Consider the following 57,671-nt stretch of genomic DNA (forward strand, 5'->3'; position numbering starts at 1 on the left):
TCCCGTATATTCTATCGAAACCACTTGTTATATTAGGGGCCATTGCCGGTGGTGTCTCGGGTACAGCAACCTTCGCTTTCTTCAATGCTGGACTGACAGCCGCAGCCTCACCTGGAAGTATTATAGCTATTATGGGTATGACCCCAAGAGGTAATTATCTTGGAGTTGCTGCTGGTGTAGCTGTAGCTGCTATTGTTTCCTTTATCGTATCCTCAATTATATTGAAAGCAAGCAAAGGTGAAGATGAGGGAGATATTGAAGAAGCAACAGCTAAGATGGAAGGAATGAAAGGGAAAAAAAGCAGTGTCTCCGGACAACTATCTGGTAAACAGCCTGCAGAAGATTCAGCGGAAGACCGTAATACAGCTGAGGTTCCTAAGCTTGATTACTCTAAGGTGGATAAAATCATTTTCGCTTGCGATGCCGGCATGGGATCGAGCGCTATGGGGTCATCCTTATTAAAAAATAAATTCAAAAAAGCAGACCTTGATATTGAAGTAACGAATATGGCGATTAACGACCTGCCTCAGGATGTAGATGTCGTCATTACCCATAAAGATTTAACGGAGCGTGCGAAGCAGAAAGTTCCCAATGCTCACCATATTTCCGTTGATAACTTCCTGAATAGCCCGAAATACGATGAGCTTGTTGAAGAATTGCAAAACAAATCTACTACTGAAGAAACTGGCGGCACAGCAGAAGTAACTGATGTAGACGCGGCTAAAGTGGACAAAATCATTTTTGCCTGCGATGCGGGAATGGGATCCAGTGCTATGGGCGCATCCCTCTTGAAAAATAAATTCAAGAAAGCAGGAATTGATATTAATGTGACGAACATGGCGATAAATGATCTGCCGCAGGATGTGGATATCGTTATTACTCATAAAGACTTAACAGAGCGAGCGAAGCAAAAAGTTCCAAGTGCTCATCATGTGTCCGTCGATAATTTCTTAAACAGTCCAAAGTATGATGAGTTAGTAGAAGAGTTGAAGAAATAGTGAAGAGTAGAAAAGAGTCTGTTTGATCAGACTCTTTTCTGCCCGGTTACTATTCCCTGGGGCTGAAGGGCAGAGAGGAGTGGAAGGATGTATGTATGTCTCGGCACGAGAACGAAGACTGATTGAAATGCTGCTTGAGACTCCTCAAGACCTAACGATTAAAGACCTAGCTGAATCTCTGGATGTGAGTGCACGAACAATCCATCGGGATTTAAAAGGCGTAGAAGACGTTCTCGAAAGTCACGGGTTATCCTTAGAAAAGAAGACTGGTAAAGGAATAGCGATTCTTGGTGAAGAGGAAAGACGTCAGGATTTACGAATGTCGATTAATGAACAAAACTCCTTAGACTACACACCCGAAGAGCGTCATGTGCTTATTCTCTCCTGGCTGCTTGAGTCTCAGGATCCGGTCAAACTCATGACTTTATCAAACGAACTGGGTGTCACAGTGGCCACTATCAGTCATGATCTGGATAAGATTGAAGAGATTCTTGTTAAATTTCAACTCCAGCTGATCCGTAAGCGTGGATACGGAGTTGAAGTTCAGGGGGAAGAAGGCAACATTCGTGAAGCTATCCAATATATCATTATGCAGCATATGAATGAGCATGATTTTCTTAAATTGCTGCGAGAAAACATTCAATCTCCGGCCGCACCTTCACTTGATGCTGTTTCCGATCACTTGCTTGGTCTGGTTGACCGGCAAAACATCAGCACCATTGAACAAACGGTTAACTCGATTAGGGCGGAGCTTCCTTATCATTTGGCTGACAGTGCTTATATTGGATTAGTCATTCATTTGGCCTTAGCGATTGAACGTTTACAGCAAGGGGAATTTATACAGATGGAAGACGAGTATTTGACTCGTCTTCAGTCAACAAAAGAATTTGATATCGCTGGTAAATTAATCAGCAAGTTAGAAGAAATCTTTGAGTTATCGATTCCAAAAGCGGAAACCGGCTATATTACGATGCATTTAATGGGGGCAAAAGTCCGTTACAACCAGGATTACATTCTGGAAGACAGTAGTCTGAGTGTTGCTTTTAAAGCAAAACAGCTGATTGAGTTCGTATCGAATGCCTTACAACAGAATCTTCACCATTCCGATCAACTGTTGAATGATCTGGTAGTGCATTTGAAGCCTAGTTTATATCGGATCCATCAGGGAATGGATATTAAAAATCCACTGAGAGAACAAATTGAGCAGGACTATCCGGAATTATTTCTAACGCTTGAACGAGCAACAGAGTTTGTATTCCCTAAAATTACTTTTCCGAAAGAGGAAACAGCTTTTCTTGTGATGCACTTTGCCAGTGCTTTGTTAAATATGGAAGATTCACGCGGCCTTAAAGCGTTAGTAGTCTGTTCAAGCGGCATAGGCACCGCCAAAATTTTAGCTGCCAAGCTTAAGAAGCAATTTTTGGAGATTGAAGAAGTGGATCACCAGTCTCTGTTCGATTTAGATCAACTAACGAAAGAGGATTATGATTTAGTCGTATCTACGATTCCGCTCGATAGTATCGAAAATTATGTTCTCGTGAACCCAATGCTGCCGAATGCGGATATTCAACGGCTGGAACATCGAATTCGAAAATTGAAGATTACGAACAGTATGAAGCCGATCAAAGAAAATGTGGAACAAGAAGATGAAACGCTGCAGACTATACAAGAATCTGTAAGCGGCATTCAGCGATATGCTGCAACCGTTGGTCAGTTGTTAAACGGTCTGTATGTGCTCAGTCACTCAAGTAGATCCAAACAAGAAATACTTTACGACGCATGTCTATCATTACAGAACAAAAACTTACTCACAGAAGCGGAAACCATTACGGAAGCCTTATTGAACAGGGAAACTGTGGGAGGACTAGGGATTCCAGATACCACTCTTACCTTGTATCACACCAGGCATCCCGCTGTTCGTGAGGCGTCCTTCACCATTATTAAGCTTAACGAAGCCCTGGAGGTCACGGGAATGGATGGCGAAGTAATGCCGTCGTCCGTGTTCATCCTTATGCTGGCCCCACAGGACATGAGTAAGGAAGGACTGGAGGTTATCAGTTTCTTGAGCTCCCTGCTTATTGAAGAACCTGAAATGATCAGGGTGCTTGAAAAGGAAGAAGAAGACCAAATCAAAAGTTATGTGTCTAACCAGCTTCACCAGTTTTTTAAGAAAAAAATATCTTAATTATGAAAAGAGGAGAATGAATATGTCTGATAATATTTTAACGTCCAACACAATTGAATTGAATGCACAGTTCAGCTCAAAAGAAGAAGCCATTCGTTATGTGGGAGGTTTGCTTCATAACGGTGGATATGTAGAAGAAGCTTACATTGACAAAATGCTGGAAAGAGAAGAAGTTACTTCAACATTTATGGGGAACTACGTAGCCATCCCTCATGGTACGGAAGATGCGAAGAAATCAGTGAAAGAAACGGGCCTTGCCGTAGTTACCGTTCCAGACGGTGTTGATTTTGGTGACGGTAATATCGTGAAATTGCTCATTGGCATCGCTGGTAAAGGAGACGAACACCTTCAGATCCTCTCCCAGATTGCCATTGTATGTTCAGAAGAAGAGAATATCGATACCATTCTAAATGCTCAATCCAAAGAAGAAATTATCAGCATCTTTAATGAGGTGAATTAATAATGAAAGCCGTTCACTTTGGAGCAGGAAATATCGGAAGAGGATTCATTGGCGCACTGTTATCGCAGGCAGGTTATGAAACCATATTTTTAGATGTAAATGGTGAATTAATCGATGAACTAAACCAGAAAAGGTCCTACCACGTAGACCTTGCCGGCACAGATCGTTCGCTTGAGGTTACTAATGTTTCAGGGTTGAACAGCATCAACGATGAACAGGCAGTTATTAAGGCTATTGAAGAAGCTGAGATTATTACTACGGCTGTTGGTCCCAATATACTGTCTGTTATTGCTCCTGTACTGGCCAAAGGTCTTCTTCATAAAAAGGAAAAAGGAAACGTAATCGCCTGCGAAAATATGGTAGGCGGGAGTGAAATTTTGAAAAATCACGTTCTTGAGCACGTAGATGCTGAGGAAAAAGACTGGATCAGTGAGAATATCGGCTTTCCGAATTCTGCTGTGGATCGAATTGTACCGGATCAGCATCAGGATGATCTATTAACGGTTAAAGTGGAGCCTTATTTTGAATGGGTAGTAGAGACGACCGCTATTAAAGGGAATCCTCCGGAAATCAAGGGGATTACGTATGTCGATGATTTGACTCCTTACATCGAGCGGAAGCTTTTCACTGTGAACACTGGTCATGCAGTGGCTGCCTATTTAGGAAAATTCCATGGACACGAGACGATTAAGCAAGTTATGGATGATCCGGCTATTAAAGAGAAAATCCGAGGTGCACTCCAAGAATCAGGAGCAGTTCTGATCGAAAAATATCAATTTGATGCAGAGGTTCATCATGACTACATTGAAACTATATTAAGCCGTTTCGAGAACCCGGACTTATCAGACGAAGTTACTCGTGTAGGACGAGCACCGATTCGAAAACTGGGACCGAATGACAGGCTGGTCCAGCCGGCGGTGTCTTATATAGAATACGTTGAGAAAGATCCGGTATATCTTGCAGAGGTCATCGCAGCGGCTTTATTTTACGATAATGAGCAGGATCAGGAAGCCGTTGAAATGCAGAAACGTATAGTTGATAAAGGGAGAATAAAGGCCTTTCAGGAAATCGCTGAATTGGACAATGACCATCGACTAGTCAAAGTTGTTGAAGCGCAGGTCCACCATTTAGAAAAGTAATTACAAAAAACCTCCAGAGGAATTTTAATCCTCCGGAGGTTTTTTGTCTTTTATTTGATTGTGTTTTTTTAAAGACTGAATCACTTCTTCATGATGATCACCGATAAAATCAAGGCCGTAATGATATTGGCCGCGAGCCGGCTTCGACCATATGACTTCCGCTGTAAAAGAAAGGTCTTGACCAGCGATTGAGGTGGTGACAAATAAGTGGACTGTTTTGCTTGTAGGAATATGTACATCTGAAGCTAGTTTCATACCGCCAGGGCTGATGTCGATGACTCTGCCGGACCCCATGGAGGAATTGACCGGTTTTTTATCGACCTTAATTAATTTAAAGGCAGCGGGGAGAGGCTCATCGAAGGTATATCTTAACGTTTCATTTCTTCGGTATCGCATTAAATCGACCTTTCTGGCTAAGACGTCTTTTCATTGAAAATACCAAAGTATCCTTTAAAAAGCAATCGAGCGTTTTAGCGAAACGTTCACTTTACCTTACGTGTAAAAATTCTGATACAATTGAGTGGGGGAACGTTTACATAAAAAGAAAGGGGAACGTTATGACTATTGTTCATAAAACGTGGGATTTAGAAACGATCTTTGCAGGAGGCAGCGAATCTGAACAGCTCCACAGCTACGTTGAGCAAACAGAACAGGAGATCAGTGAGCTTGAAAGCCTTGTACATTCTTTTACATCTCCTAAAAATACCGATCAGACTAAAGAACTCTCCGAAGTTGTGAATCAAATCCAGCTGGTAACAAAACGACTGGGAGAAATAGGAGCGTTCATTAGCTGCTTGAATGCTCAAGATGTTAATGATAAAAAGGCAGGAGCCTGGCAGTCCAGACAGAATGAGCTAAGTGCTGCGTTTGGGAATCTGCTCACAGAATTTGATCAGAAGTTAGTTCAGACGGATGAGGATGTCTGGAAATCATTGTTGAAACATGGTCCTCTGCGTCAGCTGGAGTTTATCCTTGATGAAAGAAGAGAGGCTGCTAAGGATAAGTTGGAACTGCGCCAGGAATCATTAATTAACGATTTGGGAATTGATGGATACCACGCATGGGGGCAAATGTATGATGCCATTGTCGGGAAATTAGGTATTACTCATGAAGGAAAAACACTTTCCGTAGGACAGGCTTCAAACTTGCTGGGCTCACCTGACCGTACTGTACGTAAGGAAGTCTTTGATAAGCTGCAGAACACTTGGAAAGCGCAGACGGATCTTTTCAGTGAAACACTGAATCATCTGTCTGGTTTCAGGCTTCAAACCTATAAACATAGAGGCTGGGAGCGTGTGTTGAAAGAACCGCTCGAATACAATCGTATGAGTGAAAATACCTTGAATACCATGTGGGAGACCATCACGAAATACAAAAAACACTACCTTCCTTATTTAAAAAGGAAGGCGCATATGCTTGGATTAGAGCGTTTAAGCTTTTACGATGTAGAAGCCCCTGTTGGCTCAGCGGAACAGACGATGAGTTTTCAACAAGGAGCTGAGTTTATTATTCAGCAATTTCGCTCGTTCAGTCCTAAAATGGCGGATTTTGCAGAAATGGCTTTTGAAAAGCGCTGGATTGAAGCAGAAGATCGTTCTGGCAAACGACCTGGAGGTTTCTGCACCAGCTTTCCTGACAGCGAACAGACAAGGATTTTTATGACATATTCCGGTACACCTTCTAATGTGGCCACGCTCGCACATGAACTGGGACATGCTTATCACCAGCATGTAATGAATGATCTGCCTGCACTGAATCAGGGGTATGCTATGAACGTGGCTGAGACCGCGTCGACATTTGCTGAGATGATTGTCTCTGATGCAGCCGTGAAGCATGCGGCCAATGACACCGAAAAAATGACTCTGCTTGAGGACAAAGTTCAGCGAAGCATCGCTTTCTTTATGAACATCCACGCTCGTTTCTTGTTTGAAACGAGGTTTTATGAAGAGCGTAAAAAGGGAGTGGTTTCAGCGGAGCGCTTAAATGAACTCATGGTTGAGGCACAGAAGGAAGCCTACGTAGACGCACTGGATGAATATGATCCAACCTTCTGGGCATCCAAACTTCATTTTCACATTACCGACGTCCCGTTTTATAATTTCCCTTACACTTTTGGCTATTTGTTCAGTCTGGGCATTTACGCAAAAGCTCTGAACTCTGACAGCAATTTTGAAAATGATTATATTGCCCTGCTGCAGGATACGGGACGGATGAGTACAGAAGATCTGGCTGCTAAGCACCTGAATGTAGATTTAGAGAAGCCTGAATTCTGGGAGCAGGCTCTTGATCTTTGTCTGAAAGATTTAAATGAATTTATGGATATTAGTGCACAATAACAAATTTGCTTAACAAGGAGGAATCCAAATGGAAGAGAAGCTTATTCCTGAAGATGAAAAGCAGCAGCGAGTAGAAGGATTAGAAGGCTGGAAATTGACGGATGACAAGTTTATTGTTAAACGCTATCGTTTTGAAGACTTTCTCTCAGGTATCCGTTTTGTTAATCTAGTAGCCGAATATTCGGAAGAAATTCAGCACCACCCCTTCATCAGTATTGATTATAAGGTGGTTACTATGAAGCTGACTTCGTGGAATGCCAAGGGACTTACGGAGCTTGATCTGGCATGCGCTGAAAAATACGATATCTTATACAGCAATATAAAATAACGATAAGAAAGACCAGTGGAATGTGATAATCGCACTGGTCTTTCTTAAGTTATGGTAAGCATGATAAAGGAATCCACACCAATGCTTTGGAATCTATCGGAAACACCAATGCCTCATAAAGAAACGCTCCCGTTTCTTTAAGACCGGTTTCGTTTATTTCGTATGGAAAAAATGGGGGATGGGAAATGATTCGCTTTCCGCGGGGAAGACGGCAAGCCTCCTCAGTCTTCGACTTCCGGGGTCTCGCCAGCCTTTCCTTTCCCGCAGGAGTCTCACCATTTCCCATCCCCCATTCCCATAGGTAGCAGAACGAAACCTAAGGTTCATGATTATAAAGTAAACACTCTTGAAAAGGCTCTACTACAAGGTTTTCAAACGTTTTTTTGCTTATTTTAATGAAACGAACGGGAGTCATCCTGAAGGAACATATCGTAAGGGGCGGAGGGGAACGGTGAGACTCCCTCCGGAAAAGTTGATACATCAGGGTTTATAAGCTATTTCATCTTTTTTAAAATTTTTTCAAGTCTTTATGGGAAACAGTTAATTCCTTTTATTACATTTTGAGGAATTGAAGGAGACACGTTGCGTTCTCTAATGAATTAGAGTTTCCCTTGAAATCTATGGATGCACCTTGGATCTCTGCTTTCTTATGAGGACGTACCCTCCCATGGCTCATGGCTTCGTGTGCCTGCATTCCAGCATATGGTCTCATCATAAGGCAGAGGCTGGCTTTATTCTCCTGCATGGACTCGTGGTCTTTCGTCTCGGTTGGTGCCAGCTACTCCGTGTCATCATATGGGGGTGAAAACGCTCGGTTCCTTACGCTGCCGGTTTAAGGCAGTGAAGGTCCTGTCTCATTCTTTCCTCACGGAAAGGAACCTGGTGTTTAGAAAGACCAAAAAAGATTTTTAAGAGTTTACCACTAAGCACGACCTGCGCTTCCCTATGTGTTAAAGGGTTCCCAGGGCGTGTCGTATAGTACTGATACAGTTCCTTAAAGACCTGATTATTTTGAACCAGAGGCATTATGGCGCGATACAGAAGGTTTCTCAGCCGTTTTCGACCACGCTTGGAAAGTTTCTTCTTCCCTTCGTGTATTCCGGAAGAGTCCTCTCGCAGTGCTAATCCCGCTAATTTAAGAAGTTGGCGTGGATGTTTATACTGCTTGAGGGATCCGGTTTCCGCGAATAGGTCAATGACCGTGTTCTTCCCGATGCCGGGAATGGATACAAGATAGGCGAATTCTTCGAGTTGGATCACCAGTTCCTCTAAACGATCATTGGCTTCTTCTAATCGACGTTCCACAAGAAGGAATTGTTCGACAAGGGTGGCGATTTCAAAGCGAGCCATTTCGGATCCTTCGGTCAGGCCAATGGATGTCTCTGCCAGACGCTTCATGCCTCGAATGGTTTTCTTCGCTGGGGCTCTTACGCCCGCGTTTTCTTTATAGTGCCGGGCTAACGCATCTACGTCCTCATGGATCAGGTCTTGGGGCAGAGGCGTCTCTTTTAAGATGGCACAGGCTAATTGTCCGAAGTCTTTAATTTCCGTTTTGAATTCTGGGAAGTATCGGTCTAACCATCCGGTCATCTGGTTATGGAGACGGGTACGTTCCTCTTTGAGTTTCCATCTCAAAGCCGAACCGTTTCTTAGTTCAGCTTCCACATCTTCCGGAATTCTCGGGTAGCTGAAAAAGCCCCCGACCATAAGTTTTCCAATCACACGCGCGTCTTTTTGATCATTTTTCGTTTGCAGGTTATCGTCAAACTCTTTTGATCGCTTGACATGCATGGGATTGACTACAACGAAAGAAAGGTCCGATTCCGTTAGGAATGAAGCGAAATTCTTCCAGTAATGCCCGGTTGGTTCGAACCCGAGAAGCACATGGTTTTTCTTATAATGGTTTAGCCACTGATCCACCTGTTTACGAAAGTCTTCAAACCCTTTCAGGCTTTGAGGAATGGCGACAGGCCGTTGAAGCTCCTGCCACGATCGTCCAGGGGACAAGCATAGTGTGTTCTCTTCGCAATGTCTATTCCGATAACTAAGGTATTTTCGTCCATTTGATTTATTTTCTGATTCCTATTATGCTTCAAGAGGAGTCCTCCTTTTGATGTTTGTGTTTGCCTAACAAATGCATCATAACGGAGGGCTTTTTTTAATACAAGAACCTCTCATTAAAATCCCATAGGAATCTCCTGCGGGATAAGCGGTTTAGGTGAGACCCCGGAGAGCTTTAGCTCGAGGAGGCTCAACAAACGCCCGCGGAAAGCGAGCCGTTCCCCTCCGCCCCTTCCACCATCCATTAGCTCGAAATTGAGTCTTCAAGTATCCGGCCCTATTGTGGAAGAACTTAGATGTTTAAATCAACAATAACGTTGAACATGCTATAGGCTAAAGGAGGGAATGGAATGCCGGTGGTGAAAGTTGCGATATGGATTGACGTGCCAATCGAGTTTTGTTTTGACATCGCCAGAAATATCAGTCTCCATCCGCGGTCTGTCCCACATACAAAAGAGCGTGCGGTGGCCGGTGTGACAGAAGGTTTAATACAAGAAGGAGAAACTGTTACGTGGGAAGCCATTCATTTAGGAGTCCGCCAGACTTTGACGGCCCGAATCATTTCAATGAATCCGCCTTATGAATTCATTGACCGCATGGAGGAAGGGGCCTTTCATTCCCTTATTCATGTTCATCTTTTTGAAGAACAGAACGAGGGTACGCTTATGACGGATATCCTGCAATTCGAATCTCCATTTGGCCCTGTTGGAAGAATTTTCAATCGGCTATTTCTAAAGAAATATATGACGAACTTCCTCGTTGGCCGATCAGAAAACTTAAAGGAGATAGCGGAAGACGAGTATTCAAGAACAGGTAAGCCAAGAATATAGTTCATCTGAATAGTTAAACAGTGCTGTAGATTTAATTCTCAACAGGCAAAGAAAGCCGCTCTTAATTAAGAGCGGCTTTCTGTATGTGGTATAAAGTTAACCCTTCGTCCCGACGTCGAATCGTTCTATATCTATTGCTTCATGTACTCTCTTACTTTGACAGGTTAACATGCCAAGAGTAGCACACCTTTTACTCAAAATCCATAACGAAAAGCAGGTAATTATTACAAATTTTCCAAAGCTTCTACGTGGGCATTTGTGAAAAAAGGCGAATCTTCAGAAGGCATAGCCAGACAACGAACTTCTTTCTCGGTGAAAGGGTGGATAAATGTCAGATGTGCGGCATGAAGAGCCTGAGATAGTCCACTTTTTTCTTGTCCTCCATAAAGTTCGTCACCTAGAAGCGGGTGGCCTAAATAACTCATGTGCACACGAATTTGGTGCGTCCGTCCCGACTGTAGATTAAGTTTAACCAGGGAAGCTTCTTTAGCCTGATCGTATTCAAGGACTTCATACGTCGTAACAGCTGGCTGACCATTTGGCGAAACACGGCGTCTTACCGGATGGTGGCGGTCTTTTCCAATAGGCTGATCTATCGTGGCTTTTTTCGGCTTTAACCGTCCATGAGCCCAAGCTATATACGTTCTTTTAATATTCCGATCCTGCAATTGCTTCCCAAGCATGGCAATGGCCAGGTCATGTTTGGCAAAAAGAATCGCACCTGAAGTGTCTTTGTCGAGCCGGTGAACATATTTGGGGGTGGCTTCAATCCCATTCATCTGAAAGTAAAAGGCAACTCCATTAACCAGCGTGTTCTGATCCTCTGGGGTATTGGGGTGCGTGAATAACCCAGCAGGTTTATTAACAACCAGAAGGTGGTCATCCTCATAGACAACGTCGATATCCATGTAGACAGGCGTGACGTCAAGCGGGCGGGGCTTGAATAATCGAATTCTTAAAAGGTCATTCGCTTTTACTCTTGTATCCTTCCAGTTGGCGGTTTCATTATTTAACGTTACTTCTTTGTTGGAGCGGAATTCGTGAACCAGTTTTCTCGGGACATACCATTCTTTTTTCAGGACCCGTTCAATGGTGTATCCGTTCCATTTTTCAGGAATAGTAACCTCCAGCCAATCTCCAATTCTTTTTGTTTTCATATATACACCTAACTTCATTAATTGATTTCTTGCGGTAGTCTAGTTATTTTACCCGTCACGTTCATCTACACGCAATGGCTATTTTACCCAATGCTTTCATGTTTGTTAAGTTTATAAGAGAGGAAAGCTGGTTATTATGATGATTATGTAAAGAATTGTGGACTGGTATCGATATCTGAATAACTATGTTATAATTGAAGGGTTGAATAATTAGTGATACGAAAGAGGTGTGTGCTTCATGCAACACAGAAATGATATTCGCAATATTGCGATCGTCGCCCACGTCGACCACGGAAAAACCACATTGGTTGACCAAATGCTTCATTACTCTGGAACATTCCGCGAGAATGAACACGTGGATGAGCGTGCGATGGACTCAAACGATTTAGAGAGAGAACGCGGAATTACGATTTTAGCGAAAAATACCGCGATCAACTATAATGATGCACGGATCAACATTCTAGATACACCAGGTCACGCCGATTTTGGTGGGGAAGTTGAACGTATTCTGAAAATGGTTGATGGCGTACTATTAGTAGTAGATGCTTATGAAGGGTGTATGCCACAGACACGTTTCGTGCTGAAAAAAGCACTGGAACAAAAGTTAACGCCCGTTGTTGTATTGAATAAAATTGACCGTCCGAATGCCCGTCCAGGTGAAGTAATTGATGAAGTCCTTGATCTGTTCATCGAGCTCGGCGCTGATGACGAACAGCTTGAATTCCCTGTTGTTTATGCATCAGCACTTAACGGAACATCAGGTGATGAGCCGGAAGAGCAGAATGAGACGATGGATCCGATCTTCAAATTAATCATGAACAACATCCCGGCTCCTTTAGATACGAAAGAAGAGCCATTACAGTTCCAGGTAACGCTATTGGATTACAACGATTATCTGGGCCGTATTGGTGTCGGACGTGTGTTCAGAGGCAGCATTAAAGTGGGACAGCAGGTCTCCCTTATGAAGAAGGACGGTTCGGTTAAAAACTTCAGAGTGTCCAAACTCTTTGGTTTTATTGGTCTTAAGCGTATAGAAATCCAGGAAGCTAAAGCAGGAGATATTATTGCTCTTGCAGGACTTGAGGACATTAACGTAGGTGAAACCGTCTGCCCTCCTGACAGCCAGGAAGCGATGGAAATTCCTCGTATTGATGAGCCGACGCTGCAAATGACATTCCTTGTCAATAACAGCCCATTTGCCGGACGTGAAGGTAAATATGTAACTTCCCGTCAAATCGAAGAACGTCTATTGACTCAATTGGAAACGGATGTCAGTCTTCGTGTGGAACCTACGGATTCTCCGGATGCCTTTACAGTCTCTGGCCGTGGTGAACTTCACTTGTCCATTCTAGTAGAGAACATGCGCCGTGAAGGTTTCGAACTGCAGTTATCCAAGCCAAAAGTTATCTTGAAAGAGATCGACGGTCAGGTTTGTGAGCCAGTTGAACGCGTTCAAATCGACACACCTGAAGAATATCAGGGCGGTGTTATGGAATCCATTGGTTACCGTAAGGGTGAAATGCAGGATATGGTCAACGACGGTAATGGTCAAGTCCGTCTTGAATTCCTTGTGCCATCACGTGGATTGATTGGATATTCTACTGAGTTTATGACTCAGACGCGCGGTTACGGAATCCTGAACCATACGTTCGATGGCTATGCTCCATTAACGAAAGGTCAAGTTGGTGGGCGCCGTGAAGGTGTACTGGTTTCTCTTGATAAAGGAAAAGCTTCCACTTACGGCATCATGAATCTTGAGGACCGCGGAACTATTTTCGTAGAACCGGGTACTGAGGTTTATGAAGGAATGATCGTAGGAGAGCACAACCGCGAGAATGATCTTACGGTTAACATTACCAAAGAGAAACATTTAACTAACGTACGTTCCGCTAACAAAGACACGACAAATACCATCAAGAAAACTCGTAAAATGACGCTCGAAGAAGCGATCGAGTATCTGGATGACGATGAGTATTGCGAAGTAACGCCTGAAAACGTACGACTTCGTAAGAAATACTTGAATAAAAACGAACGTGAGAAAATGGCGAAGCAGAAAAAACTTCAAAACGCCGACATTTAATAAATCAAAAAGCCTGAACCTTTCATAAAGGTTCAGGCTTTTTCTTATTCAACGACTTCAATGGTTTCTTCCTGATGTCCATGGATATCTTGCTCTGGCTTCTCATAATGAATGGTAATTGTATAAGAACCAGCAGTAGGGAAGGTGTGGGTAGCCGTGTATTCTCCAGGTTCTTGCTCTTTGGCCTCCACGTAGAGATGTTTATCCAATTGCTCAGAGCTGATTTCAAACCGAACTATACCGTTTTCGAATGGCTGCTCCATCTGATTAATGTGGGTGGTGAGCTCTGTTTCTTCTCCCGCTTGAAAATTTTCTTCCTTCATAAAATGAACCATGAATTTCTCTTTCATATCTTCGTGACCCTGCGAATCATCGTGACTGTGGGAACTGCTGTCACCAGAAGTGGATGACTGTTCTTCTCCAACTTGAACTTCAACCTGAGGCATCGTGTGCAGATCTCCTACTTGAGTGTGAGCAATAACTTGATAGGTACCTGCGGATTCAAAAGTATACTCGATTTTATATACGCCATCGTCTGAATGATCCGCTTCAATGGTTTTGGAACTCTCCTGTCCATTGGATTCGTTCCAAATTTCAAAGTCTACATAATCAGCGTCTTCTACTGGTTCATTCCCCTGTGTGACGGCTGCTTCAATGGTCGTTTTCTCTTTTATAGGTAGCGGCTGTTCACCAAATGATACCTTTACTTCTGGAATTTCAGCTACTTGATCCTCCGAGGAACCTGATTCGCTATTTTGCTGATTTTGTGCATCAGTACCGCAAGCGGCTAATAGTAAAATGAATATAAATACGAGCGGACTCCATTTTAATCGATTCATGATCAAACTCCTTTCCGTACTTTCTGACTACATAATAACATTTCTAGCATAATCCATATGGGCTGTTTTTAGACATTCATGTGACAAAGAAGTCCAAAAAGGCAACCTCAATTAGAAACAGCAAGAAAAAAAGGCTGCACTCTTGGAGAGTCAACCTTGTTTCTTGTATCAGCCTGGATCTATCGACCAATCTTTATACGTGTAAAACCGTTCATTAGTGACCCATTTCATGGCTTCCGGATCTTTGGTTTTAATGCCTTCTTCAAGCATTTCAAGCATACGAGCGGTTTGAGAAATATGAGCACGCATGGCATTCAGCTTTTCCTTTTGTACGGCTTGAATGTCGTTCACAACATCTGGTTCGCCTAACTTTTCTTCTGTGTCGTTAGCGAAAGCAATCGCATGAAATTTAGGACGCTGATCCGGTTCCATTTCACGAAGAGCTCTTACTACGGCTCGCGCGGTCGCTTCATGATCAGGATGCACGGCAAAGCCGGGGTAGAAACTAATGACTAAAGAAGGCTCCAGCTCATCGATTAAATCTCTTACCATTTGTTTCATTTGCTGGTCATCTTCGAACTCCAGGGTTTTATCCCGAAGTCCCATCATACGGAGGTCTTCGATTCCCATTGCTTCTGCCGCTTTTTTTAATTCTTTACGACGGATATCGGGGAGTGTTTCCCGTGTTGCGAATTGCGGATTCCCAAGATTTCTGCCCATTTCACCGAGTGTAAGGCACGCATAAGTTAAGGGAGTCCCTTGTTTTATATATGATGTGATGGTTCCTGACACTCCGAAAGCTTCATCATCGGGGTGAGGAAAAATAACGAGAACGTGTCGTTCTTGTTCAATCATCTGATTCACTCCTTTTGCAGGATTTCTATCTTAACATTATCACGTAATTTCCTGTAATTTTAAAGCTATTTGTTTTTCAATCCCCCTGTTTAATATTCGACGGAGGCCTTTCTCTACTTAGAAAGTCGGTTAACTTGTAGCTGAAAATAATATAAGAAATCCCTCTGCCGAAGAGCAGAGGGATTGAAGTTTATAATACGGGAGTAAACCGCTCACGGTAGTGAGGGTGGTATAAATAATATAAAGGATAACCATACGTGTAAAAGTACTGGATCATGATGCCGGCAAAAGCCACACCAGCTGCGGTTCCTAGTCCGACTGGCCCGCCAACAAAGAAAGCGGCGGTGGAAGTGGTAAGGGCTATAGTCGTTTGACTCACTCGTAAGCTGAGATTGAATTTCTTTGCGACCACCAAAAATAATTGATCCACAGGTGCCCGTGGCAGCTGAGGTAAAATATAGATTGAGACACCCAGCGCACTGAAGGTGACACCTATAAGCAGTACAGCTAGCTGGACCAGAAATGGAGCAGAAGCCATCGTCATATTTTTAAATACAATTTCTACCCAAAAGTCCAGTATAAGACTTTCCAAAACTAGCGGGAGCAGGGCTCTCACTTCTGGCTTTTGCTTCATGAGCCAGCCATTAACAAAAATAAATATCAATTGAAAAATTGCGTACCAGATTCCGACAGTAAAACCAAGCCGATCAGATAATCCTACAAATAATGCGGTCCAGAATCCTGCACCTAATGTGGCTTTTATCAAAAGGGCTACACCAAAAAAGTTAACAAACATGCCAAGAATATAAATAGACATACGGTATAGCATTGTAAATCCTCATCTTTCTCATAAATTGAAACTTAAAGCCTTGGCTTTTTTCCTTCGGCTATTCTATTAGCGGTGAACTTCTCCGTCAATAGAGGAACACATATGGATTATTTTTACTTGTTATTGGTGTAAATCAGGCTTGTGGGTAGGGGAAGAGCTAAAGTCTCGAAGCTTTTCAATCATAAAAGTGGATTTATCATCTAAAGAAAGATAAAATCATAGTTTAATAGTTGATTACAGTTGGGGATATACAGCACAGGGAAATAAACGATTGGTTTCGTAAAGAAAGGTGTCTGAGATTTATGCTTCACAATCCAACAGGAAAAGAACGTCTGGGCCTGGCTTTTCTTCTAGGTATGCTCGGAATTTTAGGTCCGCTGAATATAGATATGTATTTACCAAGCTTCCCGGGAATTGCCTCGGATTTAAATGCTTCTGCATCACTCGTCCAACTGAGTTTGACGGCTTGCTTAATCGGACTTGCGATCGGGCAGATTGTAGTAGGGCCGATCAGTGATGCTAAAGGCAGGAGGAAGCCTTTACTTCTGTTCATATTCTTATTTGCGGTTGCTTCTCTGCTTTGTGCGCTCGCTCCTAATATCTACATATTAGTTTTAGCTCGTTTTATTCAAGGGTTTACAGCTTCTGCAGGTATTGTCCTCTCCCGGGCAGTTGTGCGTGATGTTTTCGATGGAAGAGAACTTACAAAGTTCTTTGCTCTTTTAATGGTCATCAATGCTACAGCGCCGATGATTGCACCTATGACAGGGGGAGCCATTTTGTTATTGCCATTTGCAACATGGCATACGATTTTTTATTTTCTTTGCCTGCTAGGATTGATCATCGTGTCGACGATAGCCCTGAAATTAAAAGAAACCCTGCCGCCGGAAAAGCGAATTCCAAGTTCAATTCGAGAGTCTATTAAGACAATTGGGCGGCTGCTGAAGGACCGTTCCTTCATTGGTTATGCGTTAACGATCGGATTTGTTCATGGCGGCAGCTTCGCGTATGTATCGGGAACTCCATTTGTGTATCAGGGTATTTACGGAGTGTCTCCACAAGTTTTCAGTGTGTTGTTCGGTATCAATGGTCTGGCGATTATTACGGGCAGTTTCCTTATCGGGCGTCTGGGCGGCATTATTCATGAGAGAAGCCTGCTTCGCACGGCTGTTATTACCGCCGTATGTGCCACTTCGTTTCTTTTAGTTATGACGATCATTGAAGGACCGCTGGCTTCGCTTGTTATTCCTATCTTTATATACATGACGGCTATGGGAATGGTTTTAACCAGTACGTTCACGCTTGCTATGGAGCATCAGGGTCATCGGGCGGGAAGCGCCAGTGCTGTTTTAGGAATGCTACCGCTATTGTTTGGATCGATGGTTTCACCGCTTGTCGGCCTTGATGAAAGTACGGCCGTGCCGATGGGAGCCACATTATTTATAACCGCCTCCATCGGTTCAATCGCTTTCTTCACGCTAACGAGGAAAAATCAAGCCGCAGAAGTCTAATGGGAGGGTCCAGGCGCTTTTCAAGTGTCTGGACCTTTTTGTTAGTTAAGCATTGGGCAAAAAACAAAAGTTCTCGTTCTTTTTTTGTTAAAATATACAAATGGACTAATAAATAAAAGATGAATAAGGGGAGTTAACGATGGAAGAAGAGGCACGAACACTTAAGGAGAAGTTGACAGGAGTTTGGAAACTCGTTAATTATCAGGTGACGGACGCCAGGGGCGTGTCGAATCACCCTATGGGAAAAGATGCATCCGGCATCGCGATTTATCATGAAGACGGATATATGTCTGTCCAAATTATGAGTTCAGGCAGGCTAGCTTATGCAGCAGGCGGCATTCATACGGGCCCAACCAAGGCGGTTGCAGCAGCTGCCAAAGGGTATCTTGCCTATTCAGGAACATACGAAGTGAGTTCAGGAGAGAGCATGGTGGAGCATTATATGACTGTAAGCTTGAATCCGAATTGGGAAGGCGATACCCAGCCTCGCTACGTGCAGTTTGAAGGAGACCGATTAATTATTAACAGCCAGCCGGTATTTATACAGGGTCAGGAAAAGAATACACAATTAATTTGGGAAAGAGCAGACTCAAAAAATTAGGTCCTGCACGACGCAGGGTCGTTCGACGTTGCCGCGCGACGCGGCGTTCTTAGTCGAACCTCTTCTGTGGTGATACGGCATCTCACCGATCATGTTCATCCCGCAGGAGTCTACATCGTCCCCCTCCTCATATGGTAACGGAATCAATTTATCTCGAAACGGAGTCTGTGTGGAAGGATTTAATTAATATCTTGAAGATAACCAAAAAGAAAGGCGCCATTCTAGGAATAGGCGTCTTTCTTTTTTTGGGATCAGGATTTGGACTGCCAGGCAGGAAGCGTTCGACTTAGCGGCTTATCTTTTCGGTAGCCGAGGACGTATTCTGCTTGCATAATGGTGTGAATCTCTCTTGTGCCCTCATAAATGACAGGGGCCTTCGAGTTACGTAAATAGCGTTCGACCGGATATTCATTAGAGTAACCATAAGCCCCATGAATTTGAACGGCATCATCCGCTGCCTGATTTGCGAAATTACAGGCCTGCCACTTAGCAAGCGACGTTTCCCGAGTATTGCGAATGCCTTTATTCTTCAGTTCCCCGGCACGATAAACAAGAAGGCGGCTCATTTGAAGACCAGCTTCCATATTGGCAATCATCTGCTGGACCAGCTGATGTCTTCCAATTTCCTTTCCGAATGTTTTACGCTCATGACAATAATCAATACTAGCTTCAAGACAAGCCATGATTTGTCCGCAAGCGCCGGCCGCTACTGTAAAACGTCCATTATCCAAAGCGGCCATAGCAATCTTAAACCCGTCTCCCTCTGCTCCGACTAAGTTTTCTTTAGGGACTCTGACTTGATCGAAAAATAATTCCCCAGTATTTCCGGCACGAATGCCTAATTTTCCTTTAATTGCTTTTGAAGAGAATCCTTTCATCGTTCGTTCCACGATAAAGGCTGAAATGCCATGATGCTTTTTACTTTTATCAGTATAGGCAAAAACCAGGAAGAAATCAGCCGTATCACATAGGGATATCCATGTCTTCTGGCCGGTAAGAACATATTCGTCTCCATCCCACCTGGCGGTAGTCTGAAGTGCCGCTACATCTGATCCAGCCCCGGGTTCTGTAAGTCCAAAACCGCCTAATTTTTCTCCCTTTGCCTGCGGAACTAAGTAGGTTTGCTTTTGTTTGTCTGTTCCCCATTGCAAAAGCGTCATGCTGTTAAGCCCGGTATGGACGGAAACAGCGGTGCGGAAGGCCGTATCTCCCCGCTCTAATTCTTCACATACGATAGCCAGGGAATTGTAGTCCATGCCGCTGCCACCGTATTTTTCAGGAATACAGACGCCCATCAAACCTAAGTCAGCCAATTTTTTTAACAAGCTTGAATTAAATTTTCCATTCGCATCCCATTCCCCGATATAAGGCATAATTTCCTTATCCACAAAGCCGCGCACTGTTTTGCGGAGCATGATCTGCTCTTCACTAAAATCAAAATCCATATGATCACTCCTTAAATAACACTTATATTTCGTAATTCTTCGATTTGCATCTTGTCATATCCCAGGGACTGAAGGATTTCTTCCGTATGTTCTCCTGGCTCCGGAGGATGGCGTTTCAGTTTTACTTTGGAGCGGGAGAGCTTCAACGGGCTGCCGATCATTTTTATAGAACCGGCTGTTGGGTGCTCGGATTCTAGAAACATATCCCGCTCTTTTAGCTGCGGATCGAGGTACAAGTCATCCAGGGTATGGATCGGTCCAAATGGGATATTGGCTCCTTGACATTTTTCCTTCCAATAATCTGTAGGTTTCTCAAGGAATCCTTCTTGTAAAATTGGAACAAGTTCCTGTCGATGGGCGACTCGATCTGGATTCGTGCGAAAGCGAATATCTGCAGCCAGTTCGGGCTTTTGGATGATCTGACAGAGAGAAGCGAATTGAATGTCATTTCCAACTGCTATAACCATGTCACCATCTTTGGTTCGAAAAGTTTGGTAAGGGACAATGTTGGCATGGTGATTTCCGAGGCGCCCAGGGATTTCACCTGACATTAAATAATTGCTTCCTATATTAACAAGTGAACTGACAGCCGCATCATATAAAGATAAATCAAGCTGCTGGCCATACCCTGAATGAGACCGCTCGAGTAAAGCTGCCTGAATGCCGATACATGCATATAAACCCGTTAAGATGTCCGTAATGGCTACACCCGTTTTTTGAGGTCCTGAGTCTATGTTTCCTGTAATGCTCATCAGTCCGCTCATGGCTTGAATGATGAAATCGTACCCTGGAAGATGTTTATATGGACCAGTTTCACCAAAACCAGTGATGGAACAGTAAACAATTCCTTCATTAACCTTTTTCAGCTGATCATAACCCAGCCCAAGGCGCTCCATGGTTCCCGTTTTAAAATTATGAAGGATAACATCACTTTCAGATACAAGCTGACGGATGATTTTCGTTCCTTTCTCGGTCTTTAAATTGACGGTGAGACTCTTTTTATTACGGTTGGCACATGCATAATAAGCACTGACTCCTTCTTGGAACGGCGGCCCCCACTTGCGGGTATCATCACTTCCACCGGGAGCCTCCACTTTAATAACGTCTGCCCCTAAATCTCCAAGAATCATAGAACAATAAGGACCAGCAAGCACCCGGGTCAAATCAAGTACACGAATTCCTTCAAGCGCCCCAGACAAATGGATCACTTCCTTTCTAAACAAGTAAAAAGCCAGAAGAACCCATACTTAGTATGAATCCAACTGGCTTGGGAACGATGTTCTTGATCATAATAGGGTCTGTCCTAAGCGTTACACTTCATCTTATTCCAGGAAATCGTTAGATATGAGTATTTCATAAATTTTCATTCAATGAATAAATGCCTATCATGAAATAATTTTTACCGTAATAGGATAGAGCAGTGGGACAATTCTGAGAAAAATCAGGACAGGTATCAGAAGTGGTCCATTAATTTACATCTTAGAAATTTAAGATTACTCCACTGTGATTTGGGGGTTTTACAATGGAATTTGGTTCAAGACAGGTAAGAAGTCTGCCACCTTATTTGTTTTCAATTTTTCATGAAAAAAAGAAGAAATTAAAGCAGCAGGGGATAGACGTAATTGATTTAGGAATAGGAGCTCCAGATTTACCTGCTCCGTCCTTTATTATCGACCGCTTAACTGTGGAAGCGGCCAATCCTGACAATCATAAATATGCCCCTTACGGCGGCTGTGAGGAATTTAAGCAGGCGGTTGCTTCCTTTTACAAGAAGCATTATGATGTCCAGCTTGACCCGGATACAGAGGTACTTGCCTTAATTGGTTCAAAAGAAGGAATCGCTCATTTGATTCGGGCTGTCATTGATCCGGGAGACGGCGTGCTGATACCTGATCCAGGCTATCCTGTGTACCAGTCAGCTGTGCATTTGGCTTATGGAACAGCGCTTCCTTATCCATTGGACAGAGAGAATGGGTATATCCCTGATTATCAATTGCTGATAGAGGAAGACGTGGAAAAAGCAAAGCTGATGATTTTAAATTATCCCGGGAATCCCACTGGTGCAACGGTAGAGGTGGAGACGTTTGAGAAAGCTGTGACATTTGCGAAGCAGCATAAGCTTTGTGTAGCTCACGATGCTGCTTATGATTTAGTGACCTTCTCTGGTTATAAGGCTCCCAGTATTTTGCAGATACCGGGTGCAAAAGAGACGGCGGTGGAGTTCGGTTCTTTATCGAAAAGTTTTAATATGACCGGATGGAGAATTGGCTACGCGGTAGGTAATAAAGAATTGATCCAAGCCTTAGCTGTGATGAAAAGTAACACCGATACCAGTCAGTTTCTCCCTATCCAAAAAGCAGGAGCGGCTGCATTAAACAGCGACTTCTCAACAGTTAAAGAGAATAACAGGATTTATGAAAAGCGTATGGACCGGATGCTTAACGGTTTATCAGAAATGAATATCCACGCAGATCGTCCAAGAGGCACCTTTTTTATATGGGCACCGGTTCCGAAGGGTTATACATCACAAGGCTACGTTGAAAAAGTACTGGATGAAGCCGGAGTGATTTTAACACCGGGAACGGCTTTTGGGAACAAGGGAGAGGGGTATTTCAGGATTTCTTTGTCTGTCCCTGAAGATCGTCTGCAGGAAGCGGTTAACCGCATGAAAATCATGAAGGCAGGAGAGCATGCGGATGGGACATAATGAATCCTCCATACTGACAAGTGCCAGGGCAATTGTAGAGTGTATGAAAATCGAAGCCATCGAAAAAGTGTTTTGTGTACCAGGAGAAAGTTACCTCCCGGTCATGGACGCCATTCTTAATGAACCCTCTATGAAGCTTGTATCTGCAAGACATGAGGGCGGGGCTTCCTTTATGGCTGAAGGTTACGCAAAAGCTACGGGTAAACCTGGTGTTGTAATGGCCACAAGAGGGGTGGGCGGTTCCAACCTTGCCATTGGGGTGCACACAGCTTATCAGGATTCCACGCCCTTAGTGGTTTTTTTAGGACAAGTCCATAGTAGTTTCAGAGGGAGAGAAGGGTTCCAGGAAATTGATCTGGCTCATTTTTTCAGTCCGATTACGAAGTGGACAGTTGAAATAGATGACCCAGCCCGGATTCCGGAGTTGGTGCAGCGGGCCTTTAGGATTGCTCAGACCGGGCGGCCCGGGCCGGTAGTTGTTTCTTTACCGGAAGACCTGCTCACAAAAAAGACGATCATGGAGTTTCAAAAACCAACCGTCAGACCCCGTCCTGCTCCCTCGAAACAAGAAACCATGCTTGTAGAGAAGTATATACAAAATGCGGAACGTCCTCTCATTATTGCGGGAGGCGGAGTAAAGATGGCGGACGCAGAAGATACGCTTATTCAATTTGCTGAGAAGTGCAATATTCCAGTGATGGCAGCTTTTCGCAGACATGATGTTTTTCCGAACGATCACAGGCTGTATGCCGGCCATCTTGGTTTAGGAACAGATACGGGTGTAGTGCAGACTGTAAAGGAAGCAGATTTTATCCTTTCGATAGGCACGCGGTTATCGGAAATTACCACGCAGGATTATACGATCTTCAATCGGGAACAGACCCTGGTTCATATGGATATAAATGATGGAATCCTTGGGAAAGTATTTGCCCCTAACGTTGGAATCGTGGCAGATGCCAAAGAAGGTCTGGAAGCTTTTTTAGCATTAAAGGTAGTGCCAAGTTGGAATAATTGGACGGTGAAGAGAAGGGAAGTTTATCAATCATCGCTGAGTCCTACGGCCACTAACAATTGTAATCATCGAATTATCGGAATTCTTCAAACGCATTTACCGGGTAATGCGATCATTACGAATGATGCCGGAAACTTTGCGGGATGGCTGCATAGGTACTACCAATTTAACCAAAAGCAAACCTATATTGGCCCTACATCGGGAGCCATGGGATACGGATTGCCCGCAGCTATTGGAGCAAAATTAGCCCATCCAGGCCGGACGGTGGTGTCTCTTTCTGGAGATGGCGGATTTCTCATGACGATGCAGGAGCTTGAGACAGCTGTAAGGTACAACATTCCGGTCATAAGTATCGTATTTAATAACCGTATGTATGGAACCATCCGTATGCACCAGGAAATGCGTTATCCATTTAAAACGATTGGAACAGACCTTGGAAATGTGCCGTTTGCTGACATGGCCGTTCAATTAGGGGTTATGGGGTTCTACGTAAAGACCCCTGAGGAGTTTGAACAGGCCTTGATTGGAGCTCTGGAGTGTGAGGAACCAGCTCTCATTGAAATAGAAAGCGATGCAGAACAGATCTCTGTATCTTCAACGATCAATCAAATAAGACAGCGATCCGCAGATCAAAGTTAGTTCAAGGAGGAGATTACCTGTGAGTCAAAAGCCAAAACAAGAAGAAAAACTTCAGAATTTCATTAATGGAGAATGGTTGGAACCTGGGAATGGCGCATATGCCGATGTAACTAACCCAGCTACCCTTGAAACGCTGGTGCAAGTACCCTTATCTAGTAAAGAAGAAGTCGCTTCCGCAGTAGAAGCTGCAAAAAAAGCGCAAAAAGAGTGGGCGCTTGTTCCCGCTCCTCAGCGTGCGGAAGTACTATACCGTGTTGGTTTAATTATGAAAGAAAGAAAAGAGCATTTGGCTCGCTGGCTGACGATGGAAAATGGAAAAGTGCTGGAAGAAGCACGCGGAGAAGTTCAAGAGGGGATTGATATGGCTTTCTATATGGCTGGGGAAGGGCGGAGATTATTCGGCCAGACCACTCCATCTGAACTGAAGGACAAATTCGCGATGAGTGTACGCGCCCCTGTAGGAGTCGTCGGGATTATTACCCCGTGGAATTTTCCGATAGCCATAGCGACATGGAAATCGTTTCCGGCCATCGTAGCGGGAAATGCGGTCGTTTGGAAACCCGCCTCTGAAACACCAGTGATGGCTTTTGAATTAGCCAAAATATTTGAAGAAGCGGGACTGCCTAAAGGAGTCATTAATGTCGTGTTCGGTTCAGGCTCTACCGTTGGGGAAGCCATGCTAGAAGAAAATGATATCCGGGTCATCTCGTTCACGGGCTCTAATGAAGTCGGGCGCGGAATTGCATCAAAATGCGGCCAGAGACTGAAAAAGGTCTCACTTGAAATGGGAGGGAAAAACGCGGTCATTGTGATGGAGGATGCTGATCTTTCATTAGCAGTAGAAGGTATTTTATGGAGCGCCTTTGGAACAAGCGGGCAGCGCTGTACCGCCTGCAGCCGCGTATTGGTTCATGAAAGCCTGAAGGATCAGTTAGAAGAGCGGCTGATGTACGAAATGGCTAAGCTTACCATCGGCAATGGATTAGACGAATCGATTAAAGTAGGTCCAATTATTAATCAAAAAGGGCTCGAAAAAATAAAGAGCTATATTCGAGTGGGAAATGAAGAAGGGGCCAAGCTGCTGGCTGGCGGTTATGTACTGGAAAACGGAGAACATAAAAAAGGTCATTACTTCGCACCCACATTATTCACCGATGTGAATGCCGAGATGCGTATTGCTCAAGAAGAAATCTTTGGACCTGTCGTTTCCCTGATTCCAGTCAAGAGTCTTGAAGAAGCTGTTGAGATAAATAACGGAGTGGAGTTTGGCCTCTCGAGTTCAATATTTACAAAAGATATAAATAAAGTTTTCGCTGCCCAGCGGGATCTTGATACAGGGATTGTATATGTAAATGCAGGGACCACGGGCGCAGAGATTCATCTTCCTTTTGGAGGAACAAAAGGAACGGGGAACGGGCACCGCGATTCCGGACTTGCAGCTTTAGATGTGTTTACGGAATGGAAATCCGTCTATGTGGATTTCAGTGGAAAATTGCAGCGTGCTCAAATTGATGTAGAGTAGCTCGTATGGTAATGAGGGAAGAGGAGGACGGATGATGAGAGTAGCAGTTCTTGGATCTGGTCTAATGGGGAAAGAAGCAGCCAGGGATTTAGTCCATAGTCCTGGAGTCAAGCACGTGGGACTCGCTGATATAGATTTGGCACGAGCTGAAAAGGTTTGTCAGAGCATAGACTCTCCAAAAATTCAGGCTTATAAAGTGGATGCAGGCAACGCTGCTGAACTGGCAGCTTTTATGAAATCGTATGATGTAGTCATTAATGCTCTGTTCTATTCATTCAATGAAATGGTCGCGAGGACAGCCATTGGTGTAGGTGTAAGCTCCGTGGACCTTGGGGGACATATCGGTCATATCACCGACAAAGTTTTGGAACTTGATGAAAAAGCCCAGGCCGCAGGAGTTACCATTATTCCGGATCTTGGTGTGGCCCCTGGGATGATTAATATATTATCGGGCTACGGGGTAAGTAAACTGGACGAGCTGGATTCCCTCCGCTTGTTTGTTGGAGGCATACCAGTACAGCCAGAACCTCCACTTGAATACAATCACGTTTTCTCAATGGAAGGGCTGCTCGATCATTATACAGACCCTTCTACTATTATTCGAAACGGTAAACTTCAGGAAGTACCATCCCTTTCAGAGTTAGAGCCTATCTACTTTGAACGTTATGGTCCGCTTGAAGCTTTCCACACGTCAGGCGGGACGTCTACTCTGCTGAAATCCTATCCAAAGGTCCGTACCCTGGAGTATAAAACCATTCGGTACCCGGGCCACGCGGAAAAAATGAAGCTGCTGGTTGACTTGAATTTAACCCATAATGACAGTGAAGTAGAGGTTGGCGGTGTAAAAATCAAAACCAGGGAAGTGCTGTTAAAAACGATCGATCCAATCGTTAGCTTGAAGAATAAAGATGATGCTGTCTTGCTTCGGGTGAATGTGGGGGGAGAGAAGGCTGGTAAACATGCCGCCTATCAATATGAAATGGTTACTTATAAGGATCGGGTCACCCAGGTGACGGCCATGGCGCGTGCTACGGCGAACACGATCTCTGTAGTTGCCCAGATGATTGGCAGTCAGGCAATTACTAAAAAAGGCGTGTGTCCACCAGAGCAAATTGTTCCGGGCGATCTTTATATTAAAGAGATGGGCAAAAGAGGAGTTATCATTACTGAAAAACAAATCACATAACATGAAAGAAGCTGCGCGTAGCAGCTTCTTTTTTTATGGAGTCCCATAAAACTCAATATTAATAATTCCACAAAAGCTCCCTTTTCTTTAAGACTCAGTTTCGAGATAAATGGGCCCGTTACTCTAGATGGAAAAGGGTTGGTGGGGAAATAACTCGCTTTCCTGTGGGGGAACTGGCAAGCCTCCTCAGTCGCTATCGCTCCTTGTGGGGTCTCGCCTAGCTCCTTCTCCCACGGGAGTCTCTTCATTTCCCCACCAACCCAGCCATTTCTTGTGAACGGACCCTGCTCTAGGAGATAGAAGCCATTCTGAATCTGCCTCAAAATGCTTATATAACAGGGTTTTTACAGTTATACCCTCGTAGGATCCTAGGTTATACTTGTTCATTGGAAGGCGTTTATGCAGAGAATTTTGAGCTCTCAATGATCGCAAAGGGGCGGAAGGGAACGGCGAAGACTCCTGCGGGATGAACATGATCGGTGAGATCCCGGAAGGCGAAGCCTGAGGAAGCTCACCACAAGGGATGTTCGACTAAGATCGCCACGTCCTGTGGCAACGTCGAACGACCCTGCGTCGTGCAGGGCCGCGGAAAGCGAGTCGTTCCCTGGAGCCCCTATCTCTACAAAATATCTCGAAACTGAGTCTTCAACTAACCGGCCCTTTAGTGGAATAAAATGCGGAGGGAAATATAGAAAAACGTATGGTCTTTATTGATAACATTAGATGATTATGTATATTTATTCCTTAATATGGATGGAATGATTAGAAAATGAAAGAGATAAGTAAGTTTCTTTATATAAGGTATTGAATCAATATGCATTAAAATGTATGATTAACAAATTGAAATGGTTATATAATCTTAAAATACGAAAAAATATGCATTCATATTCAGAAGTGGAGGAAGGAAGATGGAGTTAGAAAAGCAAGAAGTACAGATGGAAAAGAAATATACAGCTAAACAATTAATCAAATTCTTAGTCCCTTCGGTCATAGGAGTGCTATTGTTTCTCGTTCCGATCTCAGTAGATGGTACGGTCACGATAGGTCTTGGGGTAATGGCCGATGGCCTGCAGGCCGCTATTTCTGATTACATTCCTTTATTTATGACAAGTGTGCTTTGGGTTTCAGCTCTCGGAGCTATCGTTATCAAAGGAATTAGCAAGCCCGCTATCCGCAATCATACATTCATTGCACGATTATTTGATGTTGGCTTATTCTGGATTGTTCTGCGTTTTCTCGGAGCAGTCTTTGCAACACTGACCCTGACCGGCGCAAGGCCTGAAGTGGTTTCCTCTGAATTAACTGGTCAGGTTGTGCTGTTCGATCTAATTCCGGTATTGATGGTTTGGTTTTTATTTGCCAGCCTGTTCATGCCATTACTATTAGAATTTGGATTAATGGATTTCATTGGGACGATGGTTCGTAAAGTTATGCAACCATTATTCAAGCTGCCGGGCCGTTCCTCCGTCGATGCTTTAGCGTCATGGATGGGCAGTGGAACGGTCGGAGTATTGCTGACTACCCAGCAGTACGAAGGAGGCTATTACTCTAAACGAGAAGCCGCTGTGGTCGCAACTAACTTTTCCATTGCATCGATAGCCTTTAGTTTAGTTATCGCAAGATTCATAGGAATTGACCATATGTTCGTTCAATTTTATTTCACCGTAGCCGTATGCGGTATTGTAGCAGCGGTGGTATGTCCGCGTCTTCCTCCGCTTTCCCGAAAGAAGAGTACGTACTATGGACCGGCAGGAAAACAAATCGATGAGGCCGTGCCTTCAGGCTTTTCAAGCTTTCAATGGGCGGTGGACCAGGCTGTAAGAAAGGCCGACCAGGTAAAAAGCGCGCGTAGTGTGATCAATCGAGGGATTTTTAATGTAGCCGATATTTGGCTTGGCCTAATTCCTTTGGTTATGGCCCTTGGGACGATTGCTCTTATTATCGCTGAATTTACCCCAATTTTTACGTTCTTGTCTTATCCATTTATACCTTTCTTGAACCTGTTGCAAATACCAGAGGCACAGGCGGCAGCTCCGGCTATGATTGTCGGCTTTGCGGACATGTTCCTGCCTGCTGTTATCGGGTCTGGAATCGAATCAGAACTGACCCGCTTTATCATCGGAGTCATGTCTTTGACCCAATTGGTGTATATGTCTGAGATTGGTATTCTGTTAATAAAATCGAAAATTCCTTTGAACATTGGAGAATTGTTCATTATCTTTTTACAGAGAACCGTCATTACGCTGCCTATCGCGGCTTTGATGGCTCATCTATTATTCTTCTAGACCGCGTGCTATTATAGAGAGAGTTTTTTTATGGAGGTAGTTTGTTATGGGAAACGATTGGAGTCATCTCGTTGAAAATCTGTCAAATCGACTGGCGCCAAGTATGGCGAAGGATCACCCGAATTTGCCGGTACTTAAAGAGGAAGGGTGCTATTATTATGGTGTAGATGGCAGAACGTATTTAGATTTTACTTCGGGTATTGCCACCACCAATGTTGGACATCGCCACCCAAAAGTAGTAGAGGCTATTAAGGAAGGGGCGGACCAGCTAGGGCACGGTCCATCTGGAGTGATCATATACGAATCGATTTTGAAACTTGCGGATCGTCTGGCTGAAATCATGCCCGGAGATCTCGACTGCTTCTTTTTTGGAAATAGCGGAGCAGAAGCCATTGAAGGAGCTATCAAACTAGCGAAGCATGTGACGGAACGCCCTTACATCGTATCGTTTATCGGCGGTTTCCATGGCCGTTCTATGGGAGCCCTCAGTGTAACCAGTTCGAAAAGTAAATACCGCAAGTTTCTTAATCCGACCGGATCTTATCAGATTCCTTACGCCCAGGTGGAGGATGCCCCAGAAGGCACGGATCCAGAAGAGTATGTGGTTCAGCAATTAGAAAAAGATTTCGAGCGATTGTTTGCCCATCAAGTGACATCAGATGAGGTAGCGGCTGTTTTAGTTGAGCCCGTGCTTGGAGAGGGAGGATATATCGTCCCGCCAACAGCCTGGCTTCAAAAGGTCCGAGAACTGTGTGACTATTACGGATTGTTACTCATTTTTGATGAGGTGCAGACAGGGTTTGGACGAACAGGTGAATGGTTTGCCTCCCACACATTCGATGTAACACCAGATATCATGGCTATCGCGAAAGGCATTGCTAATGGGATGCCACTAAGTGCGACTGTTGCTCCAAATGAACTGATGAAGCAGTGGCCTTTGGGGAGCCACGCAACTACTTTTGGAGGAAATCCAATTGCCTGCTCCGCGGCCAATGCGGTTCTGGATGTGATAGAGGAAGAGAACCTGCTTGAAAATACGAAGGAAGCAGGAGCTTACGCTGCTGAGAAGTTGCAGGAGATAAAAGGCCGGCATAAATCAATTGGACGAATTCGCTCAGTCGGTCTTATGATCGGTATTGAGATCGTTGATCCCGTTACAGGGAAGCCCAATAGTGATGGCTTATTTAACGTCCTGGACAAGGCTCTTGAAAATGGAGTTCTCTTTTACTTTGGCGGAAATCAGACTGAAATTATTCGAATGATTCCTCCATTAACGGTAAGTAAAGAACAGATTGATGAAGGGTTGAGAATGTTTGACGAAGCTTTAACTTCTTATGAAGAAGAAATAGCGGTTTATTAGAAAAACGAGAGATCAACTCTGATCTCTCGTTTTTGTTAGTGTAAAAGCTTTTATGAATCATCTTCAACAAGGTAGAACGTCGTCTTTATTAAAGCGCAGTTTCTGTTTCCGTTTTAACGGAGGGCTGCGTTTTTTCCTTAGAAAGGAACCATCCGCCGGCACCGATAGTAAGGAGGACAGCCCAGAAGATAAGTTTCCAGGTAAGGCTTTTAGCAAATCCGTCCGCTAAAAGTGCGACTTCTGGGTGGTCGAGTGTATAGACAGCGAGCTTCACGCCTACCCAACCGACAATAAGGTAAGCGGCTGTCTCAAGACCAGGGCGCTTGTCGAGCAGAATTACAAAATATCTAGCAGCAAAACGCATGATGATCAGTCCAATTATACCGCCGGAAAGAATAACGGCAAAGTGTGCGCCGTCCAAACCACCGATATGAGGTAGGCTGGTAGTAGGGAGCATCACGGCCAAAGCTACAGCAGCAAGGATGGAATCTACAGCAAACGCAATGTCAGCAAGTTCGACTTTAACAACGGTCATCCAGAAACCTGAGCCTTTGCTTGTGGAGTGTGATTTTATTAATTTTGGTTTCAGCACATGTTTTTTCAACAAATGATAAGCAGCGATTCCAATTAAATACAAAGCACCAATAGCTTGAACCTGCCAAATCTGGACCAAGTAGGAGATGACAAATAGAGAAGCAAATCGGAAAACGAAAGCCCCGCCTAGACCATAAAACAAAGCCTTTTTCCGCTGCTTTTCCGGAAGGTGTTTTACCATAGTAGCGATGACAAGGGCGTTGTCTGCTGCCAAAATCCCCTCAAGACCAATTAGAATTAATAAGACCCAGCCGTATTCCATCAATAATGAAATGTCCATTCATTTTCTCCTCTTTAATGTATTATGGTTTAATTCAAAACGACAAGTTCGTCGTGGTCAAAAGTTTTCACATCATCGGTAAATACAATTTTTGTCTTTAAGCGATACGTCTCTGCGTTCGTTGTAGGAGGAAGATCTTCCGGAATTTGATAGTGAAAGGGAACTTCACGCATTCCTTTTGGTTCCATTGTCTGAGACATTAACACGGTAGCGGCTGGGGCAATTAATTCGGTTTTCCGGCCTTTCGTTTCTTTTACAAAATCGCATTCCAGTCGTTTAATTTTTTGCGGCAGCCAACCTCCATAGATGTGGAAGGATCCTTTCACAATCGCTCCGGGAGCAATACGGTGAGAGTGCAGCACCAAGTCTACTTTAGGCGAACCAATTTTAAAAAAGTTTAACAATGATTGAATCATAATCTAGTATCTCCTTGCATGTTATTTGAATGAACCCAGCACGTATCTTTCATTCAGCGGAACCCCTTTTCAATTTTGTGCATTAAAAAAACCTTTACCATCAGTCTGGTAAAGGTTTGGGATAACCAAATATATACCTTTACCAAAATTGGCAAAGGTCTCGCAAACAACATTATGTTGCCAGTTAAGCCGGTGATGATTCATCACGTATTGTCGACATAACTGTAAGCTACTCCCCTTTGGAGTATTATAAGCTCTTTATGAGCACAGTTTTTTTTACTCGCTAACTGTAATTATATATTATTATATTTTTCCAACTCTGTCAATTTATTTTTTGAAAATTCATTCATCGGATAAGCCTTATTTTTATTCCGAAGGGGAGTAGGTAATAAGGGGAGGGAAAGTTGCGGCACTCATGCGGAAAAGTATAGACTGGTGAGACCATGGAAGTCGAAGAGAAGACTCTGGAAAAGTAATTTAACATAAGTAAGCTGGTGATCATTACTATATTCAGGTGTTTGGAAGCATAATTGTTGACTCATGAAAATCCGAATCAGCCCGAGAAAATTATATTTTGTATGAAAAATAACAATTAGTGAGGAGAATGGATTATGAGCGATTTAACCAATCAAATAGTTCTGATTACGGGGGCTAATCGTGGACAGGGAAAAGCAATGGCCGAGCATTTGGCTGCACTGGGGAGCCGTGTGATCGTGGCAGCGAGAGATTATACTCAAGCATTGGAAACAGCTGAAGAAATCGGTAAAGAGAAGGCTTATCCGGTCAAGTTAGATGTAACCAGTGAAGAACAGTGGAAGGAAGCGGTTAGCCTGATCATTGAAGAGTTCGGCCGCATAGACACTCTTATTAATAATGCTGGAATCCTTATACGTAAGCCTTTCAGCCAACTCACAATAGAAGAGTATCAGCAGTTAATTAATGTAAACCAGCTTGGAGTATTCATCGGAATGCAAACCGTTACTCCGTACATGGAAAAACAAAAAAAGGGCTCGATTATTAATAACTTATCCATTTCGTCTTTTGCTCCTATTAGCTGTTCCTCGGCGTATGCAGCTACTAAGGCGGCGGTAGTGGCCATGTCTAAATCTGCCGCAATTGAATTAGGACCAAAAGGGATTCGAGTCAATATGATTCACCCCGGGGGAATCGAAACTGAAATGGCTACTCAGGGAAAAGGAGTTCCGGAGTCCTATCAAGATATTCCGCTAGGACGTATTGGCCAGCCTATCGAAATAGCGAGGGTGGCAGCTTTTCTTGCTTCGGATGAAAGTTCATACTGCACAGGGACGGAAATTGTTGTAGATGGAGGAATGACTCTTGGAACCTCCTAACAAAAAGGTGGAGAGATGCAAATCGTAGTCTATTATGTGTTATTCTTCCATGACGCTGAAAATTAGCATGATCAACTATGTGAAAAGCGTAGGTGTTGATTTATTAATTAGAAGAGTTATCCGTAATTTGGACCCAATATTTCTTGAAAATAACTCGCTTTCGGGGACTGCAACTTGCAGTACTTCTGGAAAGCGAGTTTGTTGTCTTCTGAGTCCTTTTCAAAACAAACAATAAGCTATTCAGTATTCCATGTAATGGAAGCATTGTTTATAAAACATCACGTTTTATTTAATTTTTTGTAACAAAATGATGTGTTTTGTAGAACTATGCTATGATTACTTAGGGTTTATTGAAATTATTTAGATATAAGGATGATCATTATGCAGAAAGATAGAATTGAATCTATCTATTTTTTAAGGCTTTTTGCCATGCTGATGGTTGTACTGGTTCATACTACAGGTGTTTTTCAAACCGTCTTTTCTGAAGGCAGTATAGAGTTTGGGATTTATCACTTTATCAATCGGATCATACGATTAGAAGCCGGTATATTCATCATGATTACAGCCATGGTATTTTTCTATAAATATATGGATAAAAAAATGTCGGTGCCAGAGTTGAAGGATTACTATAAAAAGCGTGCGCTTTATATCGTGGTTCCCTATCTCTTATGGGCCTTATTCTATGAAGCTTTTTCTCTTTATATTGGTGCGGTTCCTCTTAATTTTGCAGAGATGACCTGGAGAATTATTCAGGGGGAGTCTTTTTACCAGCTTCACTTCATATTTTTAATTGTGCAATTTTATCTGGTATTTCCTATCATTTTATTTATAGCGCAGAAAGTACCTGTGTTTAGAAGATATATGTGGGTATTTGGAATTGCTATAGAAATTGGCTACTATTTCTTTGACCAAATGTTCCAGCTGATTCCGTTTTCTATCTTCCTCAGCTCTCTTGGACCTTATTTGTTGGGGGGCTGGATCGGTACGTATTATAAAGAACAGCGTTCTCTTATTTATGAAAAATCGAACGCTGCGTGGGCGGTTTTTGCATTGGCAGCCGGTGTGACTACCGTGTTCTTATACTACCATTTATACACGGTTTCTACGTTCGTGCTCCCGGGCTATGTTTATTTAATTGTTAACTTAACTTATATTTTAAGTGGCAGTTATTTAATGTTCCGCTTGACCGAATTAGTGTGTGATAAATGGCCAGGTATTGTTCCTTATGTGCAGCGGGTGGCTGTGTATTCTTTTGGGTTTTATCTGCTTCATCCTTTCATACTGAAGGTCGTGGCTCAATTCATCCCAGCACCTGAGGGGTATTGGTTCCACGTATTTATTCTTCTTAGATATGTGAGTACGATCGTCCTCTGTTACTTGATCATCTGGTTTACGCACAAGTACTTCCTGCGTCCTGGATTAATCTTTGGAAAGCTTCCAAAAAAAGCACCTTCGATCCTGGAAGCTCCAGAGGTATCGACGGGGAATAAGAAAACAGGAACTTAAAATTAGGCTCTGTTAAACTTTATATTTGTTTTTCATAAAAATCTTTCTTAAGCTATCGGGCCGGTTATTTGAAGACTCGAATTCGAGATAATGGGTTAGAGTGGAGGTCCTGTGGGGGACGATTCGGCCAGCTGCATCGCCCAGACACTCGCGTCATAAGCATGAATTTCAACGGGACGAAAGAACGCATCCCTTTTGAATTTCCTGCTTATGCGTGTCGTGTCTATCGGGGCGATTCCGCTCTTGAACACTTTCCGCGGGCTTACAGCCCTGCGGTATCTCACCGATCATGTTCATCCCGCAGGAGTCTCCATCGTCCCCCCTCCGGACCATGCCATATCAGCAACTTGAAACCACTTAAGATACCTTCTTGATGCACAAAATGAGCATGGGAGCATGAGGATGTGTCATGCTATAAAGATGGGGAACAGCCTGTCATAGGAGCATTTAAGACCCGTTAAGAAAAAAAGCACACTCTCTTCTGGCAGGGTCCGTTATTATCCTGTGGCTGGGTTGGTGGGGAAATGGCGAGACTCCCAGGTTGAAAGCGGAAGCACCTTGGTCAGCGGCGTATGGACTGGACTGAGCTGGCGGAGATAAAGAAAACACGAAGAGCAAAGCGATTCGATGTTGCCTTATCGTACAGAAGTGAGGGAAGTCTTATTTGCCGCTAGGTGCTGGAGCTGGATAGCACTCCACGCCGTTTAGGCATTTGCTTATGACTCCATCGATCATGAGTGTAAGAACGGGAGAAGGAACTAGGTGAGATCCCGCAGGGAGTGAAACGAGCGAGGAAGCTCAGCGTTCCCCCATAGGAAAGTGTTCAAATGTGGAATCGCCCCGAAAGACACGACCAGCATAAGCCGAGCATCAAAAGGATGGTGGTTTTTCCATCCGTTGATGAACGGCTTATGTCTCGAGTGTCTGGGTGATGGAACAAGACGAGTTATTTCTCCACCAGGCCTCTTCCAAATAGAGTAACGGTCCCCATTTATCTCGAACCTGAGTCTTCCACAAACGGGAGCTTATCTGTAAGATCAACATTGAGGTTTAACAGAATCTAAAATTAAGGTTTATCAAAGATGCACGCTCACTTGAGCGTGCATCTTTAATTGGAATCCGCACATGTCTTAATGTACCCCCTGGTAAATGAGGTTCTTTTTTTTACACTTTCCTGCTCATCCATAACAAACAAGGTTTATATTATATCGGAATAAGGAACAGAACCCATATAGTGTAAATTTTGAAGGGGGAAATAGGAATGCAGGAAAGAATCGAGTACTTAACCGAATGGTTACAAGGAAAAGTTAAAGAAGCAGGAGCAGATGGAGCTCTCGTTGGTATTAGCGGTGGAATTGATTCGGCTGTCGTTTCATATCTAATTAAACGGGCGTTCCCAGAAAACTCTCTAGGCGTACTGCTCCCTATTAATAAAGAAGTAGAAGACCAGACCGATGCGCTGAATGTAGTAGAGGGCGCAGAACTGGATTATGTAGGAATTAATCTGACTTCATCTTATGAAACGACGTATTCAACTATCCAGGAAGAACTTGAAAAGAAGGGCGATTGGAATAGTGATAAATCCCAATTGGGTGGAGCGAATCTTCAGGCCCGTCTGCGGATGAGCACACTTTATGCTGTAGCCAATAACTACAACTATCTGGTCGTTGGAACAGATAATGCTCCGGAAGATTATACCGGCTACTTTACGAAGTACGGAGACGGAGGAGTGGACTTAGTACCACTTATAAATATGAGAAAAGAAGAAGTACGTGAAATGGCCGAAGCACTGGACGTGACTGATGCCATCATTCATAAAAAGCCGAGCGCAGAGTTATGGGAGGGGCAGTCCGATGAAGAAGAACTTGGTCTTTCCTATGACACCATAGACGCGTACTTACGAGGAGAACAAATAGACCCAGAAGATGAGAAACTCTTGAAGGATCTGCATCAAAAGACAGCGCATAAGCGTCAGGTTCCTGCAGGTCCAGAGAAATACAGCGGAAAGTGAGTTTTGTTAAATGAAAAACGATACGGCCCTTATTATTATCGATATGATCAATAAGATGGATTTCAGCGGAGGCGAAGACCTTCTGGAGAATACAAAGCCTATGGTTGAAAATCTCAATTCTTTTAAAAAGAAAATGCAAAAAGAAGGCTTACCCGTCATTTATGTTAACGATAACTTTGGTCTTTGGCAGGATAACGTGTCCGATTTAATTGATGAATGCAGGAAAGGACAGGGAGAACCTGTGATCAATCAAATCCTTCCAGATGAAGATGACTATTTTATTATCAAGCCTAAACACTCTGGATTTTTTGGAACACAGCTGGATATTCTTCTCAATCAATTAGGTGTAAAAAATCTTATATTAACTGGAATTGCCGGAGATATTTGTGTGTTATTCACAGCTAATGATGCGTACATGCGCGAGTATGATTTGTGGGTTCCGGAAGATTGCACCGCCTCAGAAAAAGCAGAAGGTAATGAAAATGCCCTTAAAATTATTGAACGCTCCCTGTTTACGAGTACGGCACCAACGACTGAAGAAAGTTATCAAAGAATTTTTGAGGATTGACATTTTTATTTCCGCGGCATATATTTGTAGAAGGAGCAGACACCCTGTTCCGCCAACAAGATCCTTTAAATAAGAGGAGAATGATTTATGAGTGTGGTTGTTCTTAACTAATCCGTAATTGGATAAAGTCCTGATAAAGTAATGGGAAAAGACGTGCATAGGACACGTCTTGTTTGTAAACCCATTTTTCAGGAGCAGTTAAGAACAAGCATAAGCGTAGCACGTTGAGGATAAAAACGAAGCTATGACTGGCTTATTCAGTCATAGCTTTTTTTATATTCTCTGTTGGCGGAATAGGAGTCTTCACTTCTAAGTGAGGTCTGTTCTAATCAAGCCACGGCGAGCGTATCTGCTTGCTGTGGTTTTTTTATTGGCAGAGAATGGGGCGGGGAATGAGGTGTTTTCCTGAAAATATTTCCCCACCATTAATATCTGCCGTATATTCTATTATTGAAATTTAACGTTTCACAAAGTTAGTTAAGGAGGAGTCACCAATGAATGAACGCACGTATCAGACATTAGAATTTTTTGAGATATTGAAAATAGTCAGCCGTTTGGCTTTTACTAAGCCCGGCAAAGTAACGATTGAATCCTTACGGCCAGTACATGATATAAAAGCTATGAACCGCTGGCACGAGGAAACAGAAGAGGCCGTAGCTATCTTAAACACAAGTGGAAACATACCAATTCACACACTTGAAGATGTGACAGATATGATCGAACAAGGAAAAAAGGGGATGTTTATCCGTGCAAATCAATTTTCAGCTTTGCTATCATTTCTTGACCATTGTACAAAGCTAAAGCGTTTTATGCTGGATAAAAAGATTATCGCCCCGATGATCAGCCTGTATGCTTCCTCTATTTCTGACTTAAGCAGGCTGGAGGAGGATATCCAGCAAGTGATTCGCCACGGGCAGGTAGATGATTATGCTTCTAAGAATTTAGCTAAGATTAGGAAACAGATTCAAATGAAACAAAACCGATTGAAGGAAAAAACTGAGGCGCAGGCCAAAAAGTATCAATCAATTATGCAGGAAGCAAGACCAGTTGAGAAAGATGGACGCTGGACTCTCCCGATCAAAAGAGAAAACAGAAACAAAATTAAAGGAGCCATTATCGATCAGTCTGCCTCAGGAGCTACAATTTTTGTTGAACCAGAAGAACTTGCCAATCTTCAGGAAGATCTGCAGTTACTGCGTATGAATGAAGAACATGAAGTGGAACAGATTCTCTATACCTTGACCGCAGAAGTATTGGACCACGAGTCAGAATTGAACCTTGCAATGGAAACGATGCATGAGTATGACGTTATTTTTGCCAAGGGAAAATACAGCCGCATCATCAAAGGGACTGCACCGGAATTCTCTGAAGACTTCACGCTTCGCCTCAGCCGTGCGAGGCACCCGATGCTGGGGGAGAAAGCAGTTCCTCTGAGTATTCAAATGAATCCAGAAGACCAGGCATTACTCATTACGGGACCTAATACAGGCGGAAAGACTGTAACTCTGAAAACAGTGGGGCTGCTCTGTCTGATGGCTCAGTCAGGTCTTCCGATCCCGGCAGAAAAAGGCAGTATACTGCCGGTTTTTCAGCAGATTTTTGTTGATATTGGAGATGGTCAGAGCATTGAGGAGAACTTAAGTACTTTCAGCTCAAGACTAGTTAACTTAATTGATATTTTGAGGAAGGCGAATGATCATTCTCTGCTTTTATTAGATGAAATTGGTTCTGGCACGGATCCTGGGGAAGGCATGGGTCTTGCAACAGCCATTCTTGAAAAACTCTCAGAAAAGGGGGCAACGATCCTTGCAACCACCCATTATAGTGAGATGAAAGAGTACGCTCGGCAAAAGGCCGGGTTTATGAATGGAGCTATGGAGTTTGATCTAGAAACGCTTAAGCCTACGTATCGACTGCTTCTTGGAACCTCTGGAAGGAGTCAGGCTTTTGATATTGCACATAAACTAGGTCTTCATCCTGAGATTTTAAACCAGGCGTATTCGATCACTTATAAACAGGAAGGAAATTTTGATGTCAGTGAGCAGGATTTACAAGCAGCAGATTATAAACGTCAGGCAGCAGTAAATCGTTACAGAAGAGGGAAAACCCCCAGGGAGCCTTCGACCGAGAAACCGCGTTTTCAAATGGGGGACAATGTGATTATCCAGGCTACAGGAGAAACAGCCATTGTTTATAAGGGTCCAGATCAAACCGGAAATTACGTGGTTCAGGTTAAAGGAGAAAAGTTTACCTACAATCACAAACGGCTTAAGCTTCACATTCGAGCTGAGGATTTATATCCAGAGGATTACGACTTCGATATTATCTTCAAATCTAAGGAATATCGTAAAGTACGTAAGCAAATGGACCGCAAGCATGTTGAGGGACTCATCCTGGAGGAAGAAGATTGACGGACGCATATTTCTAGTGGGTAATCGAGTATCCGTGCTATGATGAAGATAAATAAAGTGAAAAAGGTGGGGCAGCATGATGAAGCGGAAAAAGTGGTTAATTATAGCCGGAATACTCGTGATCATTGGGATTTTTGCGATTCCAGAAGCCTATGCCTATTTGACCAAAAGAAATTATGAAAGTGAAGCTATTACAAAGGAACAGGTTCCAGAAGGTTACCAGGTTGCCACCTTTGCGGGCGGCTGCTTCTGGTGCATGGAGCCTCCTTTTGAGAAACTAAAAGGAATTCAGGAAGTTGTATCAGGTTACACGGGTGGAGATACCCAAAATCCTACGTACGAAGAGGTTTCCTCCGGCGGAACAGGTCACGTGGAAGCCGTACAGGTCTACTATGACCCGGAAGTCATTTCTTATGAACAGCTCTTGGATGTATTTTGGCGTCAAATCAATCCGACCGACGATGAAGGTCAATTCGTTGACCGGGGATTTCAATACACAACAGGGATCTTCTATCATAATGAAGATCAGAAGCAAGCTGCCGAGAGGTCTAAACAGCAGCTGGCGGAATCAGGGCGTTTTGAAAGTGAGATTGTGACCCCGATTCAAAAGGCTGAAGCATTTTACAGGGCAGAAGAATATCATCAGGACTATTATAAGAAAAATAAGGTTCGCTATGATTTCTACCGCGGTAACTCCGGCCGTGATGATTATCTGGAAGATACATGGGGCAGCGATCGAGAACTGGATTTACCGCAGAAATAATAACCCCCCTTGGACCTCCAAGGGGGAATGTATTAGGATCCGAAAACTCTTATTCATGCGTTTCTTCCAAATTTCGACAAGTTTATACCTGCGATTAGAAGGGAAGGTATTTATATATACGTACTTATAACCATTTTTTCAAAATTACAGAGGGGATGAATTAGGTGAACAACTACAAATTGGATCGCTTTGAAGGGGCTTATGCCATTCTGATTCAAGAGGATGCTCATAATAATGAAATATCTGTATTAAAGGAGCGTTTAATTGCGTTCGCCAAACCCGGAGATTTTATTAAGATCGATTTTGATAATATTGGAAACCTAAAGCACGTAGAAATTATATCTAAAGTAGATAAAATGGAAAAGGCATAAGCCGTTACTAAAACCAGGGGATTCTTCCTGGTTTATTTTTTTCTGAAAATTAAGTCGAATGTTCTTGATTTTCTCCTTAATAGCCTCATAATAAAAGTAAGATACACGCTGAGGGGGAAATGAAGGTGCTCTTGCGAAATGCTATGGATCTTTTAGATGAAGGTGTATTGATTCTAAACGAGAATTTCAAAGTCACGTACGTAAATCCTGCCTATGTTCAAATGTTTCAATTAGAAGAAGAACGGGTGGTGGGGGAGCACATTCATGATATTTATCCCAGCCTGCCTCAATCCAAACGGGTGATAACTCATACGTTTGAAAGAGAAGAAGATATTACAGTAGAGTGTTTGGATTTTCATTGGCGCGGGAAAGACATGATTCTTCAATTTAAAACCAACCGTTTTATTCACGAGGGCGAGTGGTATGTATTAAGCCGGATTGCTGACATTACAGTGCAATTCCAGACAGAAAAGCATTTGATACATATGATTGAGGAGATGACCGCAAACGTGGTCTTGATCGCAAAGGGTTACGCGCTGTTACCTCTGCAGCCGATTTTGAGAGAAGAGCAGCGTTCGATATTGTTGGAAAGAGTCCCTGTTCAGTGTCAGGAACAACGCGTCACTCGTCTGGTGATCCAGTTTTCCGGAATCTCAGAAATTAATCAGGAATGGGCGGTTCTGCTTAGAAATTTAATGCACACCTTAAAGTTATTAGGCATTGAAGTTGTTTTGGCGGGAATGCGTCCTAAAGTGGTCAGGCAGTTCACAGAAAATAATATTATGCTGAATGACGTGCGTTCATTTATGAACATTCGCCAGGCGACGAAATACTTTTTAGAAACCGGCTTAAAAGCAAACTTTTAATATATTAAACACTGTGGTTAGTATAATTAACCTGTATGGACGTTTTCTGTAAGACTCAGGTTCGAGATAAATTGGGCCCGTTACAATACTAGATTTAATGGTGCTAAATTCATAATAAAAAGAATCCCGCCTAAGGCTATTTATTAAATAGCCTTAGGCGGGATTTTTAATCATACAAGAATATGCTTATTCAATTCATGTTCTTTAATATGAGCCTGCGGCAGCATAATCGAACTGAAATCAAACTCTTCCAGTTGTTTTTCCTCTTTAATCCGCTTTGGTGCATCAGGATTTTGAAGTGCACTTGTCCCCAGGCTCACAAAGTCGGCGTGTCCGTTATTCAGCATAGCAACGGCTTTTTCAGGGTCAGTCAATTTACCATTGGCAATGACAGGAAGATCACTGTGCTTCTTAGCTGCCTCAGCCATGGACATGGAACCTTGACCGAATCCAGGTTTATCAGCGTCGTCATCCGTAACATGGATGTAATCAAGAGTTAAGCTTCCGAGGGTACTGAATATAGTATTAGCATCTGTTTCTCCAAGCGCCCAGCGATGATCAGCATCCGAAGCTTTCCCCTGAGAGATGCGGATTCCTATGATAAAGTCCTTCCCGACTTTTTTCCGAACTTCTTTAATAACCTCAAGCGCGAAACGAAGGCGGTTTTTGGTATCTCCGCCAAATTCATCTTCTCTTCGGTTAAAGTAATCGGTCAGGAACTGGTCAATTAAATAACCATTTGCTCCATGAATTTCTACACCATCGAACCCAGCTTCTTTGGCAAGTTCAGCAGAACGTCCAAAGGATTCAACAGCTGTTTGAATATCATCGTGGCTCATTCTTTTCGGCTCAGGAAAAGGGCCTTCTCCTCCATAGAAAGAAAGCTTGTCATTCTTCGGGGCTACCTCTGAGGGGCCGATATTGTGCTCCGCATAAGGGTTTTCCTGAGATTGAGCGCCTGCATGCATAATTTGGGCAATAAAAAGCGCTCCATGCTCCTGCACACTTTTCACAATCGGTTTCCAGGCATCACGGTGAGCTTCATTTGCAAGGCCGGGCTGATTGGGATACCCCTGAGAAAATTTTTCATCAGGATAGACACCTTCCGTAATGACGGTCCCGAATCCTCCTTTAGCATAGCGCTCATAATATTTTTTCATCGTCTCATTGGCAATACCGTTATTCTCGGCACTTATACGAGTCATGGGTGCAACGACATAACGATTGGAGAATGTGCGGTCATGTATGGTTTTACTTTCAAACAATGGTTGGTGTTGTTCCTTCATGCTTATTCAACTCCTTCTATCGTTCCATAACCTTTAAGCAGTTATTTTAAACGATTGGGTCTGCTGATTATCTTCCCTGATATGCTATAATACAAACAAACGTTCTTTGAAAGGTGAGTACTTTTTTATGGAAGAACTTCTGGCAGAATTAAATGAATCCCAACAGGAAGCTGTTGTTTCCACAGAAGGATTTATCCGGGTTATTGCCGGTGCAGGGTCAGGGAAAACGCGTGCTCTGACTCATCGTTACGCGTTTATCGTAAATGAACTGGGCGTAGATCCTTCCAATATACTATCGGTCACATTTACCAATAAAGCTGCTCATGAAATGCGACGTCGGGTGAAGAAACTGATCGGAGGGGAGCAGGATACCGGTTTTATCACTACGTATCACGGATTTTGTGTGCGTGTGCTTCGAGAGGATATCCACCGGTTGTTTTATCCTAAAAACTTTATCATTTTAGATGTGGAAGACCAGAAAATCCTGCTGAGAGAAATTTTTGAAGATATGGATTTAAAGATGAATGATAAAACCTTTAAACGGCTGCTCGATAAGATAGGAATTCTAAAAGGAAACACTCATTATGTACAACAAATGATTCTGCGAGGTGAAATGCCTTCAGTAGAAGATGCTGGAGATATGGACAGCCAAATTATACAGCGTTATTTAAAGAAACAAAAGCGGGTGTATGGGCTGGATTTCGATGATCTTCTTAATTTTGTGTTTGTCCTTTTTGACCAGTATCAGGAAGTACTGGAAAAATGGCAGGATCGTCTTTTCTATATCCAAGTCGATGAGTTTCAGGACAGCAGCCTGAAGCAATTCGAGTTAGTGAAAAAGCTTTCAGCCCGTCATGGAAACTTATTCGCTGTTGGGGATCCCGATCAGACTATCTATGAGTGGAGAGGCGCAGACCCTAAATATATGGTTGATTTTGAAAAATATTTCCCTGAAACCCAGACGATCTTTTTAAAGCAGAATTATCGTTCTACTCCAGAAATTCTTTCTCTTGGGAACGCGCTCATCCAGAATAACTATTTTCGTGTTGATAAAGATATGGAAACCGATAATCCCCCTGGTGTGAAAGTAGTCCATTACCACGGAAAGAACGAAGTGGACGAGGCAAAGTGGGTAGTTAATCGAATAAAAGAAATTGTGGAAGCACGCCAGGCAAGCTATAGTGATGTCGCGGTACTGTACCGGGCGAACTATCTTTCGCGCTCCATTGAACAGGAACTCATCAGTGCCAATATAGAATACACCATTTTCGGCGGCTTTAAATTCTTTGATCGTCTGGAAATAAAAGATGCTCTAGCGCACTTACGAATGACCGCTGCAGCGGATGACCTGTCTTTTTCGAGAATTGTCAATGTTCCGAAACGGCAGATTGGTAAAAAGCGCATGCACTTTCTTCGTGAACGGGCCGAAGCTGAGAATCTCTCTTTATATGAAACTTTGAAGAAATACAGGGATCACGACCGGTTCAAACGGACAGGTGCCCATTCATTTATCGAAGCTATCGAATATTTAAAGAAGCGAAAAGAAGAGTTGAAAGTTTCTGAATTGCTGCAGGAAGCTCTGCAGAGAACGGGGTACGAAGCGTACCGGCGTGAGGATGGAGATCAGGAGCGTCTTGATAACCTGACCGAACTGCTGCATTCTATCGTTCAATATGAGCAAACATTGGGTGAAGATATTAATCTTGAGGAATACCTTCAAATGATTTCTTTGTACACCGATGATGATCGTGATGATCAACTGGATTCTGTTAAATTGATGACTATTCATACGGCAAAAGGGCTGGAGTTCCCCTATGTGTTTGTAGTTGGGATGACAGAAAGCGTACTGCCAAATGTGCGTGCGCTCAGGGAAAGGAAGGAGCGGGCGCTTGAAGAGGAGAGACGCTTAGCTTATGTGGCGGTTACCCGCGCAGAGAAGGAGCTTTATTTGACGGAGTCTGAAGGTTTTCAGAATGGAGGCCAGAAGAAATATCCCTCCCGGTTTATTTTTGAAGTGGAAGATGATCTCTATGAACGGATTGGAGAATTGGATGAAGCCCTGATCGAAGAAGCGAAAGAATATATACGAGCGACTCATCATAGTAAGGAAGAAGCACCTGCAAACTTTTATGAAAAAGGTGCGCGGGTGAAGCATCCTGTTTTTGGAGAAGGGGATATCGTGGATATAGACGAAAAGAAGAATACTTATCGAGTATTTTTTGATAAGCTGAAAGCACCGAGACCGATCAGCAGAAATTTTAAGAAACTCGAGAAAATAGAAGAATCCTAAAGGAAGGATCGGTTGTGTGAAGAATATGGTTGGCAATGAACTTTGGCTGAATTCATTTGTGGTATTTGCGATTGTATTGATTACTGTGATCGTAATTAGAGGAATTCTTATCGGCATCTTAAAAAAATGGAGCTCTAACAAAGATGAACGCTCTAGACTGTTTTATATGATGCAAAGTATTATTAACTGGCTTGCTTTATATGGAGTAGTCATCTATACACTTTTCCATTTTCGAAGTGCTCAGTGGATGTTCAGTGCATTATTTACTATTGGTTCAGAACCTGTATCTGTGTTTTTACTGATCATAGCTGTACTGATTATCTCTCTTACAAACCGTATATCTAAGCTCTTTCGGGGATATGTGTTTCCGGGGGTTTATAAACGGTATGAGCTGGATCGCGGGGTCCAGTTTACATTCGACAAAGCCTTTCATTACTTAATCATGGTGCTGGCTATTATTATCAGCTTATCAACGGTAGGTTTTGAATTGAGCGCCCTTACAGTTTTTGCTGGAGTCATAGGGGTAGGGATTGGTTTTGGAATGCAGAACATTGCTTCTAATTTCATCTCCGGAATTATTCTTTTATTTGAGAGACCGATTAAAGTGGGCGACCGCGTAATTGTGGATGAAATCATCGGTGACGTCCAGCGTATAAATATGAGAGCGACCGTCATTAAGACCTTAGATAATGAGCATATCATTGTTCCCAATTCGTATTTTTTGGAAGAACACGTGATTAACCGATCGTATAGCGATAAAGTAATGAGGTTAGTCATTCCTGTCGGTGTTGCTTATGGGAGTGATGTACCATTAGTGAAAAAACTTCTGCTGCAGGTAGCGGAAGATGAGGCGGGGGTTTCTCCAACCGTTCGCCAGATTCCGGAACCTTTTATTAATTTTAAAGAGTTTGGGGACTCGTCCCTAAACTTTGAATTGTTTGTCTGGATTTCGGATCCTCAGCATGTTATACGAATCCGCAGCAATTTAAACTTTAGAATTGATGAGATCTTTAGAGAGAACGGTGTAGAAATTCCATTTCCGCAACGGGATCTGCATGTAAGAAGTTTAGATGAGAAGATCATTGATAAATTAAAGAGCTAGACCCAAAGGTCTGAACCGATATCGATTCAGGCCTTTTCTGCGTTCAGCCTTAATATTTGTGTAATTGACGGAATTTTGAGATACTTAATGATATAAGTTATTTTAATATAGTAAGCGTGTCCTGGTTGTTTTCTAACTGCGATCTGATGATTCGCGGTGAGAAACGCATATTATAGGTGGAGAATGAGGAAGAAACGCTCAGGGATATCCTGAACGTATCCTTAATTTATGGAATTTGCGATATCCATGGCTTCCTCGGTCTGTTTTTCTTTATCCGCCGCACTGTATTCTATTTGGTAGATGACATCTTCCTCACTGTTATACCATTCTACAAAAACCTGCTCTTCCTGTTCACGCACTCCTGCCACAGATCCGGAATTTAATGGGATCTGCAAGTCTGTTTCTGCCATCTCTCCACTTGGATTAAACAAGGTGGTTACGTTTAAATTGTAAGCTTTTGAAGATTGATAACGAACAATAACTTCATCTTCAGCAGCAGAAGCCTCAACGGATTTCACCTCAAAAGGAAGATCATCCGGCAGCCCGATTTGTTCTTGTTTACTTTCGGGAAGAGTTTCAATCGGTTCTGCAAATGCAGCAGGGTAGCTTTCTTTTAAGTCGCTTAAGGCAAGATCAGCAGATGAACATCCTGCTAGAATGAGAACAGCCAGGAAGGTAAGAAATTTTTTCATATTGGGTCTCTCCTTATGACTAGGTAAAATTCATCCCCTATAATTTTAGCACAAAAGTATTATGGATTGGATAGGGTTTCTAGTTTGTAGGTGATCCATTAAGGGAACTTGCCCTACAAAGAGAATAGACGGCGACGAAAGAGTGAGGGGCAACTCAACAGGAAAGGATGATTTTGAATGACCGTTCAAATAAGATCATTTTTAGAAAAGGATTTTCACGACATCCAGCAATTAAATGAGAAAGAAGGATGGAGCGGACTGGTTGAAAGAAATGAAGAAACTCGTTGTTCCTGGTTGAATTCAGAACCTGCTCTTGTAGCGGAAGAAGCTGGAGAGGTAGTAGGCTATCTGCGCGGGCTCACAGATGGAGCAGTGACACTCTATATTTGTGAGGTTCTTATTAAAGAAAGTCACCGTAATAAGGGGATTAGTGAGCAGCTTGTACGGACCGCTCATGAGTGTTATCCAAGTACCCGAGTAGAGATGCTTGCTACAACCTCTTCCCATGAATATTACGAAAACCGTGGGTATCGTTCGTTTTATGGATTTAGAAAATCATCAGAAGAAATGAAAAACGTTCAGAGCTGAGGCTCTGAGCGTTTTTTAGATTTATTTTTTTCCTTCTATATAATCTTTCTCTTCGGTCGGAGAGAGGATGCCGGTGGCTTTTCCAATCGTTCCATTCTGTAAATTCCAAATGGCATTATGATCCTCATCTATTGTAGAGAAGTTTCCTTCTTCCCATTTGACCAGAATATTCTTGTACACCTGCTTATGTTCAACGTCTGCCTGTTCAAGCCCTTTAAGCAGCCAGCTTATTCGTTCAGGATGGATTTCATAGAATCCCCACTTTTTAGAAGCTTTTACTTTTTGGTGAGACATTCCATGTATATACTCCTTATAATGATAGTCCGTCAACTCCTCAGCAGGGGTGTCCTTTCCAAATGGATTTTTACCTGCTTCTTTATAACTATCCAACTCTTCCTCTGATATGGCTCCTGTAATTACTTCTTCCGCTTGACGCAGAGCCTCTGGGGAGATGTCTTTATTATCCTCAGCTGCTGTTAAAACATATTTTTGGACTGCCCATACTCCAGCACCTGCAAGCAGGAGAGTTACTAATAAGGTGTAACCCATTATTTTTTTCAAAATTGGCCCCCCTCCTCATCTTTTCTTCAAGAAATGAACATGATCTTCCAATTATACACAAAAAGGAGCAAACTTTGAAGTTTGCTCCTTGCTTTTTTGAGGATAAAGATGTATACCTTAGTCACTCGCAGTGACTATTGATCCATATAATGAGCCAGTTTAGCTGCTGTAGAACGGGGGACGAATTTAGAAGCATAGGCCATAGACTGGTTGGCCGCTCCTGGAACGATCACTCTTTTTCCTTTCACGAAACCAAGAAAGCCGGCTTTCGCTACATTAACAGGAGACATCGTACTCTTGACCAATTTTGTGTGCTCAGCTTTAGCCGTTTTGAAGAAGTTTGTATCGGTTGCTCCAGGACAAAGGGTGGAAACGGTAATACCTGTGCCGCGCAGTTCTTCTACCAGGGCTTCAGAGAATGATAAAACGTAGGCTTTTGAGGCATAGTACACAGCCATCTTAGGTCCCGGTTGGAAAGCAGCAGTACTGGCGACATTAATGACTCCTTTTGGTATATCGAAAAGTGGGGCTCTTTTAATATCCTGTAAGAATAAATGAGTCAATTCAGTGAGGGTGTTCACATTAACTTGAAGCATTTTCTGCTGGTCGAGAAGAGGAAGTTCATCAAATTGACCGTTTAATCCAAACCCAGCATTATTCACTAGCACTTCCACTGTAAGACCAAGTTCTTTTACTTTACTATAGAGAACTTCTGCAGATCCAGGTTCAGATAGGTCATGAGGAATGATCGTAACGGGGTGTCCACCCAACTCATCTTTCAGTTGTATCAGTTTATCTTCAGATCGGGCGACAACAATTAGATTATATCCTGATTTAGCAAACAGACGGGCAAATTCATAGCCGATCCCTCCTGAAGCTCCGGTAATTAGCGCGGTTGGTTTCATAATAGATCTCTCCTTCTGCAAAATTTTTTGCTCCCAGTCTATACCCCAACTAGACCGAAGACAATCTTCCACCTTAAGTATATCCAATAATTGGATGACCTGAGGTGGAAGATTGTGGTGGATGTTTTAGGTTATTTAGTTTTTCAGGAGATCTCCTTGTGTTTCAGTGTATAGGTTGCTACTGCTAATAGAAGGATGATTAACAGGGTTGTTATCCCGGCGCTTCCCCACAGGGCGCTGGTCAGATCTCCGGTAATTAAACTATTCCTAAGATGTGAACTGATTAAGGCCGGACTCCATTCCGCGATATGTGAAAAAACATTGCTAAGAAGGTTTAATATGATGACAAGCGAGATCGTGAAGAATAAAACGAGACCAGCTGTTTTACTTAATGTATTCATAAAAATGCTGATGGCAAGTATGAACGTTGTCCATAAGCTATAAAAGAAAACCGTTTGGAATAGGCTTGCCGCTGATACTTCGCCGAATAGTAAATTTACATAATACCAACTGGCTGAAAGAGCGATAAAAATGGATACACAAACAAGTAAGGTATACGCGGCCCACTTGGCTGTAATATACGAATGGTATGCGATTGGTTTTACAAGAACCAGCTCGGCTACACCGCTTTTACGTTCCCCGGAAATTGTGCCCATTGTAATTAAAGCGATAATCAGTACACCCAGGAGATTCAGCTGAGACACACTCATCATGAAAACTTCGGAAGGGGGAGGTTCCGGCATTTCAAAAGTTGCGCCTTCTGGAAGCCCGCCCGTGGCTTCTAGTATTTGAGGGAGATAGTAGGTTGTTAATGGATCCGTAATGGCAAGCAAAATAAAAACAAGAGGAACCCAGATCCATTTAAAATTTCTCCACGATTCCAATAGTTCTTTATTGAATACGGTCAGCCACTGCATAACTTTGCACCACCTTCATAAACAGGTCCTCAAGGGTTGTTCGGCCCATCTCAAATCGGAGGAGCGGCCAGTGTTCCCTCAATGCCAGATTCAAAATGACTTCTCGTGCCCGGACCTGGTCAGTAACGTACACATCAAGAATCTCTTTATTGATTTCTGTACGAGTGACTACTTCTAACTGGTCTAGTTTCTGTCTATAGGTATCGGGATCATAGGCAAATTGAAGAGAAATTTTATCAACCTTGTGCCTTGCTTTTAAGGAAGAAAGCGAACCCGACTCTACAATTTTCCCTTCATGCATGAGAAGGATTTCGTCGCTCGATTCTTCAGCATCATTTAAAATATGTGTGGAATAAAGAATGGTCGTTTCCTTTTTCAATTCTTCCATTAAATTAAGTACATCACGCCGTCCAATCGGGTCTAGGGCGGAAACCGGTTCATCAAGCATCAATACTTCAGGCTGGTGAATCAGCGCCTGAGCTATCCCAAGACGCTGCTTCATCCCCCCGGAATACTTGGAAATCCTTCTATTTCTCACTTCAAATATTCCAACCCTGGTAAGCAGCTGATCCGCACGGACCCCGGCTTCTTTTTTCGAAAGGTGTGCCAATTTACCGGCATACATCAGAAATTCTCTGCCTGTCATCCATGAGTGGAAATGAGGATGCTGAGGAAGGTAGCCGATGTGGGCACGGATATCACCAGAATGTTTTCCGAGCATCTCTACCGTTCCGCTGGAAGGTGAGATTAGTCCAGCCATCATTCGGAGAGCAGTTGTTTTCCCAGCACCGTTTGGTCCGAGAAGGGCAATGCATTTACCGGTGGATAATGTAAAAGAAATATCATCAACCGCACGGTTTTGGTGATAGGTCTTGGATAGATTGTGTACCGTAATCATGGGTCAAAACCTCCTGCCGAAAATAAAGTAAGCGATGGGGCCGAGCGTGTTTATGATTACAATAATTAAAGCCCACATCCATTTAGGTCCGTTCGTTTCTTCTGATCGAACTAAACTGATTAAGGCAGCAATCATAAGGATGATCTGTATGAGGATAAGAGGCGCAATAATAGCTAGATTATCCTCTAAAAATTGTATGGTATCCTGCATCATGAGCATGATCATAAACCTCCTGATATGTTAGTTATTGGCTTTAGCCGGGTTGAGTTTGACAGCTGTTCCATAAGCCATGATCTCTGAAGCGGAACTTGATATACTGGAAGTCTCCAATCGAACTGCAATAATTGCATCTGCTCCTTTGGATTCTCCGTGCTCAATCATCCGCCCGATCGCCTGCTGGCGAGCCTGGTCCATCATGTTGGTATAGTCAGTAATCTCACCGCCAACCAGGTTTTTCAATCCCGCCATAATATCACGGCCAATATGTTTAGATTGTACTGTACTGCCTCTTACAAATCCTTTGACCTCTTCAATCTCATAACCTGGAATAAAATCAGTAGTCACGATAATCATGTTGATCTTCCTCTCTCATTTCTTTTTTCCTTTCAAGAATCAATCCACAAATAATGAGGATTAGAAATAAATATGAACTTAGTATTAAGGCAATTCCTGACGTCAGGTGAAAAAAGAGCAGCCCATATCCCAGCAGCTGAGCGGCTATAGCTATAGTTATCAGCAGCATCTTCATGAATCATCAGGCCCTTCGCCATTCTTTTTCTCATTCCAGACCGTTTTACTCAGGATCAAGTACAAAAGACTTGGCATTGGAAATTGGATCAGTCCTATTATTCCCCATAACCATGGGGCTTTGCCTCTTCTCCTTGCTTTAATGTAAAGGACAGAGCTCTGGGTGATTAATATGATTCCTATTAAGATAAGTCCCCATAATGGGATTTCTTCAGGTCCATAATGCTTCATGATCGCCACGCCACCGTTCTGGAGCTTTCTTTAAGAAAGTAACCGAATAGAACGATAACGGAAACCACTTGTATCCCAATGAATACAAGAGGGGCGTACACCATACTAACGGCTAAGACGCCAAGGCAAATGACAGCCATCACCCAGAGAAGGGCGAGTTCGATCCACAACCTTTTATACCAGGCTTCGGTTTCCTTTTGAACTAAATCAGTAAAGTAAGCAAGGGAAGGCTCCTCAACATCGATCTCTTCATCCATTTGTCGGGCAGTGTTTCGCAGCAGGCTCTCTATGTTCTTGTCATCCTTCATGGTCGCCGAGCTCCTTTCTTAACTGTTTAAGCCCATAATGGACTCTTGATTTCACCGTTCCTGCTTTAACTTTTGTCATCTTGGCTATTTCCTCATAGTCATAGCCGTAGTAATGTTTTAATACAATAGGGATGCGGTACTGGTCTTCCAATTGAAGGAGGGCTTGCTGCACGTCATACCATTCAGCAGGTATGGAATCTGTCAGACCTTCCCGATTTATGCGTGCTACTTCGGATTGTTCATAGGTGAAGGCACGTTTTTGTTTTCGTTTGATGTCCAGGTACGTATGCGTGGCAATCTGGATGAGCCATGATGAGAAGCTGGACTTTCCTTTGTATTGACTGATTTTCTGTATCGCTTTTACGAGCGTCTCTTGAGTTACGTCGTAAGCCAATTGCTCATCGCCACTCATCTTCCACACGTACTTGACAAGAAAGGAGTAATTCTCTTTAAGCCGTTCAGCTAAAAGCTGTTGATCTCCCTGCTCAGCAAGTTGAATGTCTTTAGAATCCATCATCATTCCTCATTTCCGACTTACTTATAAGACGAACAGCCAGCATAATTCGTTCAAATTTTATGTAAAAAATATTCATCCTTTTCTTTTGGCGCTGTTAAACTTCCTTGTTGATTTTAAGTTTAAGCTCCCGTTACTGGAAGCCTCAGTGTCGAGATATTGGTTATGAGGAAGGTCCTGCGGGGGACGATTTCGCTTTCCGCGGGCATGTGCTGAGCCTCCTCAGGCTTCGCCTTCCGGGGTCTCACCGATCATGTTTATCCCGCAGGAGTCTGCATCGTCCCCCTCCGGACCTGGCCGAATCAGAAACTCGAAACCACTTAAGATATCTTCTTGAGGAGCAAAAAGAGCATGTGAATATGAAGCTATTTTCATGCTATTAAGATCTAGAATAGCCTGTCATAGAAGCATTTAAGGCCAGTTAAGAAGGCGAGGATCCTCTCTTCTGGAAGGGTCCGTTATTCTCTCTTGGCTGGGTTGGTGGGGAAGTGGCGAGACTCCCATGGGAGAAGGAAGTAGGTGAGATCCCGCAGGGAGTGAAACGAACGAGGAAGCTCACCGTTCCCCATAGGAAAGCGAGTTATTTCCCCACCAACTTCCCCCTCATATTGTAATGGGCCCAGAACATCTCGAAAATGAGTCTTCCACTAAATGGTCCTATTGCGTAAGAAGGCTCTTATGAAAAATCAATAATAAACTTTAACAGAGCCTTTCTTTTTAAAGGGGGGCTTTAAAAATTTCATGTTGTTTTTCTCAGATAACGTCCCTATTCTGTAAGACTTGATTTAGCGATGTTGGGTTACGGTGGGGGTACAAGCGAGTAGTTTCCTTAGCCAACCTTTCTCTTTTGGTTTGGGGCAACGACCCAAGTTTTCCGGATAACACCCCTTTCCGATGGTTGAAATACCCAATCAAACGCCGGTGGTTGACATTATTGTCTGAATTTTATAGACTATTTAAAAGTGATCAGAATAAAGCATAGTTGAGATGAGAATGAGAGCCGTAGAGTTGAAGTTTCTAGGATGAGCATAGCTGAGTGAGCACAGGGATCAACAGACGAAGGAGCTGGAAGATTGCCTGGCCTTTATAATTATATTTATCATCCTCTTATATTTATCCTCTCAACGTCTCATTCTCCATAAATTTATATGGAGAGGTGAGTCTATGACCACGTACGAAACATTTATTCAGGATGCCCGCGAGCATCACACCATTCCCGTAAGTCAATCCTTTTTCACAGATACGTTAACCCCTATACACATGTTTCATGCGCTTAACGATGAAGCTGTTTATATGCTGGAAAGTCAGGATCCTGAATCACCCTGGTCGAATTATTCTTTCATTGGCTTAGATCCGATGATAGAAATAAAAGAAAACGAGGCTGATTTTGTGATCTCTGATTTTCAAAAAAATACAACTGAATCAGCTGCTACCTTTAAAGAAGCGTTTAACCATGTGGTGAACACCCTGAATGTAAAACCTGCGGATGTACCACTTCCTTTTAAAGGAGGAGGAGTCGGATACATCAGCTACGATGCTATTTCCGATTACGAACCTGTTCCGCGTGCCATTCAGGACGAATTGGCTTTATCTAATTATCATTTATTATTTTGCCAGACGCTTATTGCGTATCATCATAAAACTAAGGAAGTAACGATTTTAACGTATGCGCGAGTGGATAACGAATCGCTTTCTTCTACTATATATGAACAATCCAGACAGCGAATTAAAAAAGTACAGCAGCGGTTAATGAACCATCAGGGTCTCCCGGATTTAATGCTTGCTGGTGATCTGGAAGAGAATGCGGGTGTTGAACTCGCCAGCAATTACCATCCTGATAAGTTCAAAAGCGATGTAGAAAAAATTAAAGAATACATCCGTGCCGGGGATATCTTTCAAGCCGTGTTATCTCAGCGGTTTCACACAGTAACAGAACGGAGCGGCTTTGAGTTGTACCGCGTATTAAGAAACGTTAACCCTTCTCCTTATATGTTCTTTCTGAAATTTAATGACGTAGAAGTGATCGGGAGTTCTCCTGAGCGTTTACTGGAAGTGCAGGAAGGGAAACTTGAAATTCACCCGATCGCAGGAACAAGAAAGCGAGGCACAACCCAGGAAGAAGATGATGCTCTCGCCGAAGAACTTTTGGCAGACGAAAAAGAGCTGGCGGAACACCGCATGCTTGTGGATCTTGCCCGCAATGATATCGGACGTGTAGCTGAATTTGGTTCTGTCGATGTAACCGAATATATGACCATCGGACGATTTTCAAAAGTTATGCACATCATCAGTAAGGTCGTAGGACAGCTGAGATCAGACATTTCACCGATTGATGCTGTAAGTTCAGCCTTCCCGGCAGGGACGTTATCCGGAGCTCCTAAAGTGCGGGCGATGCAGATTCTTAGGGAACTGGAGCCCACCCCGCGCAACTTATACGGCGGCGGAATCTTATATTTCGGCTTCGATGGCAACATCGATTCCTGCATTACGATCCGGACGATGACTCTGGTCGGAAAAGATCTTTATATCCAGGCAGGCGCCGGGATCGTTGCTGACTCAGACCCAGAGACGGAATTTCAGGAAACGTTAAGTAAAGCAAGTGCCCTTAAGAGAACGATTCAAATAGCTGAGCAAGTATTCGAGACGAGCAGAGAAGGAGTGGAGTATAAATGAACGACATCTTAAAACGAGTAGTATCCGGAGAAACCTTATCTGAGCAGGAAGCTTTTGCTACCATGGACGCCATCATGAAGGGAGAAGCGACAACTGGACAGCTAATGAGTATGCTGAGCGTGATGAGCTACCGCGGGGAGACAGTTAATGAGATGACCGGCTTTGTCCAGGCGATGCGGGAGAACATGACCAAGCTTGATGTCCAGGATGATTCGGTCGTAGATACGTGCGGTACAGGAGGCGATGGAGCTTCTACGTTCAATATTTCTACCGCTGTTTCTATTGTCCTTGCAAGTATGGGCGTGAAAGTGGCGAAACACGGCAACCGTAAAGTATCCTCCAGAAGCGGCAGTGCCGATGTGCTGGAAACGCTCGGGATACCGATTGATACAACTCCTGAAGAAGGAGTTAAAGCTCTTCATGAAAAAGGGATGACGTTTATGTTCGCTCCTCTATATCACCAGGCGATGAAACATGCTGGTCCTGCCCGTAAAGAACTTGGTTTCCGTACCGTTTTTAATCTTCTTGGACCGATGTCCAACCCAGCGAATGCACGCCGTCAGCTAATCGGTATTTATGACACAGCCTATGCTGAGAAAATGGCCGAAGCGTTGTACAACCTTGGTTCGAAACATGTATTGTTAGCTACTGGCCGTGATGGCTTAGATGAAATAACTGTAACAGGAATTACCGACCTGGTGGAACTGAAAGACGGTGTAATCAGCCGTACTACGGTTGCGCCGGAGGACCTCGGTCTTACAAGGGGTAAACTTGAAGACATTCAAATTGAAAAAACAGAACAAAGTGCAGCGATGATTGAGGCGGTCATGCTGGGTAACGCGAACGATAGTGCCACTACGATCGTGACCATGAACGCAGCAGCCGGTCTTTATGTAGCAGGAAAAGCAGAAAACCTTCGTGAGGGTGTTAAACAAGTTCAAGAGGCCATCGAGACAGGAGTGACCCGTCGTTACTTTGAGTCGATAGCAGTGGAAAGGGAGGATCGCCAGTATGCTTGATACCATTCTAGCCGTGAAGCGCCAAGAGGTGGAACGCCTCTTTTTACCGGAAGAACAATCATTTACGAGCTATTCACTAAAGAAATCCTTGAAAAATTCTCCTCATTTAGCAGGACTGATTGCAGAGGTGAAAAAGGCATCTCCGTCTAAAGGAATCATCCGCGAAGATTTCAATCCTGTACGAATCGGCCATGAATACAATCAGGCCGGTGTTCAGGCGATTTCTGTATTAACAGATCAACATTTTTTCCAGGGACATCGAGATTTTTTGACGGATATCAAAAAAGTGGTGGACGTTCCTGTTTTACGAAAGGACTTTATTATAGACTCTATGCAAATCGCTGAGAGTGCCTACATTGGGGCGGACGCCGTGTTGTTGATCGGCGAAGCACTGGAAGCAGAGAAGCTTCACGAACTTTATTTGCAGGCGCATGATCTAGGCATGGAAGCCTTAGTTGAAGTGCATAGTGAAGAAACACTGGAAAAGGTATTGAAGGAATTCACCCCGGAAATTCTTGGCGTGAACAATCGTAACCTTCACACGTTTGAAACGAAGCTTTCTCAGACGAAAAGGATGGCGGAGCATGCCCCTAAAGAATCCCTTCTTGTTTCTGAAAGCGGAATTTTCACAAATGAAGATTTACGTGAGGTGGTCAGCTACGGAGCTGAAGGAGTGCTGGTCGGAGAATCGCTTATGAAGCAGGCGGACATTAAGAAAGGCGTTCATGATTTAATGACGGGAGTCAATGTGCTATGAAGGAGCCCATCGTTAAATTCTGCGGCAACCGCTCCTTATCCGATTTGAGCAAGACCACATCCTCCAACGCCACTCATGTCGGGTTTATTTTCGTTAGAAAAACGAAACGTTACGTACGCCCTGAGCTGGTCGGACGCTGGGTGAGACAGATTCGCCCGAAGCAGAAGCTTGTCGGGGTGTTCATCGACCCGAGCATTGAAGAAATCGAGGAAGTTCTTCATTTTGTACCGTTGGATGTCATCCAGCTGCATGGAAATGAAAAGGTTTCTGATCTGTTAAAAATAAAAGAATCATTCGGCCTTCCCGTATGGAAGGTCATCCATCACCAGCAGAACGGGAAAAACCAAATGGAGGTTTTCCAGGGAGTAGCGGACGGCTATCTGATTGATTCAAAGGTGAAGGGCGTCTCAGGCGGTACAGGCATCCGGTTTGACTGGGAAGCGATTCCTGAATACCGTGATTTAGCTTTTGAACAAGGAGTTCCTTGTCTGATTGCCGGAGGAGTGACACCGGAAAATGTGGCAGAATTGCTGGAGTATCGTCCGGAAGGCATCGACATTTCAAGCGGTATCGAAACAGACGAACAAAAAGATCTAAGTAAAATACAAGCGATTACGAAAGAGGTGGAGCGGAATGTTGCAAGTATTTCCAGACGTTAAAGGCAGATTCGGTGACTTTGG

Annotated in this window: 54 protein-coding genes (2 of these 54 cut by a window edge); 32 read left to right on the forward strand and 22 right to left on the reverse strand. The window is 43.4% G+C overall.

Annotated elements, in window-relative coordinates; all coding sequences use genetic code 11:
* From ACTWPM_RS05645 to ACTWPM_RS05660, 4 genes are all read left to right on the forward strand, one after another.
* On the forward strand, positions 1-998 hold the 3' portion of the coding sequence (locus tag ACTWPM_RS05645; RefSeq protein ID WP_443132090.1) for a PTS mannitol-specific transporter subunit IIBC. It extends 796 nt beyond the left edge of the window; only the last 998 of its 1,794 coding nucleotides appear in the window; its start codon lies beyond the left edge, outside the window; its stop codon occupies positions 996-998.
* A gap of 91 nt (positions 999-1,089) precedes the next feature.
* On the forward strand, positions 1,090-3,183 hold the full coding sequence (locus tag ACTWPM_RS05650; protein WP_443132091.1) for a BglG family transcription antiterminator: 2,094 nt from the start codon (positions 1,090-1,092) through the stop codon (positions 3,181-3,183).
* 22 nt (positions 3,184-3,205) lie between these two features.
* A complete protein-coding gene (locus ACTWPM_RS05655) occupies positions 3,206-3,643 on the forward strand; it encodes a PTS sugar transporter subunit IIA (RefSeq protein WP_443132092.1) in 438 nt (145 codons plus the stop codon).
* A gap of 2 nt (positions 3,644-3,645) precedes the next feature.
* On the forward strand, positions 3,646-4,782 hold the full coding sequence (locus tag ACTWPM_RS05660) for a mannitol-1-phosphate 5-dehydrogenase (protein WP_443132093.1): 1,137 nt from the start codon (positions 3,646-3,648) through the stop codon (positions 4,780-4,782).
* A 24-nt stretch (positions 4,783-4,806) separates the two neighbouring features.
* Here the strand turns inward: ACTWPM_RS05660 and ACTWPM_RS05665 are convergent, their stop codons facing one another.
* Complete coding sequence (locus ACTWPM_RS05665; RefSeq protein WP_443132094.1) at positions 4,807-5,178, reverse strand: PilZ domain-containing protein; 372 nt, start codon at positions 5,176-5,178, stop codon at positions 4,807-4,809.
* Between the two features lie 161 nt (positions 5,179-5,339).
* On the opposite strand from ACTWPM_RS05665, the gene ACTWPM_RS05670 reads away from it, so the two are divergent.
* Together ACTWPM_RS05670 and ACTWPM_RS05675 are read left to right on the forward strand one after the other, a co-directional pair.
* On the forward strand, positions 5,340-7,118 hold the full coding sequence (locus ACTWPM_RS05670) for a M3 family oligoendopeptidase (RefSeq protein ID WP_443132095.1): 1,779 nt from the start codon (positions 5,340-5,342) through the stop codon (positions 7,116-7,118).
* A 28-nt stretch (positions 7,119-7,146) separates the two neighbouring features.
* On the forward strand, positions 7,147-7,446 hold the full coding sequence (locus ACTWPM_RS05675; RefSeq protein ID WP_443132096.1) for a 4a-hydroxytetrahydrobiopterin dehydratase: 300 nt from the start codon (positions 7,147-7,149) through the stop codon (positions 7,444-7,446).
* A gap of 819 nt (positions 7,447-8,265) precedes the next feature.
* Here the strand turns inward: ACTWPM_RS05675 and ACTWPM_RS05680 are convergent.
* Complete coding sequence (locus tag ACTWPM_RS05680) at positions 8,266-9,453, reverse strand: IS110 family transposase (RefSeq protein WP_443132097.1); 1,188 nt, start codon at positions 9,451-9,453, stop codon at positions 8,266-8,268.
* 404 nt (positions 9,454-9,857) lie between these two features.
* On the opposite strand from ACTWPM_RS05680, the gene ACTWPM_RS05685 reads away from it, so the two are divergent.
* Positions 9,858-10,337 (forward strand): SRPBCC family protein, encoded by a 480-nt coding sequence (locus tag ACTWPM_RS05685; protein WP_443132098.1) that lies wholly within the window; start codon positions 9,858-9,860, stop codon positions 10,335-10,337.
* Positions 10,338-10,561: 224 nt separating this feature from the next.
* Here the strand turns inward: ACTWPM_RS05685 and ACTWPM_RS05690 are convergent, their stop codons facing one another.
* On the reverse strand, positions 10,562-11,494 hold the full coding sequence (locus ACTWPM_RS05690; RefSeq protein ID WP_443132099.1) for an RluA family pseudouridine synthase: 933 nt from the start codon (positions 11,492-11,494) through the stop codon (positions 10,562-10,564).
* A 238-nt stretch (positions 11,495-11,732) separates the two neighbouring features.
* Between ACTWPM_RS05690 and typA the strand changes: the two genes are divergently transcribed.
* The gene (typA, locus tag ACTWPM_RS05695; RefSeq protein ID WP_443132100.1) at positions 11,733-13,574 is read left to right on the forward strand and encodes a translational GTPase TypA; all 1,842 of its coding nucleotides are present in this window, start codon (positions 11,733-11,735) and stop codon (positions 13,572-13,574) included.
* A 44-nt stretch (positions 13,575-13,618) separates the two neighbouring features.
* Here the strand turns inward: typA and ACTWPM_RS05700 are convergent, their stop codons facing one another.
* From ACTWPM_RS05700 to ACTWPM_RS05710, 3 genes are all read right to left on the reverse strand, one after another.
* Positions 13,619-14,413, reverse strand: coding sequence for a FixH family protein (locus tag ACTWPM_RS05700; RefSeq protein ID WP_443132101.1), 795 nt, complete (start codon positions 14,411-14,413; stop codon positions 13,619-13,621).
* A gap of 168 nt (positions 14,414-14,581) precedes the next feature.
* Positions 14,582-15,268 (reverse strand): bacillithiol biosynthesis deacetylase BshB2, encoded by a 687-nt coding sequence (gene bshB2 / locus ACTWPM_RS05705; RefSeq protein WP_443132102.1) that lies wholly within the window; start codon positions 15,266-15,268, stop codon positions 14,582-14,584.
* Between the two features lie 190 nt (positions 15,269-15,458).
* Positions 15,459-16,097 carry a YczE/YyaS/YitT family protein gene (locus ACTWPM_RS05710; RefSeq protein WP_443132103.1) on the reverse strand — a complete coding sequence of 213 codons (639 nt, stop codon included), beginning with the start codon at positions 16,095-16,097 and terminating at the stop codon, positions 15,459-15,461.
* Between the two features lie 302 nt (positions 16,098-16,399).
* Between ACTWPM_RS05710 and ACTWPM_RS05715 the strand changes: the two genes are divergently transcribed.
* Together ACTWPM_RS05715 and ACTWPM_RS05720 are read left to right on the forward strand one after the other, a co-directional pair.
* A complete protein-coding gene (locus ACTWPM_RS05715; protein WP_443132104.1) occupies positions 16,400-17,608 on the forward strand; it encodes a Bcr/CflA family efflux MFS transporter in 1,209 nt (402 codons plus the stop codon).
* Positions 17,609-17,747: 139 nt separating this feature from the next.
* Entirely contained in the window at positions 17,748-18,209 is a 462-nt protein-coding gene (locus tag ACTWPM_RS05720; RefSeq protein WP_443132105.1) for a lipocalin-like domain-containing protein, read from the forward strand.
* A gap of 251 nt (positions 18,210-18,460) precedes the next feature.
* Here ACTWPM_RS05720 and ACTWPM_RS05725 read toward each other — a convergent pair whose 3' ends face one another.
* Both ACTWPM_RS05725 and ACTWPM_RS05730 read right to left on the reverse strand, forming a co-directional pair.
* Positions 18,461-19,654, reverse strand: a complete 1,194-nt coding sequence (locus ACTWPM_RS05725; RefSeq protein ID WP_443132106.1) for an acyl-CoA dehydrogenase family protein — start codon at positions 19,652-19,654, stop codon at positions 18,461-18,463.
* An 11-nt stretch (positions 19,655-19,665) separates the two neighbouring features.
* The gene (locus tag ACTWPM_RS05730; protein ID WP_443132107.1) at positions 19,666-20,853 is read right to left on the reverse strand and encodes a CaiB/BaiF CoA transferase family protein; all 1,188 of its coding nucleotides are present in this window, start codon (positions 20,851-20,853) and stop codon (positions 19,666-19,668) included.
* Between the two features lie 323 nt (positions 20,854-21,176).
* On the opposite strand from ACTWPM_RS05730, the gene ACTWPM_RS05735 reads away from it, so the two are divergent.
* From ACTWPM_RS05735 to ACTWPM_RS05760, 6 genes are all read left to right on the forward strand, one after another.
* Positions 21,177-22,361 (forward strand): LL-diaminopimelate aminotransferase, encoded by a 1,185-nt coding sequence (locus tag ACTWPM_RS05735; protein WP_443132108.1) that lies wholly within the window; start codon positions 21,177-21,179, stop codon positions 22,359-22,361.
* Positions 22,351-24,012, forward strand: a complete 1,662-nt coding sequence (locus ACTWPM_RS05740; RefSeq protein ID WP_443132109.1) for a thiamine pyrophosphate-dependent enzyme — start codon at positions 22,351-22,353, stop codon at positions 24,010-24,012. The genes ACTWPM_RS05735 and ACTWPM_RS05740 overlap by 11 nt, the downstream gene beginning before the upstream one ends.
* A gap of 19 nt (positions 24,013-24,031) precedes the next feature.
* Positions 24,032-25,534: an aldehyde dehydrogenase family protein gene (locus tag ACTWPM_RS05745; protein WP_443132110.1), complete on the forward strand. Its 1,503-nt coding sequence runs from the start codon at positions 24,032-24,034 to the stop codon at positions 25,532-25,534.
* 34 nt (positions 25,535-25,568) lie between these two features.
* Entirely contained in the window at positions 25,569-26,720 is a 1,152-nt protein-coding gene (locus ACTWPM_RS05750; protein WP_443132111.1) for a saccharopine dehydrogenase C-terminal domain-containing protein, read from the forward strand.
* 908 nt (positions 26,721-27,628) lie between these two features.
* Entirely contained in the window at positions 27,629-29,005 is a 1,377-nt protein-coding gene (locus tag ACTWPM_RS05755; protein WP_443132112.1) for a YjiH family protein, read from the forward strand.
* Positions 29,006-29,051: 46 nt separating this feature from the next.
* Complete coding sequence (locus ACTWPM_RS05760) at positions 29,052-30,365, forward strand: aspartate aminotransferase family protein (protein ID WP_443132113.1); 1,314 nt, start codon at positions 29,052-29,054, stop codon at positions 30,363-30,365.
* 88 nt (positions 30,366-30,453) lie between these two features.
* Here the strand turns inward: ACTWPM_RS05760 and ACTWPM_RS05765 are convergent, their stop codons facing one another.
* Both ACTWPM_RS05765 and ACTWPM_RS05770 read right to left on the reverse strand, forming a co-directional pair.
* Positions 30,454-31,239, reverse strand: a complete 786-nt coding sequence (locus ACTWPM_RS05765; RefSeq protein WP_443132114.1) for a TerC family protein — start codon at positions 31,237-31,239, stop codon at positions 30,454-30,456.
* A 29-nt stretch (positions 31,240-31,268) separates the two neighbouring features.
* Complete coding sequence (locus tag ACTWPM_RS05770; protein ID WP_443132115.1) at positions 31,269-31,655, reverse strand: sporulation protein; 387 nt, start codon at positions 31,653-31,655, stop codon at positions 31,269-31,271.
* A gap of 611 nt (positions 31,656-32,266) precedes the next feature.
* Between ACTWPM_RS05770 and ACTWPM_RS05775 the strand changes: the two genes are divergently transcribed.
* The 8 genes from ACTWPM_RS05775 (at position 32,267) to ACTWPM_RS05810 (ending at position 41,503) form a co-directional block, all read left to right on the forward strand.
* Complete coding sequence (locus ACTWPM_RS05775; RefSeq protein WP_443132116.1) at positions 32,267-33,007, forward strand: SDR family NAD(P)-dependent oxidoreductase; 741 nt, start codon at positions 32,267-32,269, stop codon at positions 33,005-33,007.
* 381 nt (positions 33,008-33,388) lie between these two features.
* Positions 33,389-34,513: an acyltransferase gene (locus tag ACTWPM_RS05780; RefSeq protein ID WP_443132117.1), complete on the forward strand. Its 1,125-nt coding sequence runs from the start codon at positions 33,389-33,391 to the stop codon at positions 34,511-34,513.
* A gap of 1,261 nt (positions 34,514-35,774) precedes the next feature.
* Positions 35,775-36,524, forward strand: a complete 750-nt coding sequence (gene nadE, locus ACTWPM_RS05785; RefSeq protein WP_443132118.1) for an NAD(+) synthase — start codon at positions 35,775-35,777, stop codon at positions 36,522-36,524.
* Positions 36,525-36,534: 10 nt separating this feature from the next.
* On the forward strand, positions 36,535-37,092 hold the full coding sequence (locus ACTWPM_RS05790) for an isochorismatase family cysteine hydrolase (protein WP_443132119.1): 558 nt from the start codon (positions 36,535-36,537) through the stop codon (positions 37,090-37,092).
* A 494-nt stretch (positions 37,093-37,586) separates the two neighbouring features.
* Positions 37,587-39,503, forward strand: a complete 1,917-nt coding sequence (locus ACTWPM_RS05795; RefSeq protein WP_443132120.1) for an endonuclease MutS2 — start codon at positions 37,587-37,589, stop codon at positions 39,501-39,503.
* Between the two features lie 76 nt (positions 39,504-39,579).
* Complete coding sequence (msrA, locus tag ACTWPM_RS05800; protein ID WP_443132121.1) at positions 39,580-40,266, forward strand: peptide-methionine (S)-S-oxide reductase MsrA; 687 nt, start codon at positions 39,580-39,582, stop codon at positions 40,264-40,266.
* Positions 40,267-40,430: 164 nt separating this feature from the next.
* Positions 40,431-40,637 carry a DUF3006 family protein gene (locus ACTWPM_RS05805; RefSeq protein WP_014642184.1) on the forward strand — a complete coding sequence of 69 codons (207 nt, stop codon included), beginning with the start codon at positions 40,431-40,433 and terminating at the stop codon, positions 40,635-40,637.
* A gap of 125 nt (positions 40,638-40,762) precedes the next feature.
* A complete protein-coding gene (locus ACTWPM_RS05810) occupies positions 40,763-41,503 on the forward strand; it encodes a PAS domain-containing protein (protein ID WP_443132122.1) in 741 nt (246 codons plus the stop codon).
* Positions 41,504-41,673: 170 nt separating this feature from the next.
* Here ACTWPM_RS05810 and ACTWPM_RS05815 read toward each other — a convergent pair whose 3' ends face one another.
* On the reverse strand, positions 41,674-42,789 hold the full coding sequence (locus ACTWPM_RS05815) for an oxidoreductase (protein ID WP_443132123.1): 1,116 nt from the start codon (positions 42,787-42,789) through the stop codon (positions 41,674-41,676).
* 127 nt (positions 42,790-42,916) lie between these two features.
* Between ACTWPM_RS05815 and ACTWPM_RS05820 the strand changes: the two genes are divergently transcribed.
* Together ACTWPM_RS05820 and ACTWPM_RS05825 are read left to right on the forward strand one after the other, a co-directional pair.
* Positions 42,917-45,079, forward strand: a complete 2,163-nt coding sequence (locus tag ACTWPM_RS05820) for an ATP-dependent helicase (protein ID WP_443132124.1) — start codon at positions 42,917-42,919, stop codon at positions 45,077-45,079.
* A gap of 25 nt (positions 45,080-45,104) precedes the next feature.
* Positions 45,105-46,181, forward strand: a complete 1,077-nt coding sequence (locus ACTWPM_RS05825) for a mechanosensitive ion channel family protein (protein WP_443132210.1) — start codon at positions 45,105-45,107, stop codon at positions 46,179-46,181.
* 221 nt (positions 46,182-46,402) lie between these two features.
* On the opposite strand, the gene ACTWPM_RS05830 is transcribed toward ACTWPM_RS05825, so the two are convergent.
* Positions 46,403-46,873 (reverse strand): hypothetical protein, encoded by a 471-nt coding sequence (locus tag ACTWPM_RS05830; protein ID WP_443132125.1) that lies wholly within the window; start codon positions 46,871-46,873, stop codon positions 46,403-46,405.
* 177 nt (positions 46,874-47,050) lie between these two features.
* Between ACTWPM_RS05830 and ACTWPM_RS05835 the strand changes: the two genes are divergently transcribed.
* On the forward strand, positions 47,051-47,461 hold the full coding sequence (locus ACTWPM_RS05835; protein WP_443132126.1) for a GNAT family N-acetyltransferase: 411 nt from the start codon (positions 47,051-47,053) through the stop codon (positions 47,459-47,461).
* 21 nt (positions 47,462-47,482) lie between these two features.
* On the opposite strand, the gene ACTWPM_RS05840 is transcribed toward ACTWPM_RS05835, so the two are convergent.
* From ACTWPM_RS05840 to sigY, 10 genes are all read right to left on the reverse strand, one after another.
* Positions 47,483-48,022, reverse strand: coding sequence for a DUF6241 domain-containing protein (locus tag ACTWPM_RS05840; RefSeq protein WP_443132127.1), 540 nt, complete (start codon positions 48,020-48,022; stop codon positions 47,483-47,485).
* 134 nt (positions 48,023-48,156) lie between these two features.
* Positions 48,157-48,927 carry an SDR family NAD(P)-dependent oxidoreductase gene (locus tag ACTWPM_RS05845; RefSeq protein ID WP_443132128.1) on the reverse strand — a complete coding sequence of 257 codons (771 nt, stop codon included), beginning with the start codon at positions 48,925-48,927 and terminating at the stop codon, positions 48,157-48,159.
* A gap of 143 nt (positions 48,928-49,070) precedes the next feature.
* The gene (locus tag ACTWPM_RS05850) at positions 49,071-49,844 is read right to left on the reverse strand and encodes an ABC transporter permease (protein WP_443132129.1); all 774 of its coding nucleotides are present in this window, start codon (positions 49,842-49,844) and stop codon (positions 49,071-49,073) included.
* Positions 49,819-50,742 (reverse strand): ATP-binding cassette domain-containing protein, encoded by a 924-nt coding sequence (locus ACTWPM_RS05855; protein ID WP_443132130.1) that lies wholly within the window; start codon positions 50,740-50,742, stop codon positions 49,819-49,821. The genes ACTWPM_RS05850 and ACTWPM_RS05855 overlap by 26 nt, the downstream gene beginning before the upstream one ends.
* 3 nt (positions 50,743-50,745) lie before the next feature.
* Positions 50,746-50,967, reverse strand: a complete 222-nt coding sequence (locus ACTWPM_RS05860; RefSeq protein ID WP_443132131.1) for a PLD nuclease N-terminal domain-containing protein — start codon at positions 50,965-50,967, stop codon at positions 50,746-50,748.
* A 15-nt stretch (positions 50,968-50,982) separates the two neighbouring features.
* Complete coding sequence (locus ACTWPM_RS05865; protein WP_443132132.1) at positions 50,983-51,315, reverse strand: YbjQ family protein; 333 nt, start codon at positions 51,313-51,315, stop codon at positions 50,983-50,985.
* Entirely contained in the window at positions 51,296-51,490 is a 195-nt protein-coding gene (locus ACTWPM_RS05870) for a hypothetical protein (RefSeq protein WP_443132133.1), read from the reverse strand. The genes ACTWPM_RS05865 and ACTWPM_RS05870 overlap by 20 nt, the downstream gene beginning before the upstream one ends.
* Positions 51,487-51,720 (reverse strand): sigma-Y antisigma factor component, encoded by a 234-nt coding sequence (locus ACTWPM_RS05875; RefSeq protein WP_443132134.1) that lies wholly within the window; start codon positions 51,718-51,720, stop codon positions 51,487-51,489. The genes ACTWPM_RS05870 and ACTWPM_RS05875 overlap by 4 nt, the downstream gene beginning before the upstream one ends.
* Positions 51,717-52,028: a YxlC family protein gene (locus ACTWPM_RS05880; RefSeq protein WP_443132135.1), complete on the reverse strand. Its 312-nt coding sequence runs from the start codon at positions 52,026-52,028 to the stop codon at positions 51,717-51,719. The genes ACTWPM_RS05875 and ACTWPM_RS05880 overlap by 4 nt, the downstream gene beginning before the upstream one ends.
* Positions 52,018-52,542, reverse strand: a complete 525-nt coding sequence (sigY, locus tag ACTWPM_RS05885; protein WP_443132136.1) for an RNA polymerase sigma factor SigY — start codon at positions 52,540-52,542, stop codon at positions 52,018-52,020. The genes ACTWPM_RS05880 and sigY overlap by 11 nt, the downstream gene beginning before the upstream one ends.
* Positions 52,543-53,706: 1,164 nt before the next feature.
* Here sigY and trpE point away from each other — a divergent pair.
* The 5 genes in view from trpE to trpB are tightly spaced (each overlapping or abutting the next) and all read left to right on the forward strand, a layout consistent with a single transcriptional unit that may run on beyond the window.
* Complete coding sequence (trpE, locus tag ACTWPM_RS05890) at positions 53,707-55,215, forward strand: anthranilate synthase component I (RefSeq protein ID WP_443132137.1); 1,509 nt, start codon at positions 53,707-53,709, stop codon at positions 55,213-55,215.
* The gene (trpD, locus tag ACTWPM_RS05895; RefSeq protein ID WP_443132138.1) at positions 55,212-56,234 is read left to right on the forward strand and encodes an anthranilate phosphoribosyltransferase; all 1,023 of its coding nucleotides are present in this window, start codon (positions 55,212-55,214) and stop codon (positions 56,232-56,234) included. The genes trpE and trpD overlap by 4 nt, the downstream gene beginning before the upstream one ends.
* A complete protein-coding gene (trpC, locus tag ACTWPM_RS05900; protein ID WP_443132139.1) occupies positions 56,227-56,991 on the forward strand; it encodes an indole-3-glycerol phosphate synthase TrpC in 765 nt (254 codons plus the stop codon). Before trpD ends, trpC begins: the two co-directional genes overlap by 8 nt.
* Positions 56,988-57,650, forward strand: coding sequence for a phosphoribosylanthranilate isomerase (locus ACTWPM_RS05905; protein ID WP_443132140.1), 663 nt, complete (start codon positions 56,988-56,990; stop codon positions 57,648-57,650). Before trpC ends, ACTWPM_RS05905 begins: the two co-directional genes overlap by 4 nt.
* On the forward strand, positions 57,625-57,671 hold the 5' end (the start) of the coding sequence (trpB, locus tag ACTWPM_RS05910; RefSeq protein ID WP_443132141.1) for a tryptophan synthase subunit beta. 1,147 nt of this gene lie beyond the right edge of the window; the window shows 47 of its 1,194 coding nt (coding positions 1-47); its start codon is at positions 57,625-57,627; the stop codon falls past the right edge of the window. Before ACTWPM_RS05905 ends, trpB begins: the two co-directional genes overlap by 26 nt.

The organism is Halobacillus sp. K22, assembly GCF_052246795.1.
Lineage (GTDB): Bacteria > Bacillota > Bacilli > Bacillales > Halobacillaceae > Halobacillus.

Excerpts from the sequence above, each read along its gene's own strand:
- ACTWPM_RS05650 (WP_443132091.1), top strand. The coding sequence starts at position 1,090 with ATGTATGTCTCGGCACGAGAACGAAGACTGATTGAAATGCTGCTTGAG.
- ACTWPM_RS05655 (WP_443132092.1), top strand. The coding sequence starts at position 3,206 with ATGTCTGATAATATTTTAACGTCCAACACAATTGAATTGAATGCACAG.
- ACTWPM_RS05660 (WP_443132093.1), top strand. The coding sequence starts at position 3,646 with ATGAAAGCCGTTCACTTTGGAGCAGGAAATATCGGAAGAGGATTCATT.
- ACTWPM_RS05665 (WP_443132094.1), bottom strand. The coding sequence starts at position 5,178 with ATGCGATACCGAAGAAATGAAACGTTAAGATATACCTTCGATGAGCCT.
- ACTWPM_RS05670 (WP_443132095.1), top strand. The coding sequence starts at position 5,340 with ATGACTATTGTTCATAAAACGTGGGATTTAGAAACGATCTTTGCAGGA.
- ACTWPM_RS05675 (WP_443132096.1), top strand. The coding sequence starts at position 7,147 with ATGGAAGAGAAGCTTATTCCTGAAGATGAAAAGCAGCAGCGAGTAGAA.
- ACTWPM_RS05685 (WP_443132098.1), top strand. The coding sequence starts at position 9,858 with ATGCCGGTGGTGAAAGTTGCGATATGGATTGACGTGCCAATCGAGTTT.
- ACTWPM_RS05690 (WP_443132099.1), bottom strand. The coding sequence starts at position 11,494 with ATGAAAACAAAAAGAATTGGAGATTGGCTGGAGGTTACTATTCCTGAA.
- typA (WP_443132100.1), top strand. The coding sequence starts at position 11,733 with ATGCAACACAGAAATGATATTCGCAATATTGCGATCGTCGCCCACGTC.
- ACTWPM_RS05700 (WP_443132101.1), bottom strand. The coding sequence starts at position 14,413 with ATGAATCGATTAAAATGGAGTCCGCTCGTATTTATATTCATTTTACTA.
- bshB2 (WP_443132102.1), bottom strand. The coding sequence starts at position 15,268 with ATGATTGAACAAGAACGACACGTTCTCGTTATTTTTCCTCACCCCGAT.
- ACTWPM_RS05710 (WP_443132103.1), bottom strand. The coding sequence starts at position 16,097 with ATGCTATACCGTATGTCTATTTATATTCTTGGCATGTTTGTTAACTTT.
- ACTWPM_RS05715 (WP_443132104.1), top strand. The coding sequence starts at position 16,400 with ATGCTTCACAATCCAACAGGAAAAGAACGTCTGGGCCTGGCTTTTCTT.
- ACTWPM_RS05720 (WP_443132105.1), top strand. The coding sequence starts at position 17,748 with ATGGAAGAAGAGGCACGAACACTTAAGGAGAAGTTGACAGGAGTTTGG.
- ACTWPM_RS05725 (WP_443132106.1), bottom strand. The coding sequence starts at position 19,654 with ATGGATTTTGATTTTAGTGAAGAGCAGATCATGCTCCGCAAAACAGTG.
- ACTWPM_RS05735 (WP_443132108.1), top strand. The coding sequence starts at position 21,177 with ATGGAATTTGGTTCAAGACAGGTAAGAAGTCTGCCACCTTATTTGTTT.
- ACTWPM_RS05740 (WP_443132109.1), top strand. The coding sequence starts at position 22,351 with ATGGGACATAATGAATCCTCCATACTGACAAGTGCCAGGGCAATTGTA.
- ACTWPM_RS05750 (WP_443132111.1), top strand. The coding sequence starts at position 25,569 with ATGAGAGTAGCAGTTCTTGGATCTGGTCTAATGGGGAAAGAAGCAGCC.
- ACTWPM_RS05755 (WP_443132112.1), top strand. The coding sequence starts at position 27,629 with ATGGAGTTAGAAAAGCAAGAAGTACAGATGGAAAAGAAATATACAGCT.
- ACTWPM_RS05760 (WP_443132113.1), top strand. The coding sequence starts at position 29,052 with ATGGGAAACGATTGGAGTCATCTCGTTGAAAATCTGTCAAATCGACTG.
- ACTWPM_RS05765 (WP_443132114.1), bottom strand. The coding sequence starts at position 31,239 with ATGGACATTTCATTATTGATGGAATACGGCTGGGTCTTATTAATTCTA.
- ACTWPM_RS05770 (WP_443132115.1), bottom strand. The coding sequence starts at position 31,655 with ATGATTCAATCATTGTTAAACTTTTTTAAAATTGGTTCGCCTAAAGTA.
- ACTWPM_RS05775 (WP_443132116.1), top strand. The coding sequence starts at position 32,267 with ATGAGCGATTTAACCAATCAAATAGTTCTGATTACGGGGGCTAATCGT.
- ACTWPM_RS05780 (WP_443132117.1), top strand. The coding sequence starts at position 33,389 with ATGCAGAAAGATAGAATTGAATCTATCTATTTTTTAAGGCTTTTTGCC.
- nadE (WP_443132118.1), top strand. The coding sequence starts at position 35,775 with ATGCAGGAAAGAATCGAGTACTTAACCGAATGGTTACAAGGAAAAGTT.
- ACTWPM_RS05790 (WP_443132119.1), top strand. The coding sequence starts at position 36,535 with ATGAAAAACGATACGGCCCTTATTATTATCGATATGATCAATAAGATG.
- ACTWPM_RS05795 (WP_443132120.1), top strand. The coding sequence starts at position 37,587 with ATGAATGAACGCACGTATCAGACATTAGAATTTTTTGAGATATTGAAA.
- msrA (WP_443132121.1), top strand. The coding sequence starts at position 39,580 with ATGATGAAGCGGAAAAAGTGGTTAATTATAGCCGGAATACTCGTGATC.
- ACTWPM_RS05815 (WP_443132123.1), bottom strand. The coding sequence starts at position 42,789 with ATGAAGGAACAACACCAACCATTGTTTGAAAGTAAAACCATACATGAC.
- ACTWPM_RS05820 (WP_443132124.1), top strand. The coding sequence starts at position 42,917 with ATGGAAGAACTTCTGGCAGAATTAAATGAATCCCAACAGGAAGCTGTT.
- ACTWPM_RS05825 (WP_443132210.1), top strand. The coding sequence starts at position 45,105 with ATGGTTGGCAATGAACTTTGGCTGAATTCATTTGTGGTATTTGCGATT.
- ACTWPM_RS05830 (WP_443132125.1), bottom strand. The coding sequence starts at position 46,873 with ATGAAAAAATTTCTTACCTTCCTGGCTGTTCTCATTCTAGCAGGATGT.
- ACTWPM_RS05835 (WP_443132126.1), top strand. The coding sequence starts at position 47,051 with ATGACCGTTCAAATAAGATCATTTTTAGAAAAGGATTTTCACGACATC.
- ACTWPM_RS05845 (WP_443132128.1), bottom strand. The coding sequence starts at position 48,927 with ATGAAACCAACCGCGCTAATTACCGGAGCTTCAGGAGGGATCGGCTAT.
- ACTWPM_RS05850 (WP_443132129.1), bottom strand. The coding sequence starts at position 49,844 with ATGCAGTGGCTGACCGTATTCAATAAAGAACTATTGGAATCGTGGAGA.
- ACTWPM_RS05855 (WP_443132130.1), bottom strand. The coding sequence starts at position 50,742 with ATGATTACGGTACACAATCTATCCAAGACCTATCACCAAAACCGTGCG.
- ACTWPM_RS05860 (WP_443132131.1), bottom strand. The coding sequence starts at position 50,967 with ATGATCATGCTCATGATGCAGGATACCATACAATTTTTAGAGGATAAT.
- ACTWPM_RS05865 (WP_443132132.1), bottom strand. The coding sequence starts at position 51,315 with ATGATTATCGTGACTACTGATTTTATTCCAGGTTATGAGATTGAAGAG.
- ACTWPM_RS05870 (WP_443132133.1), bottom strand. The coding sequence starts at position 51,490 with ATGAAGATGCTGCTGATAACTATAGCTATAGCCGCTCAGCTGCTGGGA.
- ACTWPM_RS05875 (WP_443132134.1), bottom strand. The coding sequence starts at position 51,720 with ATGAAGCATTATGGACCTGAAGAAATCCCATTATGGGGACTTATCTTA.
- ACTWPM_RS05880 (WP_443132135.1), bottom strand. The coding sequence starts at position 52,028 with ATGAAGGATGACAAGAACATAGAGAGCCTGCTGCGAAACACTGCCCGA.
- sigY (WP_443132136.1), bottom strand. The coding sequence starts at position 52,542 with ATGGATTCTAAAGACATTCAACTTGCTGAGCAGGGAGATCAACAGCTT.
- trpE (WP_443132137.1), top strand. The coding sequence starts at position 53,707 with ATGACCACGTACGAAACATTTATTCAGGATGCCCGCGAGCATCACACC.
- trpD (WP_443132138.1), top strand. The coding sequence starts at position 55,212 with ATGAACGACATCTTAAAACGAGTAGTATCCGGAGAAACCTTATCTGAG.
- trpC (WP_443132139.1), top strand. The coding sequence starts at position 56,227 with ATGCTTGATACCATTCTAGCCGTGAAGCGCCAAGAGGTGGAACGCCTC.
- ACTWPM_RS05905 (WP_443132140.1), top strand. The coding sequence starts at position 56,988 with ATGAAGGAGCCCATCGTTAAATTCTGCGGCAACCGCTCCTTATCCGAT.